Here is a 57,671-nt window from a genome sequence, read left to right as displayed (position 1 = left end):
ACGCCCTGCTTGATCATCATTTCGACTTCGTAAGCATTCGTTGCAATGTTGTAGGTCATTTTATTTGCATCGCCAAGCTGCCATAAATTGAATGCGCCATTTACATAAAATGTCGTCTCGGGATCTTGTTCTGTTTTTAATGTAAAAAGCACGGGCGTGTAGTCTGCTTCCACGCTTCCCCGGCCCGATTCCCGCTGATCGACAATGTATTGGCCGTTAAAATCATCCATTTGAATGTATGCATTGCCAGCACGGGATTTGTCAGGAAACAACATCAAGCGTGTGTAATTATCGGAGCGCTCGATCTCATTAACGCCATAACCTCTTCCAGTCAAGCTTCGGCTGTCGAAATAACGAAATTCGTTTCCGCCGGGAAATGTGTTTTCGAGGTCGAAAAATGTGTATTCCAGAATCTGGTCAAATGGTCGCACATTGGTTGGCTTAAAACCGGATCTTGTTTCATTGAACCGAAAGTTTTTCCGCAGGACAACTTTCAGGTCCGTTTGCGGCGCATTAAGTGGATAGCCTTTATAATTAACCACAAAATCAATCTGCTGATCGGAATATTGCTGCTGTATTCCTTGTGAAAAGCGTGCTTTTGCATCAATGCTGACGCGGGATTCATAAAGCATAAATCTCCGGCTCAGAATGGGTTTTCTGTCTCTTTCAGAATAAACATAGATTACATAATTGCCAGACAATTTCAGCTTAGGCAGTTCAAGTTTATAATGAAAATACGGGACCTTCGTGCTGAATGATTGCTGATAATCATTGATCGGATATTCGTTGAACTCAAACGTAAACTCAATGTCATTCAGGTTCGATTTGGTCCAATCCATATTGCAATGAATAATCTTGGCGCGGTAACCTTCAAACTGACCTGCAAGATCATCAAACTCTAAAACAAGTGGCGAAGGGCTTGATAAGGGCTTAACAGCTGGCGTCAGCAAACGTGTCGGGTTCTCGGGATCTTCCAGCGCTGGATAAAGCAAAACCGTCTTTATCTTATCATTATATATGTAATCTTCCAGCCGGATATTCTGCGATTGCGCATTCGCATTGATCCAAATCAGCATTAACCACAAAAAAAGCGAAATCGACCTCATGATAAATCTTTGAAATAACAACGTGACTTTTTAATGTAAGGTACGTCTGAATAGGGAAACGTGTTTTGCGTGTTACCAACAATTTTTTAATTTACATAATCTAAATGACTGCACAGACTATCACAATGTATTCAGAAAAAGAATATCTCGAACTGGAAAGGGAAGCCGAGTACAAAAGTGAATATTACCAAGGGGAAATATTTGCGATGGCTGGGGCGAGTCCAAATCACAATCGGATTCTAGAAAACCTTTCAGGAGAATGTTATATTGCTTTAAAAGGTAAATCTTGTCAGAGCTTTTCAAGCGATATGCGCCTGCACATTCCGCAAAATGATCTTTACACTTATCCCGATTTGCTGATAGTTTGTGGAAAGCCGGAATTTTCGGAAATCGATAAGGATACGCTCATTAATCCGTCCGTAATTATTGAAGTGCTCTCTAAAACGACAGCTTCTTATGATAGGGGCAACAAATTCCGTCTTTACCGATCGATCTCAACATTAAGGGAATACATTCTTGTTGACTCTCTATCCGTTTCAGTGGAGGTTTTTCGAAAGAATGAGGACGGGAGCTGGACATTTGTCTCAGAGATAAATAACATCGAAGAACAAATCTCATTGACAAGCATCAATGCGCAATTGAAGTTAAGTGATATCTATGCACAAACAAACGGTTTAGTTTAGATGGTATAGGGCAGAAAAAAAGGGGAAATCGGCTGATTTTCCCTTTTTTTCTGCCCTATACATGAAATTACTTCCCAGCCAGCGTATCCACTTCCAGCATCAAATTCTCCCAAGTCTGCGTGCTGTCGTCCAGCTTCTGCTTAATGTCTGCGTAAAAGCGATTCAAATCAGCGAGTGCTTTTGAATCATTGTAAATCTCTGGATTTGCTAGCTTCACCTCCGTCTCCGTTTTCTTAATTTCCAGGTTGTTAATGGTCGCTTCAAGCTCCTCAATCTGCTTCTGCGCTTTCTTTATTTTTTGAGAATCTTCATTGGAAACGGGCTTACCGTTATTTTTAGAAGCATTGCCATTGGAAGCAGGCTGCTGAGAAGCTTTTTGCGGAGGCGCGCTGCTCACAGTTGCTTTATCACTTACAGCCGATTGCAAACCACGTTCTTCAACCCAAGTCTCGTATTCATGATAGGTTCCAGGATATTGCTTGATCTCGTGATCTTCAATGTACCAGATCTTGTTGGCAATGTTCTCGACAAAATATCTATCGTGGGAAACGACAATGTAACTGCCTTCATATTGCTGCAAAGCCTGGATCAGAATGTTCACCGATTGCATGTCCAAGTGGTTGGTAGGCTCATCGAGTAGCAGGAAGTTGGCTTGTGAAAGCAGAACTTTGGCAAGCGCCACCCGCGATTTCTCACCTCCCGAAAGGACTTTGATCTTCTTGAAAACATCATCTCCCGTGAAAAGAAAGCATCCTAGAACAGTCCGTAATTCAGTTTCCGTCTTGTTTGGATTCGCATATTTCAGCTCTTCAATCAGGTTATGATTCACATTCAGCGATTCCAGCTGGTGCTGAGCATAAAATGTGAAAGAAACATTATGTCCTAATCTTCTTTTCCCTTCAATAGGCTCTGTTCCAGCGACAACGCGCAAAACGGTTGATTTTCCGCGTCCGTTTGCTCCGATTAATGCGATTTTATCGCCGCGTTCCATGCTAATGTTGGTGCTGTCAAGAATGACCTTTTCACCGTAAGCTTTGGATGCATCTTCCAATTGGAAAACGTGTCTTCCGGGCTGTGTCGTAAATTGGAAACGGAAATGGACCTTTGCATTTTCATCAATCACCTGATCCACAACATCCATTCTATCCAACGCCTTTACACGGCTTTGAACTTGACGGGATTTTGTTGCTTTGGCCTTAAAACGCTCAATGAAACGCTCGGTCTGGCGAATCTTGGCTTGCTGGTTTTCATAAGCGCCGCGTTGGATTTCATTGCGTTCCTCTTTTTCCTCCATATAGTAGGAGTAATTTCCAGCATAATAATTCAGCTTTCCATTAGCAACTTCCACCGTCGTATCAATGGTGTTATCAAGGAATTGTCTATCGTGAGAAACCACAATTACAGCGCCTTCATAACTCTGCACATATTTTTCAACCCACTGAATAGAAGGTAAGTCCAAGTGGTTGGTAGGCTCATCGAGCATAAGCAGTGATGGTTTTTGCAAAAGCAATTTTGCCAGCATTACCCGCATTCTCCAACCTCCGGAAAATAATCTTAACGGTCGGTGCAAATCGTCGGTAACAAATCCCAATCCTTCGAGAATCGCTTCGGCTTTGGATTGAATGGTATAACCATCCAAAGCCTCAAACTCTTCCTGAACGCGCGCCAACCTATCCACCAATGCATCCGTATAATTGTGCTCCATATCGTGCAGGATTTTATCCATCTGGACCTGCAACACATTTTGCCGTTCGAAGGCCTGCATCGCCACCGACAATATGGAATCATCACTCTGGTAGGAAAGCAAATCCTGGTTCAGGAAACCAATGGTGCAGTCTCCAGCTTTGGAAATATTTCCGCCGTCCGGCTGAAATTCACCGTTTATCATTCTAAGCAGTGTAGACTTTCCTGTGCCGTTTAAGCCAATAAGGCCGATTTTTTGTTTTGGCTTAATATGCAGCGAAGCACTGTCGTAAAGTGCCCGGTCGCCAAGAAAGTAACTGAGGTTCGTAATCGCGATCATGACGCAAAGGTACGGCGAAAGAAGGAGATAGAAAAAGTGTAATTGTTGGAATAGTTATAAAAGCCGGAGCATAACCCGGTAATTGTCAGATTTAATGTAAATTTGATATTATGAACAATCTGTTTCCCATCTTTCTGAAACTCGAAAACCTGCATACGCTGATTGTGGGTGGCGGATATGTCGGTCTAGAAAAAATCACCGCTGTGCTCGACAATTCTCCACTGGCAAAAGTATCACTTGTTTCGCCCGAGATTCGGCAGGAAATCAGGGACATTGCAAGTCAAAATTCACGGATTAATTTAATTGAACGCAAGTTTGAAGACGCGGATCTCACTGCAAAAGACCTCGTCATCGTCGCCACCAATGACAAGGAAGAGAATGCAAGGATTTCGAGTGTGGCAAGGTCCAGGAATATGCTTGTGAATGTGGCCGATACGCCTCCGCTCTGTGACTTTTACTTGTCTTCCGTAGTCAGGAAAGGCAATCTGAAAGTTGCCATCTCAACCAACGGAATGTCACCGACACTTGCCAAGCGTTTGAAAGAAGTGCTCGGCGAAGCTTTGCCGGATAATCTTGAAACGGCAATGGAGCAGTTGAAAGCGGTCCGGGATATGTTAAAGGGAGATTTTGCCTCGAAAGTAGACGAACTGAACCGGATCACTTCTGTTTTGACAGACAAAAAAGTTTGACACAAAAAATAGCCTGAAAACGCACCATTTTGCCACAATAAATTGAAGTTCAAAATGTTTTATTAATTGCGTACCGAAAGTTTAGCGCCACCCCTCCATATCGTTCCGTTTTTCTGCGTATTATTGAGATATTAATAAATTAAATCCGTCCAGGCGGAAACCCATTAATTTGCGTTAGACTTATACTTAGTTCTATATGAATGTTCTCTATCGGATCAGTGGCCTGAGTCGGCTTTCATTCTTGCTTGTTACTTTACTTTTCTTTTCCAATTCTATTTCAGCTTTTTCGGCAACGATATCTCTGGCAGATATTGAAGTAAAAGGTGTTGTTAAAAGCGCAACCGGAGAGAAGTTGATTGGCTCAACCATTCGTGTTAAAGGCACGCAAAAAGGGACTGTAACCAATGAGAATGGAGAGTTTTTGCTGCAAGGCGTTCCTGATGGAGCGACATTGGTGGTGACAATGATCGGGTTTTTGCCAAAAGAAGTGAAAGCTGCAAAAAGCATTTCAGTTGAGCTTGCCGAAGATGCCGTTGGGTTGCAGGATGTGGTTGTGACTGGTTTTCAGCAGATTGATAAAAATAAATTCACCGGATCAGCCGTAACATTAAAAACAGATGACGTCAAAATAGACGGTTTGCCCGATGTGAGCAGGATGCTGGAAGGACGGGCGGCCGGCGTTTCAGTTCAAAACGTTTCCGGAACATTTGGGGCTGCACCGAAAGTGCGGATTCGCGGAGCCACTTCTTTGAATGGTGATAATAAGCCGCTTTGGGTTATTGATGGCGTTGTTCAGGAAGATATTGTGAACATTTCCAATGATCAGCTTTCCAGCGGTGATCCTACAACATTGCTTGGTTCTGCCGTTGCAGGACTTAACCCTAATGATATTGAGACATTTGACATTCTAAAAGACGCTGCCGCAGCCGCTTTATACGGGGCACGCGCAATGAATGGGGTTATCGTAATCACGACAAAAAAAGGAAAAAGCGGCAAGCCTGTCATTACATATTCCGGCAATTTCAGCACGCAGCTGACACCGAGTTACAGGAATTTCAACATTATGAACTCGGCCCAGCAAATGTCAGTCCTCGGCGAGCTTGAACGGAAAGGTTATCTTACTTCAAGTGTCCTTTCCAAGGCTGATTATGGTGTTTATGGTAAATATTACAACTCCTTAACCGGTGACGATCAAGGTAACTTTCCTATTGCGAACACGCCGGAAGCTAAGCGCGATTTCTTGTTAAGATATGCCAAGGTCAACACAGATTGGTTTGATGTGCTTTTCAAGCAAAACTTCATTCAGGAGCATTCTGTGAGCGTTTCATTTGGAACAGACAAGTCACAGTCTTATGTATCAACGAGTTATTTGGATGATAATGGCTGGACCATTGCTGACAAGGTGAAGCGTTATACATTGAACTTCAAAAACAATTATCAGCTTTCCGACAAAGTGAGCCTGGGCTTGCTTACCCTTGCTTCTGTTAGACGGCAGGATGCGCCGGGTTCTTTGAGCAGGAGAAGTAATCCGGTGGAAGGCAAGTTTGACCGCGATTTTGACATTAATCCATTTAGCTACGCGCTGAATACGAGCCGGACTTTGACCGCCTATGATGAAAATGGAGATCTGGAATTTTTCAGGAGAAATTTTGCACCGTTTAACATTGTCTCCGAGCTTGCCAATAACCGCATTAAGCTGAATTTGGCTGATATCAAATTGCAGGGAAATCTGTCATACAAGATCACAGACCACATTACATACGATTTCCTGGGTGCATTGCGCTACATTCAAACCGGCCGTGAGCACATTATAACCGAAAACTCGAATATGGCCAATGCGTATCGTGCTGCGGATAACTCTACGATCGCGCTTGCGAACAAATATCTTTATACGGACCCGGACGTCCCCAACGCTTATCCTGTCGTTGTGTTACCCAGCGGAGGATTTTACAACCGGAATGAAGATCAAATGTTGTTCTATAATGTTCGGAATAATTTAAGATTCAACCAGACCTTTCGTGAGCGTCATGCGGTGGATCTGCTTGTAGGACAAGAAATTAAGTATACCAACAGGCAGAACTCCAATAACACAGGTTATGGCTTCCAATATGAGCAAGGCGGAACGCCGTTTGTGGATTACCGTATTTTGAAACAAACCATTGAGGCCAACTTTCCTTATTACGGAATGCGCATGGACTATGAACGCTTCGCAGCATTTTATGGCAGTGCAGGATATACATTGGATGATAAATACAATTTCACAGGTTACATCCGCTACGACGGCTCCAATGGTTTTGGTAAATCCGCCATCGCGCGCTGGCTTCCGACTTACACGGTTGCAGGTTCCTGGAACTTTGACCGCGAAGAATTCATCAAACGCTTCAAATGGCTAAGTATGGGTCGGTTGCGTGCCAGCTATGGGCTATCAGCAGACACTGGGCCGGCGACAAACTCGGCTGCATTATTTCAAAGCATCATTACAAAAAGACCGTATTTGGATGAAAAGGAATCGGCGATTCAGCTGACTTCTCTTGAAAACACCGAGCTGACATGGGAAAAGCTTTACAGCGGAAATGTTGGCTTGGACCTTGGATTTTTTGCCAACCGCATTAACCTCAGCGTGGACGGTTACATCAGAAATAGCTTCGACCTGATTGATGAAATTAAAACATCAGGCATTGGCGGACAAATTTTTAAAGTAGCCAACTATGCGGATATGCAATCTTATGGTGTTGATTTTTCGCTGGATGGGGTTTTGTTTAAAAATAAAGACTGGGACTTCCGTTCGCGGATAACGGTTGGTTATGCCCGCACGAACATCACGAATGTGGATAACAATCCAGGCATTTTTGATCTGGTAAAAGCAGAAGGCGCTAACGTCCAGGGCAGACCCGTTCGCAGCTTGTTTTCAATCAAATACAACTCACTGGACCCGAAAACGGGTGTGCCTATCTTCCTTAACGAAACTGGGGAAGTGAGCTCGGACGTATATTTGCAGGACCAGAACATCAGTTATCTGCAATACGAGGGATCGGTTGATCCGCCGATTACGGGTGGTTTTAACAACACATTGACTTACAAAGATCTTTCCCTGAATGTATTTCTAACTTATCAGGCAGGCAACAAAATCCGCTTGAATCCTTTGTACAAAAGCACATTCAGCGATCTTGACGCAATGCCGCGAGAGTTTTTGGACCGTTGGGTGACAGCCGCTGATCAGGGGTCAACGAACGTTCCGGCGATCAGTGATCAGCTTCAACTGCAGTATCTCACTGGAACCTATCCTTATAACATTTACAATTATTCAACAGAGCGCGTTGCGAAAGGTGATTTTGTCAGACTCAAATCGGTTTCACTTGCTTATAAGGTTCCACTGGTGATTGCTTCAAAATATGGCTTCAAAGGCGCCAGCATTCAAGTGTCGTCTATTAATCCATGGTTGATTTATGCGGATAAAAAGTTGAAAGGACAGGACCCGGAATTTTTTAATTCAGGTGGAGTGGCCCAGCCCATTCAGAAACAATTTACAGTGGCTTTGAAACTTACATTGTAATGTCAGTTGGTATGTGTAACACGGATGATTTTAAGTTTTTCAACATGAATCAGATCAAATTTTACAAAAATATCTTTCTCGTGCTGCCGGTTTTGCTGCTGTCGGGCTGCGAGGATTTCCTATCAACCGAACCCGATAGCACCCGGGCGACGATCAATACGCCCGCGCAAGTTTCTCAGCTGTTAACAACGGCTTATCCGCAAGGTGGCTACGTGGTTTTTGCTGAATCCATGAGTGATAATGTGGAGGACAAGGGACGTGGTGAGGATGACATAACAAACCGTGCTTCTTTCCTTTTTCAAGAAGTGGAGGCAACTGTGGAAGAGTCGGACTCGCCGGATATGTATTGGGCGGAATGTTATCGGGCTATATCAGTTGCGAATCAAGCTTTGGACATCATCAGCAAATCAGATGAGCCGTCGAGGTTTACGGCCCAGCGGGGCGAGGCATTGTTGGCGCGGGCTTATGCACACTTTATGCTCGTAAGTTATTTTTCCAAATTTTTCGATCCGCAACAGGCGAACACAGATCCTGGCATTCCCTATGTAACGGAACCGGAGACAGTAGTTTTGAAAAACTATGAGCGAAAGACGGTTGCTTATGTTTACCAAATGATCGAGCAGGATTTACTTGAAGGGTTGCCTCTTATCAGTGACGGAACTTATACGGTTGCGAAATATCATTTTAATCGCGCCGCTGCAAATGCCTTTGCTTCTCGTTTTTATTTAGTTAAAAGGGATTACGCCAAAGTGTTGCAATATGCAAATGAAGCCTTTGGTGGAAATAGCATTGCAGATAATCTGCGGCCGTGGAATACTACATATGCAGGTCTTTCACCTCAGGAATTGTGGAATATATATGCAAGGGCAAATCAAAATGCCAACCTATTGCTTGTTGAAACAGCTTCTACGGTAGGAAGATATGTCGCACAATATCGTTATGGAATGACTTACGGAAAATGGCTGGAAATATCAGCTGCTGCAGGTGTTATTAATGGTTCGCCGAGATGGTCCTATCCATTATATTACCAGGGCGATAATAATTACTTTATTCCAAAGCTTTATGAGTATTTTGTAAGAGAGTCGGTGAACGCAGATATTGGTACTGCCTATGTAATGCTGCCTATTTTTACAGCGGAAGAAGTGCTTTTTAACCGCGCCGAAGCCAATGCTTACCTGGGCAATACGGCTGCGTCACTGGTGGACATTAATTTGTTCGTAAGCAAGCGTGTTGGAAATTATGATCCCTCCGCACACACAGTAACATCAGCCAGTATGAGACGTTTCTTTGGTACGACCAATACGCGCGACGGCATTATCAACACCATTCTTGCATTTAAAAGGGTGGAATTTGTTCAGGAAGGCATGCGGTGGTTTGATATGCAGCGTTACGCACTTCCGGTTACGCATCAAACGGTTCTTGGCCAGGCCATTACAGTTCCTGCAACCGATCCGAAAAGGCTTTTACAAATTCCGCAATCTGCAACGCTGGCAGGAATAGCACAAAATCCACGTTGACCTTAGCAACAAAAGACATGATAGGAAAACATTTATATACGCTTTTCTTCGCTGCCCTCATTTTTAGTGTGGGATTGAGCGGATGTAAGGAAGAGGAAATAGGAGAGGTGGAGGAGATTCCAGGCCTGGGCGGCGATGAGTGGGTGCAGGGCCCGATCGACAAGTGGATCCTGGACAGCCTCGTGACGCCGTACAACATTTCGGCCAAATACAAGTGGGACCAGTTCGAGTTTGGCAACATTACAAAAACGCTCGTTCCACCCGAGGAATCGCAGGTTATTCCCTTGCTGAGCACAATCAGAAAGGCTTGGACGGCGCCTTATGTGGAGGAAGCGGGAAAAGTTTTTTATAATAAATATTCGCCCAAATTCTTCATATTGTCTGGCAGTAACGAGTACAATGCAGAGGGTTCCGTAACATTGGGAACTGCGGAAGGCGGCCGTAAAGTGGTTTTGTTCGGGGTAAATTTATTCAAAATCAAAGGAATGCCTGGTTATAATGCCGGCCGGGATTCGTCCTTTGTGAAAGACTGGTTCCTGCACACGATCCATCACGAATTTGGTCATATTCTACACCAAACGGTTCTTTATCCGGTTGAATATAAGAACATTAGCAGGGCACTTTATCAGGGAGGGAACTGGATCAACTGGTCCGACGAGGACGCACGGCGTGATGGGTTTGTGACGGCTTACAGCTCGTCCAGTTTTGACGAAGACTTTGTTGAAATGATTGCCATGATGCTGACGGAAGGTAAAGTTGGTTTTGATAAACTCGTCAATGCAATCCCGGAAGGAACAAGCCCGAGAGGAACAACCAAGGCGCAGGCGCAGGCTGCATTAAGGCAGAAAGAGGCAATCATAGTCGCATATTACAAGAACACCTGGAAGATTGATTTTTACAGCCTGCAAAAACGGGTCAGAACGTCGATGAACAAGCTATTTTAATTGAATTTACAAATTATTGAGGATGAAAAAATCCATATTATATCTGCTGTTTTTGTGCGCTTTTTTCACTGCTTGTGATAATAAGGACGACACTGTCTTTGAAGAAACGGCGGATGCACGCTTGAATGCAGCTCTGGCATCTTACGAAAAACAGCTTATAGAAGCACCTTATGGCTGGAATGCAGTTATATACCCGGGTGGGGGCGGCACGTATGGCTTTCATTTCAAATTTGATGAAAAGAACCGGGTAACGATGTATTCGGACTTTTCTGACGAGACTGCTGCTAAATCCAAAGAAAGCAGTTACCGCCTGAAAGCCGTTCAAACGCCAGTTTTGATCTTTGACACTTATTCTTATCTCCACATTCTGGCGGATCCGGACAAAAGCGTAAATGGTGGCGAAACTGGATTGGGTTTGCAGTCAGATTTCGAGTTCAGCATTTTCCCGGATTCTGTCAAAGCAGAGTCGATCACGCTTGTTGGCAGGAAAAATAACAGCAGGTTGGTCCTCACCAAGGCGACCCAGGCGCAGGTTGCTGCTTATGCTGCAGGGGACCTGGCAGACGCCGTGTTATTTAACAACATTACCAAGTATCAGGCTTACTTTAAGCGAGTTACGCTGGGAAATGTAACTTATGAAATCACGCTAAGCCCAAGCACCCGCACCATTAAGCTCACATGGCTGGATGGAAGCGTTCCCAGGACTTTTACAACCAGTTATTATTTCACCGCGGCAGGCGTTTCATTTACTTCCCCGCTTGTGAATGGCTCACAAACGATCAATGGTTTTACCAATGTGACTTGGAATGCGAATGCGGCGCAGGTTGGGGTTACCGCAGCAGGTGTGAAAGGCACAATCGTAGGTGCAATAAAACCGCTGTCCGTTGATCTTGCAGCCGCGAGGAGATGGTGGCAGGAACCTATTGAATCCGGGGGCTATTGGACCTCTTGGATGGGATTTCATGTGAATGGTGTGGACGACGCTTTGAAAGTCCAGACGCTCAAAGTGGGCGACTTGCAATATTACAGCTACCTTTACCAGCCTGCTTCTGATGGAGATATTGATATTTTTGGGCCGCTATTTTATGAAAATCAGTCGTTATCGCTAGAATATGGACATGGAGCCGGACGCCCTACATTTACCAGTGACGGACGAATCGTATTTTCACAGGTTGCAACTTATGGCAACCTCCCAACATCAGGACCAGCCATTGAATCAGCCAAGTTCCTCTTCGAAGCAAGCGGACATTATTTGATCCAGACCTCGGAAACAACTTACGATATGGTCAGCGCGAAGGACGCCAAATCCTGGATTGCTTGGGAATAAGAAGTTTACTCACTTTCGTAAAGAGCATCAACAAAAAACCACTTCCATAACGGAGTGGTTTTTTGTTTTGTAAAAAAATAAATATTCTCTTTGAACTAGCTCCTAATTATAGCCTTCGTTCTGCACCAGCTTTTTGTTTACATCAATTTCGCGTTGCGGGATCGGGAAAATCAATCTTGGTGAGTTGTAAGGAATTGTGCCGACATTTTGCTTGTTTCGTTTTGCGTCATGCAGTGCAAGACCCTCAAATGCAAGTTCAAGGTGACGTTCTTTCAGGATCGATGGCAATGTTACTGCGGTAGCAGCTTTCAGGCCGGCTCTCACACGAATACGGTTAATGTCAGCCAAAGGTGTTGCGCCTACGACGGTTCCAAGCCGGAAATTAGCTTCCGCGCGTGTCAGATACATTTCCGCCAGACGGAACTGCAATACGTTGCCCAGGTTGTCCAAATGCTTTTGCGTATAAGTATTGCTGTTGGGCGTCAGAAAAAACGCACCGCGCTTGTCACCGGCTTCGTATAGGGCCCTGTGTTTGGCCAGAATACGGATATCGCCGCGGCCGCCAGTTCCGGGAATATCGTCAACGGTTGTTCCAAAGTAAGTATTCAAATCGTTCGTTCCATCTTGTGACGTAACGATCATAGAGAAAATATACTCCCTCGGGTTTGCACCACCATTGTTTATAAATGTGTAAAACAATGATTCAAATGTGCTGTTAAGAGTGTAATCGCCCGATCCAATCACAGTATTGGCTTCGTCGCGAGCTAGCGCAAAATTTCCTTGTTGCAGATATACACGAGAGAGCTGGGCCGAAGCAGCATATTTGTTTGCATAAATCGTGTTGGTCTCCGGCAACAATGATTTAGCAGCATTCAGGTCTTCCAGAACCTGTGCATACACTTCTGCAACTGAATTTCTGGCAAGCTTGTTTTCTTCTGTCACCACGCGGGTAGGTTCCAGCACCAACGGAACGCCCGGGTTGGTCGCGTTATCACCGTCGCCCCATGTTTTGGCATACAATCTTACCAAATCAAAGTAAACCGATCCGCGTATAAATCTGGCTTCACCCTCAATCCGGGCACGTTTATCTTCGTCCACAATGCTTAATGCGGACAAGACATTGTTGCAGCGATTTATAGTCACGTATGAGTCGCGCCAGGTCAGTTCAGCAGCTAAATTGACCGTAGTTAACTGTTTCGCCGAGATTTCGAGCAGGTTCTGAAATGTTCCGCCGAAAGCAATTTCATCGTTATTACCCAAAAGCTCGGATGAATATTGGAACGCACCGCCATACACATCAACGTCCTGCAAGGCATCATAGCAGCCGATCAGCGTAACTTCTACGTCCTTTGACGTGCTTAATGCTGCTGTTTCGTCGATGCTTTGTGTCGGGTCAACGTCCAGTTTGTTGTTGCAGGCACTCGTAAAAAACAATCCGGTAGCAAACGCTACACTATATATGAAGATTTTCTTTTTCATGATTTTTTCAATTAAATGACTGAGATGCAATTAGAAGCCGATGTTGACGCCGAATAATATCGTCCGTGGCTGCGGAGCGGTGTAAAAGTCGTTTCCAAGCGCAAATTTCAAATCCCTTTCGGAAATGTCATCGGTGTTCACTTCGGGGTCCCATCCTTTATAATTTGTAATGGTTGCCAGGTTCATGGCGGACACATAAAGGCGCACGCGATCCATTTTCAGGCGGTTCGTTACGCTGGATGGCAGGTTATAACCCAATGTCATGGATCTCAAACGCAGATACGACCCATCATAAATGTAACGTGTGGAAGCCTGGTTACCATTTCCTTGGTAAAAACGCGCCTCTGGAACATCGGTGTCCGGGTTCTCCGCAGTCCAGGAATTGAGCTGGTCGGCTGTTTGGTTATCCTCATAAATTCCGTTGGCCGAGGAATATTGGCCTACGCCGTAGAAATTGATCTTATTGCCGGCAACACCATTGAAAAATACATTCAGGTCAAATCCTTTGAAAGCGAATGTGTTCGTGATCCCGCCCACAAATTTTGGGTTAGGATTTCCTGCAACCACTCGGCGTGCACTGTTGTAGTTAGAAACAGTGGATCTGTCGATGTTCCCATTTTCCTCCGTGTTTTTATAAAAGAGCGCATCCCCATTGGCCCTGTCAACCCCTGCATATTCAACCGTGTAAAACACACCCACCGGCTGACCTTCCATCACGCGGCTCATGCTGCGGATACCACCTTCAATAATCTGTCCCTGAATGTCGGTAACCTTATTTTTGTTGTTAGCAATGTTCAATGAAGTGTTCCATTTGAATTTGCCCACAATGTTTTGGGTGTTCAAAACAAATTCAACTCCCTTGTTTTCCAGCTTGCCCACGTTGTCTATCCGCACGGCGAAACCGGACGTGGCAGGAACATTGACTTCAAGCAGCAGACCATTGGTTTTTTTGACATAATAGTCAATTTCACCGTTGATACGGTTATTGAATAATCCGAAATCCAGACCGAAATCCGCCTGATTCGTTGTTTCCCATTTCAAGTTAGGATTAGCAAGCTGTGAAGGACGCTGGCCGGCTGCGCCTGCATAACCTGCATCTCCTGAAAACAGCCCGAGTTGCGGGAAATCACCGATTTCAGAGTTGCCGGTCGTACCATAGCTTCCTCTTAGTTTAAGAAAGCTAAGCGTATTATTGTTTTTCAAAAAAGCTTCCTCCGTTAAAACCCATCCGGCCGATACGGAAGGAAAAAATCCGTAGCGGGAGTTCGCGCCAAATCGGGAAGAACCGTCGATACGCGCGCTGGCTGCCAGAAGATATTTGTCCGAAAATTTGTAGTTCAAGCGCAGGAAGTAGGAAAGGAAACGGTAGTTGGTTTCACTCGAACTTCCATCCGATTTGGTAGCCGCACTTGCAATTTTTTTATAGGAATTGGAAGGGAATTGCGTTCCCTCTGTTGAGCTTATCCTGGTTTGCGATTCCTGGTACGACATCCCAAGTGTCGCGCTTAAAGCGTGTACATCAAAGGTTTTGTCGTAGGTCAGGAAGTTGTTGGTATTGTAATTCGTTACAAATGTTCCAAAGTTTTCTCCCAAACCATTCGTCGCCTGATCGATATTCCGTATGTTCTGGCTCTGATAATAGCTTTCTTCGTTCTGGTTCAACAAATCAATGCCGAGTTCGCTCCGGAATCTGAGGGAAGGCAAAAGGTTGATTTGTGCATAAGCATTCGTCAGGTTACGGAATGATGTCGCCGTAAAGCTTGCATAGTTGACCGTAATCATCGGGTTGAAATACAGCGGAAGGTTCACATCACCAGGAGGCGTTCCGATCGGCAGGCCGGTTTCCGGGTCGGTAAAGGGCGTCAGCGGTGTTAATGCGGCCATTTGTAGCGGGTTAGAGAATGAGTTATCCCCCGGCAGGCGCTTGTTAACGGTTCTCGCCAAACCCATTGATAATCCTATCTGCAACCAATCATATGCCTGGTGGTCCAGGTTCATACGGGTGGAAAGTCTGTCCAGCTTGTTACCGATAATGGTTCCCTTTTGATCTAAATATTGGCCCGAAAGAAAGAATTTCGTCTTTTCGCTTCCGCCGTTCAGCTGAAAGTCAAGCTGTTGCATGGCGCCTTTACTGAACGCCTGATCTTGCCATGGATAATCCTTTTGCTGAGGCGTATTAGCGGTTCCTAAGCTGTAATAGTCAAGCCGGTCGAGCAAATAAGCTGTGCTTGATTCCGGATCGCTTGGATCAATCTCGTCGATCCGATCGCTATTCAGTGCTGCAGCGGTGTAAAATTTCACGTATTGTTCTGCATTCAAGAATTTCACACGTCGTGTGGCTTCCGAAGTACCGAGCTGATAATTGATGCTCACATTCGTTTTTCCCGCCTTACCACGTTTTGTCGTGATCAGAACAACACCATTTGCAGCGCGAGAACCGTAAATAGCGCCCGCCGAAGCATCTTTCAGAATTTCAATGGATTCAATGTCGTTAGAGTTGATATCAGACAACGGGTTAGTTGCCCCGCCGTCGCTGTTGCTCTGGTCCGCAGTCGTGATAGGCATCCCATCCACTACATACAGCGGCTGGCTGCTTGCGCTGATGGAAGAATTTCCACGTATCCTGACATTGATCGCTTGCCCCAGCTTACCGGATCCACTATTTACATATACGCCAGCCGCACGTCCCTGCAATGCAGCGTCCACACTTGCTACGGGCATATTTTGGATTTCTGTCCCTTTGACCTGGGCAATGTTACCAGTAAGGTCGCGCTTGATTTGCGATCCGAAACCTGTCACAACCACTTCACTCAAACTCCTGGTATCACTTAGCATGCTCACGTCAATGACGCTTTGGCTGCCCACAGTCACTTCTTGCGCCGTCATGCCCACAAAACTAAATACAATCACAGATGCTGAAGAAGGCGCACTAATGGTGTAATTACCATCCGCGTCCGTTTGCGTCCCCACAGTCGAACCTTTAATCTGCACCGTTGCGCCTGGCAGCGGAGAAGCATCCCCGTCCGTTGTGACTTTTCCGGTGACCTGAACACTCTGCCCGTAAACGGACATCCATGTGCTAAGCAAGCAAAACATTGCTAATAGCAGAACTTTTTTCATAATTGATGGATTTGGTTAATTCAAAATTCACTAAAACAAATATATTGTTTTCGGTCTGTTTACAAAATTTTGTAAACGTCATTCCTGAGGTCGTATCTACAATTAGTATCAGTGCCTGTGCGCTGCATTGTAGAATCATGCGCCTGGGTTAACCTTGCGCAGTGGAATGGGATATGTTTCGGAGTAGAGATTGCAAATATAGAAAATATAACAATTCTACCAATACTTGCCGTGCGTCCGTGCAAAAATTGCTCCTCTCCAAAAAATCCGGAGGTGGTTAAAAATGGAGGGGATCAGCCCGAAATGTTTGTGTAAAACTTTAAACCGGTCTATAAGAGAACGGCGGTGGTTTTTGATGGAAAGTCCGCCTACAAGATAGCGGCAGAGAGGGGTTTTTATAAAATGTATTTCAGTGGATTTTTTCAAACATTCAATTTCCCAGTCAATGTCAGCGCTGAGGTTTTCAATGTCATATGTTGGCGCGATGGACTTTCTGACAATAAAAGCCTGGTGGCAAACCTTCATCCCTAAGGCGAAATCCTGCCATTTAAGATTCAACGGCAGTATATGCGGCGTAAATTGACTGCGCAAACCGACTTCGCTTCCATTTTCTCGCACGAGCATGGCATCGCTGTAATATACATCCGCATTGTTTTCAAAAGCTTCAAGCAGGCCTTTTAATGTATTTGGATCAAAAATTTCGTCACCTGCATTCAAAAACCATACATATTTTCCTCTCGCGAGGGCGAGCCCTTTGTTCATTGCATCGTATAACCCGCTGTCTGGTTCGGAAATGATTTTGGAGATAAATGAAAAGGTTGAGGCAATTTTTAGTGTATTGTCGCCGGATTTGCCGTCAATTACCAGATATTCCACCAGCCGGGGATCTTTAACCTCATCGAGTGCAGCCTGCACACTTGTAAGCGTGCGGCCCAGAAACCGTTCCGCATTATAAGTAATGGTGATAATAGTAAGCACAGGAAGGTCATTCATGCGTGAGCAGCGACTGATAAAGTTGTTGATACTGAGCGGCTACAAGGCTCTCGGCATATGTCCCCAGCACCTTGGCGCGCGCATTTTGAGACATTTTAGCATTGTTTTCATCATGCAACACCCATTCAATGCCCTCAGCCAGCGATTGGTCCGAACCTTGCAAAGCAATGTAACCATTGACCTGATGGTCGATCATTTCAGGAATGCCGCCTGTTGCGAAACCGACAGCCGGCGTCCCGCAGGACATTGCTTCCATGATCGTGTTTGGCAAATTGTCTTCCAGGGACGGAACGACGATCATATCCGCCGCATTATACGCTTCGACCATTGCTTCAGAAGTGGAAATTTTTCCCAAATAATGAACAGGCACCGGAAAAGAAGCCATAAACGCTGCATTTGCCTTTCCAAGCACCATAACCTCAACTTCACTGACAAGCACACCAGTTTTTGCCAACGCCTGCCTGAAATATTTAAAACCTTTCCTCGGATCGGCAATGTTGGCGCCGGCAAAAAGAATCAGTTTTTTAGATTCAGGCAAATTTAATTTTTTGCGGATCGCTATTTTGTCCAGCGGCCTAAACAGTTCCGTATCAATGCAATTTGGAATGCATGCAGATTCAATGTGCGCCGTTAATGCTGCTTTTTTGACCAGGCCATCCAGCCAATGACTGGGTGAAATCAGCGCCATTTTTGCTTTTCCATAAATATCCTGTTTCCGCTCAAATTGCTGGAAAGAAATATCGTATTCTTCCGGTTTGGCCAGATAGGGACAATAATGGCAGTGTGTCAGATAGTTTCCGCAACCTCTGCTGTAATGGCATCCGCCTGTAAATGTCCACATATCATGCAAGGTCCAAACAACAGGCTTACCCAACGAAAAGAGCTTATCCAGTGAATCAAGGGATAAAAAGCCGAAATTGATCCAATGTAAATGAATGATATCGGCTTGCTGCACCAAAGGATGGTTGCTGATATCTGCGCCAAATTCCGCCGGGGAAAATGCAAATCTCACAGCTGGGTCTTTTTCCTGAGGATAAAAATAAAGTCGTTCGCCGATGAAACGGGCCAGCGCTTTTTTTGATTGCAGTGCATTTTGCGACAGGCTGCTGACTCCGGGCTCTTCCGCTGTTAACGTCGAAACCAGTAATGCTGATTCAACATTTGATTTCAACAATGCCCGGTGCAAACGCGCCGCGGCTACTCCCGCTCCTCCTTCCAAATGAAAATTGCTGAGGTGAAGCACCATTAAAGCGATCGTTGATTAGGTTGCGTAAAGGATGTTGGGCAACATTTGAAAAGGTAAAATTAAATAGTTCTGTGGTTAAATAAATTTTATCCTTAAAAGTATCTTTATCAAAAAAATAGTAAACAAGGTAAAATGTCTACGGAAAAGCAGAGCCATGAGGCGCATTCGGGTTGGTATGAGGTGCAGTATGCAACTCAGGAGGCAAAGGATAAGGCTATCGAGAACTGGGAATATGATGAGCAGCATAAAACCATTAATCATTGGATCCACCGCCGGCAGCTGGAACTGACTGCGCCTTTTACCATTGAAAAAAAGTCGTGGCTTACGGTGGGGGACGGCTATGGATTCGATGCCAATTACTTTCACCGGCAAGGATTGGAAACGACTGCAACAGACATTTCCGGCACATTTTTGCCATTATCAAAAGCCCGCGGATTTTTTCAGCATTATGCTGTGGAGAATGTTGAAAAGCTAAGTTTTGCAGACGATTCTTATGATTATATTTTTTGTAAAGAGGCTTATCATCATTTCCCGAGGCCCTATCTGGGCGTTTACGAAATGCTTCGCGTTGCCAGGGAAGCTGTCATATTGGTTGAGCCACACGATCCCATCTCCAAAATGCCATTCTTGCTCGCATTGAGGAATGTTCTCGACCGTTTTGACACTAAACTTTTGCAAAAATATTGGAAGAACCGTTATTCGTTTGAGGAAGTTGGAAATTACGTTTTCAAGCTTTCTGAGCGGGAAATGGATAAATTGGCGAACGGGATGGGGTTGCCCGCAGTTGCATTCAAAGGCATTAATAACAACTATTACCACCCGTCTTACGCCAAAGACAAAGCAGACGACTCCTCACCAGCATTTCGTAAAATCAAACGGAAACTCGCTTTCCACAACTCCCTGACCAGGTTCTCCTTAATGCCTTCGCAAGTGTTATGTGCCGTAATTTTCAAAAAGTTACCATCTCAACAAGTCATGGAAGCGATGAAAAGGGAAGGCTTCCAAGTGCACATTTTCCCGCCAAATCCTTATGCGAGGTAAGTTGAATATTCGGGTTCTTCGGCCTCTTACCGTCAAAACCTTACTTTTTATCACTGATAATTCCATATGTATACAATTAATTTTTTAGTCATTGTATACATTACGAGAGGTTGTGAGATTGGTAACAGAAATAATTTGAAAAATTTGGGGGTAACAGTTCTCAAAAACTTGAGATCACAATTGTGATCTCAAGTTTTTGAGAACGCGTCATCTATTTCGAGTTAATCACTCCCGCCAGCCAAAAATATTCAGCTGCAAATCCATTACGTCATTTCCGCGGTAGCGGTAATTGGTGAAGGGTTTCAGGCGGTGCTGGTTGGTGTCAATGTAGTAACGGAAGCCGTTTTCTTCGAAGATCTGGATGATTTCAGCCAGGCCTTGCGGGTTTCCAATGTAGGAGTGGAATTCTACGAAGAGGTTTTGGACATGGCTTAATGCGTCGCGGCAGTCATTGAGCACTTCCTTTTCGGCTCCCTCAATGTCAATTTTCAGGAAATCAATGTGATTTTCCGCCAGTAGGAAGTCTTTTAAGCGGATTGATCCGATTTTTTTCTTTTTAGCATTGGAATAAATGGAGGAAGAATCGGCCGATTCGCTGCCAAACCAAATTCCCTGATCGTCTTTCCAAACCGCTTTGTCAATGATCCTGACATCCTGGATGTTACTGTTTTTTAAATTATTTAGAAGCAATGCTGCAATGTCCGGTTCGGCTTCAAATGCCGTAATGCGCGCTTTTGGAAACAGCTTTTTAAAATACAAAACACTCATCCCAACATTGGCGCCGCAGTCAAAAATGACGGGCGCAGGATTTTTTGACTCAAAATAATAGAACTCATCCGCGAAGATTTCCTTATGCTGCCAGAGAAACGACATCGTGTCTGGAACTGTCAGCCTGAAAGCGCCAAATTCAACTTCCGTCCGCGTATGCCTGCGACTGTTGCCGTACTTCAATAGCAAACCCATAAACTCACGGTTGGTTGAGGTCCGCAAGGCGTTAAAAGGTTCTTTCAGTAAATAGCGCAGCCAATACATATTGTTTTCTGTTTCGTCAGACTCCGTATTTGATCCGGTTCTTGATCTTTAATGCGAGCGGAAGCTTATAATAGTCCGCAAACGCTTGAATAATTTGTTGATCTGGCTTGATTTGCGGGTCGATCCGGATCTTATTATCGCTCATTTCCGAGCCATAATAGCCGGTTTTGAATGTAAAATTAGTCCCGCTGCCGTCTGTGCCAATGTTCCTGATTTTGGAATGCACCGGATAAACGCCATAAGCATTGTTAATAAACTGGCTGTAAGTCCAGCGGATAGCCCAGGAATCAATCACATTTCGCTGTTGCTTTACTAACATGGGCCAAAGATCTTCGCCGCCTGCTTTAAACTGATTTCTTTTATTTTTATCATTTTGCAACCCGGAGAATGCTGTAACGTTCCAATCCGCCTTATCCCACTTGCTTAACCACGTTCCCCAACCCCACGAACTTGCGCGTGGTGCCAGGTAAAGATCTTCTTTATAATGTGCTGGAAACGAAATTGGTGGGCCGTAAGCGGTTACCGAAAAAATATCTTTGCGGGATTCATAAGCGCTTAATGCCTCATTCATGAAAACCAGGAAGTCCGGTGCGCTGAGCATATCATCTTCCAGCACAATCACTTTTCCGAACTGGTTCAGCACTTCTGTAACGCCTTTGATAACAGAAGCAGCCAAGCCGTTATTTGCCTCAGATTTAATGATCTTAATGCGTTGAAAACCGCTAATTGAGCTTAAATAAGCCCTTACCTTAGCAATTAATGGTTCGTCGGAGCTATTGCGTGGCCCATCCGAATAAATGATCAGCTCGCTTTCCGCTGCCAGCATATTCTGTTGCAGCGCCTCAATCGTTTGCTGCAAATGCGCAGGCCGATTGAAACAAAACAACACGATAGGGGCAAGGCTGGCAGGCAAACTCATTGTTAGCTTTTATAAGCATCGATGATCAACGAAGTATAACCGAGCTTTCCGCCTGCATTCCGGCTGTCATGGTCGGCAGAGCGCCTGATCATGCCATCTTCCGGATTCCAGGGCGACTTGTGGAACTGCCCGTTCTCGTCAAAATATTCGAGCTTTTTCACAGTGAAACCCACCGATTCCAGCGAGCGCGACATGATCTGATAATTATAAAGCAGCTTGTGATCATCCGCGCCGTTGCCTGTGCCTCCCGGTTTTACGTAATTAATGTATTCTTCGCTCGGATTAAAGCCGTCCGGAACGGCCACCCGAAGGAAACCGCCGGGTTTGAGGTAAGTATGGCAATGTTTGAAAGCCAGCTGCCCTTCTTCCAGCGTTAAATGTTCCCAAACGTGCTCGGCAAGGATCTTGTCAATAGAATTTTCGTTAAAATATTTTTGCCAGTCACTCTCTTTTAACAAGTTAAGTGTCTCAATATCAGAATGTATCCAGCCTTTGTAAAGCGAATACATGGAGCCCACAACCATATTAACCGGCTTCGACGGATCGTAAGTGGTCAGTTGATATAAACTGAATGGCTGCTTGAGAACACCGGCAATTATTTTTTCTTTTAACGACATCAGAAATGGGTCTGTTTTAATGCTCCAAAGATAGCGGTCTCTTATTTTATCCTCAGAATACTTGTCTTAATTAATTTCCAGCCGCTGCTAAACCCAGCCGAAATGTCCTCTGAAACCTTCCAAAGCAAGATCCCACCGCCAAAGATTACCGTAATCATGACAGATCGCGCTAAGATGATCAGCAGAGTGGTTATCAAATTTTCGGGTTCAGGGAAAGGCATGTAACGGGCTAAGAGATAGGCCGCCGTTCCCAATATTATTACTTTGAATGTTCCGGGTGTAAAGGGTTGTATACCAAGTTTTTGTCTTATAAAAAATAATTTTACAAAATTGTAAACCACGGTTGAAAAAAGCGCGGCGGCGGCGGCACCATTGAAACCGTAAAGCGGGATCAGGAACTGGCTGCTGAACAAGATCAGGATGGTGAAAAACAGCATGAAAACAATGTCGTAACGATAATATTTGGAGTTGGTCAGGATTTCAGAATTCAATCCTGTCATCATATCCGCGATCCGGGAAATGCCGACCATGAGCACGACCCATTTTCCTTGAGAGTAGATTTCTGATTTGGGAATAATACCAAAAATAGCATCAATGTTGGTCCAGATTCCGAGAAACAGAAAAGAGCCGATGATGAACAGGTTAAGGGATGATTTTTTATAAATCGTATCAATGTGGGCGATGTCATTGCGGGCATAAGCTTGGGAAATTATAGGTGCGCTGATCATGACAATGCTGTTTCTGGGAATGGAAATCACGAGTGCGATGCGCGAAGCAATGTCGAAAATCGCTGTGCTGCCCAGGCCGCCTTTAAATGCCGGTAGAAGCACTTTTTCAATGTGCGGAAGCAACGCGGCGCTGGCGCCACCCAGCAAAACCCAAAGTCCGTAGCGATACATTTCCTTGAAAGCGGGATGTTTGATAAAGCCGAAATCCAGCGAAGTGTAAAGCCGTTTCTGGAAATGAAGATAGATCAGCATGGCGGCAATGGCGAGTCCGTAACTCAGCACCGTCAAATTCACCATCGTGTCAAATGTAATGAGTTTGTAGCCAAACAGGATCACCACCGCACTATTAAAAAGCCGTAATCCAACTTCACGGATGAGGGATGGAACTGCGATCCGCAGATTTATCCTGGAATAGGATTCAAGCGCCAGCAAATACACCATCCCGATTGTCAGCGGAATAAAAACATAGTAATACTTGACCAGCATGGGAGAATGGTCAAGATAAAATTTGAGGTAAAGCGGTTTGAAAAGCAGATAAAGCGCCACAAAGGCCGCCAAACCGACGACAGGCGTGATAATAATGAATGTAAAAAGTTGCCTGCGCGAATCATGGTCCTGGAACCGGCTATGAAAGCGCACGGCCACGGACGGAACACCCAAAAGGGCAAATGACATGTAAATGACAGGGAAAGTCAGCAGCGTGGAAGCGTATAAACCCAATTGTTCCTGTGTCAAAAACTGGTTGTAGAGTATCAGGATGTTGAAAATTCCGATAACAACTCCAACGTAAGAAACGATTGAACTTTTAAAACCCTGACGTACAATAATCCCCATGAAGGTGCAAATGATTAACAGGGCGAAATAAGACAAAAAGCAGAAGATAGCCTAACTGCGGCAGCCATTAGTTCCTTTGCATGATTGTGATAACTTTGCTTCCCTAATTAAACACACTATTTCTTGAAAGTGATGAATATCGTTGGGGCACGCCCCAATTTTATGAAGGTTGCGCCGCTACACCGCGCTTTTTCTTGTTACGGGGACATTGAATCCTTAATAGTCCACACGGGCCAGCATTATGACTTTCAAATGTCGGGCATCTTTTTTCAGCAACTTTATCTTCCCGAACCAGCTTATTTCCTGGGCATTAACAGCGGTTCACACGCGCAGCAAACGGCCGGGATAATGCTGGAATTTGAAAAAATCTTGTTGATGGAAAAGCCGGACCTGGTGCTTGTAGTTGGCGACGTCAATTCCACGCTGGCTTGCGCCTTGGTTGCTGTGAAAGAACATATTCCGGTTGTTCACGTGGAAGCGGGGCTGCGAAGTGGCGACCGGAAAATGCCCGAAGAAATCAACCGGATCATGACGGATGCCATTGCGGATCACCTGTTCGTGACAGAACAGTCGGCGGTCGATAATCTATTGAAAGAAAATATTCCTGCGTCCAAAATTCATTTTGTAGGGAACGTCATGATTGATTCGCTGCTGCATTGTTTGAAGGGTCTGTCAGTTGATCAAGAATCAGCGCATTTGCTCTCAAGTGGGCCGGGTCACATTCTATTAACACTTCATAGGCCTGCTAATGTGGATGAGCTTGACGGTTTAGTTGAGATTATGGCTATGATCAGGAAATTGACAGGATTGCAAAAAGTGATTTTTCCGGTTCACCCGAGAACATTAAGAAGTTTTGAATTGAATGGTTTGTTATCCCATTTGAGAAGAATCAAAAACCTCGAAATCTTAGCGCCGCAGGGTTACATTGAATTTTTAACACTTGTCAAACGTGCAAGCTTGGTCGTTACCGATTCCGGAGGCATTCAGGAAGAAACTTCATTTTTACAAATCCCCTGCATTACATTAAGAGAAAGCACGGAACGGCCTGTGACGGTTGAAGTTGGGACAAACCATTTGTTGCCGGCCTGGAACGCAGAATCAGTTTTTGAGCTGGCGAAACAAATCTTACGAGGAAATTGCAAAAAAGGCCGGATTCCAAATCTTTGGGACGGCAGCACAGCCGGGCGCATCGTGACAATTTTAAGAGAAAAGTACATTAATTCGTACGTTTGTGCCGATAAGCGTCAATCGTCGGATTAGTAATGATTAAAAAAATAAAAAATAACGCCTGGGATTTTCTTAACGGAGTTGGTTTGGGTGGCAGCGTCCAACTTTTTCTGGATGGCGCGTTGAAGCAATATGGCTGGTTCAGGAGTTTTCATACCAAGCAATCCGTTGATGCAAACGGCGATCCGCTTCCCTGGTACACTTATCCTTTTATTTTATTCCTGAAACCGCGACTGAAGTCCTCATTTACCGTTTTTGAATATGGTTCGGGCAATTCCACGCGTTGGTATGCCGCCCGCATAAAGGAAATCACTGCCGTAGAACACGATGCAGACTGGATCAAGCAAATTAAACCCAAACTTCCCTCAAATGCGAAAGTGGTTGAAAAACCGCTGGGCGAGTCTTATATTCAGGCAGTTAAGGATGCGGGTAAACTTTACAATATGATCATTGTCGACGGGCGGAACAGGGTTAAATGCGCCAACTTTGCCGTAGACTACCTTACGCCCGACGGTGTGCTGATCCTGGATAATTCCGAAAGGGAATGGTATCAAAAGGCCAAAGAATATTTGAAAGATAAAGGTTTCAGACGGCTGGATTTCATTGGCATGGCGCCCATTGTGGGCATTGAAACCTGTACAAGCGTATTTTACAGGGATGGAAACTGCCTGGAAATCTAATAGGGGAATTTAATTTCGTAGGTTATCTTAATACAATCTTTTCCTCCGATGTTTTTCTTGAAACGGCTCAGAGATGGCTTATGGTCACCGTTTTCATTCAATGAAATGCCGAGATCGAGGATTTCAATATGCTCCTGCTGACAATGATTGTAAACGGCTTCTGTGAGCATAACCATGGGGCTGTAAACGCGATATGATAGCAAGTCGTCGCACAGGAAGTTATAAAGGATCTTGTTGTTAACCCGGACCGTTAGTGTGAGTGCGATAATTTTCGCTTTGTCCATAACAGCAAAAACGCGATAAGTGTCCGGAAATTTTTGCCTTAAATTTTCGATTTGCCACAATGTTAACGGCATCCGGTAACCTTTCTGGTCACGACATTGCGCTAGAAATTCATAAACGGTTGCGCATGGAAGTTCGGGCAATATCGCAGCCTGAAATCCAGCAGCAATTGCTTTATTGAGCTTACGTTTTTCAGCAGATTTAATCCGGCCGATAAAACTATTCTGGTCAACTGGAATAAAACTGTTTGCAAAACACTGAATAACCGCAAATCCGGTATTTATGTAAACATTGTGTAGTAAATTATGTAAAATTGGCTGATAACAAAATGGAGCCGTTTTAATGATCAGCTTTTTTCCCGAACGTCCCTTCATCCAATCTATAATACAGCGCGCAAAAAAAGTTAACTCACTATCCGTACAGCCATTCGCGCATTGGATCCCACCGAACGGCGCGTTTGGCGGTGAGATCCAGACATTCGCAGGCTGTTCCACACATTGAAAAATGGCAACGACATGCGCGGAATTCCGGCGCTGCAAATGGAAGGCATATACTATATCGGTAGTTTGGGTTGTTAAATGGCCCGGAGTGAGATACAAAAAGGCAGGGAAAGAGGGATCGGTCAAAAAATGACTTTTACCGGCATAAAGGTAAACTTCCAGTTCACCCGTTTTCCAGAAATAGTGTGCGTTATATTGAATAATATCGGAGCTAAACTTCTTAGTTTTAGAAAGTAAACGATATTTTGCTGTGAAAAAGGCGATTTGCTAACTATTTTCACTAAAGTTGTGAAATATTGATATACTAAATTGATATTTTTTATGTTTAATACAATGCTGATTGCTATTTTTGTAAATTAATCGGCCTGTTTAGACAGACACCTGCATCTTATAAATTAAATTGGACTTAAACCCGTACATGAAACACATACTTATTGCCGAAGATCATGCTGTAGTGAGAATAGGCACCAAACACCTCCTCAAATCACTGATTCCCGACTCAACTATTTCGGACGTAGACGACTTTGATAAAATACTTCAGGAACTTGAAGTGAAATCATATGATCTTTTAATTCTGGACATCAACATTCCTGGGGGAAACACAACGAAGATGGTCGAGACCATTCGTCAAAAATCGCCCGGGATCAGGATATTGATGTTCTCTAGCTATGATGAGCAGCAGTACGGTTTGATGTATCTGCAAGCCGGAGCGGATGGATATTTATCCAAAGACGCGCCTGAGGAAGAGTTCAAAACAGCCGTAATGAGCGTGTTGAACAATAAAAAATATATGAGCGAAGATATGCAGCAAATGAATATCAACAGGCTCATCAATCCACGGGAATTCCAGCCTGATCCGGTCGTTAGTTTATCTCCAAGAGAAACGGACGTAATGAACCTTTTAAAGGAAGGTTTAGGGACCGCCAAAATTGCTGAAAAACTTAACCTGCAACTCTCAACCGTTAGTACTTACAAAGCACGTATTTTCGAAAAATTAGGGGTGAAAAATATAGTAGAACTGATCACAAAGATCAAATAATTGTTTTCGGGAAATATCTGAACCCTGTACTTAGCAGTGCAGGGTTTTTTTTGTGTGTTTGGTTGAGTTCTTTGGTTAATTAACCTTCAAATAAGTCTTACTGACCTTCTAATAAACGCATTGTACATCTTGATTTTTGGAACTAAAATTTGATCAGGCTCCCATGCTTACTGAATCAAGTTCTTACCATATCCAAGATTGAAAAATGAGACAATGTTACAAGTCAGCACTATCCATTCTGCTTGTCGTCGCGGTTTGTTTTACTATTTATTACATTCAAAAAGCTAAACCAGAGACTATTACAGCATCAGCAGCGAAATTGCCGTTGATTAAGCCGGTATTTAGCAAAAAGCTTGGCGAACCTATGCCGCAAAGTGTAGTTACTGGCATTCAACAACGTCTGGCTCAAATGGAATATAAAATTTCTTTTGACGATAAAAAGCAATCTCTTCAAAGTCCAAACAGGCAGCAAAATCTCAGGGCTTATTATAAACCCGGGCATTTTACTATCCAAAATCGTGTAGACTCGGCGGGTCTTGACTTTGAACTGGAACTCGTGAATGAGGGAATTTATGCGGATGGGCAGAAATTCTCCGAAGTGCAAGCCAACGCAATTTCTGAACATATTGATAACAAACTTCAAATTAAACACCGGGATTTTACTGAGGAATACATTAATGACGAACAAGGCATTCGTCAGAATTTTATTATTCACAAGGCACCGGTCGATACGAAGGTTATAGATATCCATCTGTCCGCTAAGGGATTGAATGTTAAAGATATGGGTGAAAATGAGTTGCTATTTTATGGGAAAAATTCCGGTGGTTTTTCAAATCGGCTTATATACAAGGACTTGAAATGCTGGGATGCAAATGGGCAAAATCTGTTGGCATCGTTATCCAGCGAGGATGATCGTATATTATTGTCAGTTAATGTCAAGGGAGCAGCTTATCCAGTTACAATTGATCCGATAGTAGTGAATGGCAATCCCGGTAATGCGAATGCAACGATTCAAAATAATCAAAGCTATGCCAACTTAGGCTGGTCCGTGGCAAGTGCCGGAGATGTGAATGGAGACGGATTCAGCGATGTGATAGTAAGCGCTGTTCAGCAGGACAGTGATGATTCTTCTCCACCAGTCAATGACGGTGCGGTTTTTATTCATTACGGGGCAGGGCTTGGTATAAATCCCGTTGTAAATCAACCTGCTTCCTTACTTATGGAAAGTGAGGATCAGGAAATCGGATATGGCTGGTCCATTGCAAGTGCCGGTGATGTGAATGGCGATGGATTCAGCGATGTGATTGTAGGAGATCCAAATTCTAACCATAATGGATCTGGGAATGGTGCTGCATTTATTTATTATGGCAGGACATCATCGATTAACCCAGTCGCTGCTACGGTACTTACTTGTAATGCTGTTAGCGCTAATTTTGGTTTTACTGTGGCATCTGCGGGAGATGTCAATAATGATGGTTATAGTGATGTGATTGTTGGTTCTCCTGATAGTGGGCAGGCATATGTTTATCATGGTTCGGCGACTGGGGTCGACAATGTACCTGAGATCGTGCTGGAAGAGATGCAGCCTGATCAATCATTTGGGTGGTCTGTGGCCAGTGCCGGCGATGTGAATGCGGATGGATTCAGTGATGTGATCATTGGTGCCCAAGAATATGATCATGGGCAGGCAAACGAAGGCGTTGCATTCATCTATCATGGTTCGGCTGGTGGTTTGCCAGCACAGTATGCGGCTCTTTTGGAAATTAATGAGTCTTCTGCATATTTTGGCCGATGCGTCGCAAGTGCAGGTGATGTGAATGGCGATGGTTTCAGCGATGTTATCGTTGGTGCGCCATATTGTGATAAAGGAGCTCAGAACTCAGATGATGGTGCAGCATTCATTTATCATGGCTCCTCGTCTGGAATCAATAATGCTGTTTCTGTTAAAATCACCGGGGAAAAACCAGGCTCATGGATGGGACACTCGGTCGCAAGTGCGGGTGATGTAAACGGCGACGGGTATAGCGATATAATAATTGGCGAACCCGGATATGCCGGAGAAATTAACGAGGGCGCTGCATTAGTCTTTCCGGGATCAGCTTCTGGCATCAGCTCAGTGTCCATTTCAAACATCAGAAGCGGACAAAGCGATTCCTTTTTAGGCTGGTCCGTAAGCAGCGCAGGTGATGTTAACGGGGACGGGTTTAGTGACATTATGGCCGGTGCGCCTTCTTTCGATAGTCCGCAGATAAACGAAGGCGCAGCATTCATCTACAACGGTTCCGCAGCGGAGCTAAATTACCTTTCCAGCGCTACGTTACAGTCCAATCAAAACGGAAGCCAATCAGGCTACTCCGTTTCAAGCGCGGGAGATGTGAATGGCGATGGATTTACTGATGTGATTGTGGGTGCGCCTTATTTTGATAACGGTGAAAGTAACGAAGGAGCCGCATTTCTTTATTACGGTTCGGCATCGGGAATATCATTAAACGGTTTCGAAACATTGGAAGGCAATCAGGCCGATGCGAATATGGGGTTTTCTGTATCCGGTGCGGGTGATGTGAACGGGGATGGTTTTAGCGATGTAATAGTCGGTGCACCCATGTTCGATGATGCACAGGCGAACACCGGTAGGATCTTTATTTTTCACGGATCGTCGTCCGGGCTTAATACGCAGGCCGCTTTAACATTGTCTTACAATCAGCTGGGAGGGAGATTTGGACATGCTGTTGCCAGTGCCGGCGACATTAATGCGGATGGATATAGCGATGTCCTTGTTGGCGCGCCGGGATATGATAATGTCCAGAGTGAGGAAGGCGCAGCATTTGTTTATTATGGCTCTGCATCGGGAGTTTTGAACAATGAAACGATTCTGGAAAGCAATAAGGCAGGCTCGTTTATGGGTGGATCAGTGTCTGGCGCGGGGGATCTTAACGGTGACGGATATAGCGATGTTATCGCGGGGGCTCACTTTTACAATGACGGACAAGTCTTGGAAGGCGCGGCTTTTATTTACTATGGCTCGCAATCTGGTGTTGATCCGCAGACCTCTGATATCTTGCAAGTAAATGAGTCCCAAGCGGCATTAGGCGTTTCAGTTTCTTGTGCCGGTGACGTTAATGGGGATGGATTTAGTGATGTCATAGTTGGTGCCGATCACTATATTTCCAATAACCTAATGCAAGGTGCGGCATTTGTTTTTCACGGCGCTCTTGCCGGTGTTGATCCAGATTATAAAACGAAACTGTTAAGTAATCAGGCTGCCGCACATATGGGTTTTTCTGTATCTGGTGCAGGCGATGTGAATGGAGATGGATATGCTGATGTGGCTGTGGGTGCACCTGAATACGACGGAGGCCAGACTGACGAGGGAGCTTTATTCATTTATCAAGGATCTCCCGCCGGCATTAACCCTGTCATAGCGATTGAGATCGAGAAGAACCAAGGGAAGGCGAAACTAGGTTACGCCGTTGCAGGCGCGGGTGATGTAAATGGCGACGGTTATAGCGATGTGGTCGCCGGAGCTCCTTTCGATGCGGCCAATGTGAATGCGGGAGAAGCCTACACCTATCATGGAAACCGTGGAACCGGTACGAAAAATAATATCAGATTGTATAATGCCGATTTAAACACAATCCTGGACCATAACAATGTAACAGAAAACACTTTTGGCGTAGGCTTATACGAAAAATCCTTTTTAGGTAGAAACAGAGGTAAACTCGTCTGGGAAACTGCGAAAGAAGGGGAGGCATTTTCAAAACCAGTGCTATACACTTCAATAACGGGCAGCACCGAATTTACCGAACAGCAATCCAGCTATATCAGCACGGGACAAGCACCAATTGAATACAAAAATGTGGTTGCGAAAACTGGAAAAGCTACAAAAGTCCGGGTGCGGATCAAATATGACCCGGTCCTTGCCATTACGGGCCAGGTCTATGGCCCATGGCATTATTCTTCCACTTCGATGCTGAACGGTGGTGGTGTCTTACCGGTTGAACTGGTCAGTTTTGAGGCTGTAAAATCAGAGAATGCTGTCGAGCTCATGTGGAGGACAACTTGGGAAAGAAATAGTAAGCATTTCGAAATCCAGCGAAGTTCAGATGCGAAAAATTGGCAGACTATTGGCCTTGTAAATGCTTCAACGTCTTCGAACGCTGAGATTCGCTACCATTTTACAGATGCCAAACCGCAAGATGGTGAGAATCATTACCGACTCAGAATGGTGGATCAGGACGGAACATTTGCTAATAGCCGAATTCAGGTGGTCAAATTTGATGTTGGCATTGATCCCTTTCAAGTCAAGGTTTTTCCAAATCCAGCTTCCGAGAAACTGTTTATTAATACTGCGAATCCCGAAAGTATAGCCAGCATCGAGTTGCTGACTTTAAACGGAAAGATGATTTATAAATATCAAAAATTGCCAAAAGAAATTGACGTCAGAGGAATGGCTCCGGGCGTGTATCTTTTGAAGGTTAGGCACCTCAACAGCTCGGTAACATCCCAAAAGCTTGCCATTGGAAGGTAGGGTCGGATCAACAAAAGCAGTAGAAAGCGGCTTCAAATCGAGGCCGTTTTGTTTCTTTCCCGTACGTTTGCACAGATAACATCAATGAAAAACGGTCATGCGCAAATTGCGGGTTGAAGAAATGGGCCGGTTGACGGTGGAGGAATTTAAGGAGGCGAAAAAATTTCCTTTTGTTGTTGTTCTGGATAATATTCGAAGCTTAGCCAATGTCGGGTCTTTCTTTCGCACTGCGGATGCCTTCCGTGCTGAGAAAATTATTCTATGTGGTTATACGCAAAGCCCGCCGCACAGGGAAATCACCCGAAGTGCGATCGGTGCAGAATTGTCCGTTGCCTGGGAGAAAAATGAAAGCGCCGTAGATGCGGTCATGCAGTTGAAAGCGGATGGATATGAAGTTTGGTGTGTGGAACAAGCGGAGGGAAGCGTAATGCTGCAGGATTTTGCTCCGAATGATAAAAAACCCTGCGCATTTGTATTCGGAAATGAGGTCGAAGGTGTTGCTGATGATGTAATTGCCGCAGCGGACGGTTGTCTGGAAATCCCTCAATTCGGGACCAAACACTCTTTTAATGTGTCCGTATCTGCTGGAATCGTGTTTTGGGAATTTGTAAGGAAAAAAATAACATAAATATAATATAAGATATTTGGTGTTTACCGCTTCTAAGCAGTAATTGCAGGTTATAAATGCGTTAACATATCCTCACGTTCGCGCTCGCGTTTCCGTAAAACGGTCCGAGTGAAAACTTTACTTGTTTTAAAACAACATTATGAAATCTGCCACAAAAAAATTAACGACCGAAATTGCAGAAACGCTTTCCGGCAAAATCGCTGCAGTTTCTGCAGGTTCCAAGAAAATAAAAAAGTCCATTGAAAAAGCAGCTGCCAAACTGGCTAAAAAGGTAGCTAAATTTGAAAAGGAGACAGAGAAAAAGAAGGCAAAAGATGCTAAAAACGCTGAAAAAAAGCTAAAAACAAAGGATAAGGGTAAAAAAGAGGGCAAAAAGGAAAAAGCTGCGAAGGTTGCCGCGTTGGTTGCTGCCGCATCATCCAAAGCCACCGTCGCTGCTCCTGCGAAACCCGTTCCTGCAAAGACAGTAAGTGCTAAGCCAGCGGCTCGCAGCACATCCCGTTCGGCGGCAAAGCCTGCCGGAGTTGCTGAGCAAACAGTGGTTGAAACGCCAGCGCAATAAGATTAATAAGGACTGAATTTAAGAGGCAGCACCGCAAAGTGCTGCCTCTTAACATATATGCCTTAGCCAAGCATTCCGATTGTGACCAGCATCCTGCCTGTGAAACCCTTTTCGAAGCGGTAAGAAAAATAATCGTCATTATTCAGGACCGTGGAATACTTAGAAACCTGAATGTTATCCGGGAACAAGCCTGCGGAAATTAACTGGTCCCGGTTAGCTGCTTTCAAGTCCACGAAATATTTATTCTTTTCCATGTCGAACCGCTTGAATCTTCCTTCAAAATGGTCTGAAACATCTTCGCCAACTTCGAAAGAACATTCGTCAATGCAGGTTCCAACGTAAGCGACGCAGTCCTTAGGGTCGATGCCGAACTCTGTTTGAAGCATTGAAACAGTTTTGCCGACAATGCGTTTGACCGTTCCCCGCCAGCCAGCGTGAATAGCAGCAATGCTCCTGGTAACTGGATCGAAAATCAGAACAGGCGTGCAATCTGCAACGGTTACTGCCAATTGAATGTTAGCCTTATTTGTGATCAGCGCGTCATAACCTTCAAATCGACCGGGATTTTGAACATTTAGGATTTTATCCTCATGCACCTGATGTGACTTGGCAACTGTTTCAAAAGAAACATTTAATGCATTGAAAAACCGCAAATTGTTTTCTAGAACATTGTCGGGATCGTCCTGCGAGCCACCCAGATTCAGTGATTGATATGGACTTTCGCTAACGCCTCCGTGCCGCGTGCTTTCCGCCGCGATGAGGCTTCTAAATCCGGAAAATATTTCAGGACTTCTGAAAAGCGGCTTTACCGCGCTGGTTGCTATTGAAGACATTGAAACGGAATTCTTGGTAAATTTTACAAATGTAGAGTTTACAAATTAATGACGGTCAATGGAATTTATTCGGCTATGATATAAGTTTATTGTCCGGGCCGCAATCCGTCACATTCCTTGCCTTAAAATATCGCAATTCAGGTAAATGGGAATAAAAGAATTAAATTTGCGGCTCGAAGTGCTTCAACATGATTAGTAAATATGATAAAAGTGAGTGTGTGTGTTGTCACTTACAACCACGAAAAGTTTGTAGCGCAGATGCTGGACTCGATTTTAATGCAGCAGACTACATTTCCTTTTGAAATTGTTGTAGGGGACGATTGCTCTAAGGATAATACAGCGGCTATTTTGAAAGCTTACCAGCAAAAGTTTCCCGATAAGATCAGGCTTTTGCTTCATCCGAAAAACATGGGGCTCAATGGAAAATTCAATGCACTTGCCACGTTTGCAGCCGCCAAAGGTGAATATATAGCTCAGTTCGACGGAGATGATTACCTGATTTCTCCGCACAAGCTGCAAAAACAAGTTGAAATGCTGGACGCAAATCCGCATTATTCAGCTTGTTACCACAATGCACGCGTGATTTTTGATGATAACGCCGCGCCGCCTTATCTGGTTAATACGCTTTCAAAGCCGGAAATCACGGTGGATGACCTGGTAGGAGAGGACGAACTTTGTTTTATCGCCACATCAAGTTTGATGTTTCGCAGAGAAGATTTTGCCAAACATCCTGATCCTGAATGGACTAACCTGTCGACAAGTGGAGATATCCCAAGAAATATCATGTTCGCAACCCGCGGCCCGATTGGCTATATTGACGAAGTAATGTCAGTTTACAGAAAAAACAGGGGCGGGGCAAGCTTTGCGGACAACCATTACGGCGCCGATTTCCTTTTTAATCGTATTCAGCTTTATTCCAACATTAACAAGGAGCTGGACTATAAATACGATGATAAACTAAAAAAGAACATTGCCACTTACTATTACAAGCTGCTGTTTTCGAAGGAATATGGGAATACTTATTGGCCAAGACTGAAGTATGCGGTGAAATATCTTGCAACTGGGGATCCTTCGCCGGAGAAAAAAAAGGAGGTTATCCGCGACTTCGTGCTGCCGCCCGCAGTTATGAAACTGTACAGCTTCTTTGCATTGAACCTCTATAACATCAAGTCAAAGGCAAAGGCATAAAAAAAGGGATCGTGAGATCCCTTTTTTGTGACTAGAACAACATCTCATTTGGAGGCGTCGCGCCTTTCATGCGAATGTAAACGGTTGATTGTCCACGGTGGTGCGTCTGATGCTCGAAAGCTTTTTCAAATGCAGCGCCCGCCTTCATATCCATGCCGAACACTTTCACGTCTTTTGCAAGATCAGCCTCCGTCATGCCTTTTAATGTATTGATTACAAAATCGTAGCTATCCATAACCGCCTTGGAAACAGCAGCTTTGGATTGATCAGTCATTTTTTCTGCCGAACCTTCAAACGGACTTTTCTTGCCGGACGCAGCGGAAACGAACGCGAAATTGGCATCTGCAATATGGTCCATCTGTCCGGCAAAAGAACGAATTTCAGGCGTCGGTTTCAAAGCATAACCATCATCCGGCATGGCATCCAGATATGCCTGCGTGTATTTTTTAGCTCTTTCCCAGTCAGCAACTTGTTTTGCAATAATCGTTGACTGTGCAAACGCAGCGCTTGCAGCGAAAAATAACATGAGTGTAATAGCCAGTTTTTTCATTCGATCTTGTGTTTATGGTGGTTGTTTATTTTTCGTGAAAGGTACTTCTAAGGTTAGCGATTGTCAACCCGGTGTATAAATAATTAGGCTCAATCTTGATAAACGGTTACACTCATGCCTTTCTGGCCTGGAAATTTCAAGGAAATCGTTGAGGTTAATCAACTAATCATTTTATTTACCGGTAACATCCGACCATCAGCGAATTTCTAATATGCCCGAGTCAGCAGAAGAAAGAACCAAAAAATACCTGGACCTAGGCCACAGTGAAGCCGAGAATCATGCAAAAACCCAACTGGAACTCTATGAAAAGCATGTCAAGGATACTTCAAGCGTTACCAATGTAGTCTCTAACTTTTTTAAGACCAATCTGTTAGGATTTGCATGGCACTATTTAAAAAGTCGTTTTGGACCGCGGCATCCTTACCAGGCTTATCCGAGGAATGGCGACACGGGCATCTATTCATTACAGTCGTCCATTCCATCCAGAGACAAAATCACCATTGCATTGCTCTCTGACTGGGCGAGTGACACGGCCGAATCCGATGCTGTTGCGCATTTGGTTGCCCGCTACGCACCTGATTACACAATCCACATGGGCGACATTTATTTCGTAGGTGCGCCAAAAGAGGTGGAAGCAAACTTTACAGCACCTCATGCATCCTGGTATTATGGCGCTTCCGGCAGTCTCGCATTGTCGGGCAACCATGAAATGTACTCTAATGGAAATGCTTTCTTTCAGCATTTGCTGCCTGCAATGTATATTCAGGATGGTGAAATGAAAAAGTCACAACAAGCCGGTTTTTTCTGTCTTGAAAATGCACATTGGCGCATTATCGGGATTGATACGGGTTATACTTCGGTCGGCAGGCCATTTATAGAGATCCTTTCACCGCCCGACTGCCATTTGAAAAAAGAACAGGTTGCCTGGCTCCGGGATGTTGTGCAGCTGGGAAATCCTGATGACAAGCGCGGGATCGTCTTTCTAAGCCATCATCCCTATATATCATCATTTAGAGAAGATTATGCCAAGCCAGGCGAGCAAATCCGCGAACTGATGGGCCAGGTTAACCGTCCTGTAATCTGGATCTGGGGGCACGATCACAGGCTGGTTGTTTATAATTTTGGAACGAACGGAAAAGGGCCGCAAGCTTACGGGCGCTGCATTGGCCATGGTGGATTACCCGTCGAAACGGCAATGCCGGCAGCAAAAGATCTTGACAAGATCGGTTATTATGATCGCCGGGTACGCAAGGTAATTAAGCGACACTCGCTGGGTTACAATGGTTTCGCAAGATTATTGTTGAAAGACGATGTGTTAACCGCAGAATATCGGGATTTGGAAGATCAGTGTGTTTTTGAGGAATCCTGGACCGTGAATACGACAAACGGCCAACTGGAATGGAAGATATTACAGTCCATGCCCGAATTGGCCGTTCGTTAAAGTTATAAGCGCTGAATCAGCTCATCACGAGCTGCTAATCAATGGTGATCGTCGCCGTGGTGACTGTTATCTTTGTAAAATGCTGCGAATGTCACAACCAATCCGATTGTTCCCAAAATGAATGTAAACAGGTCGGCAAGTACAGCCAGCACAAGGAACAGAATGATGAATGCTGCGACGTAAACTCCGCTTGAAAGTGAACTGGTCTCGTTATGTGTTGTATCGGACATGGTCAAATGTTTCTAAATCTTATGCGTTTATTTCTGCGAAAATAACAAATCCATGCCAAGTTGTTGGCAAGATTTCAGATTTTTTGATTTGTTTTAAATTAATGATCGGACTACCCGACTGGGTTTGTGTCGGCCACTGCTTTTAAATTTGATAAAATGCCCTACATTATCGGTTGTGATATTGGCACGACAAATGTGAAATGTGTTGCTTTTGATTCTGTTTCAGGTGATATACTTGCCTCACATAGCGAAAGTTACGAAATGTATCATCCTCAGTCCGATTGGAGTGAGCAGGACCCTGATGAGATTTACGACGCCGCCTGTAAAACTATAAAAGCAGTAGTGAAGGCTTGTAGAGGAAGGCATAAGTTGGTAGGCGTCAGCTTCAGCGCTGCTATGCATGGCGTGCTGGCGCTCGATAAGGACGGAAAACAACTCACGCAACTCATTATTTGGGCAGATAACCGAAGTTCCGACATTGCGCTCAAGCTGCGGACTTCAAGTGTGGGGAAGAAAATCTATTATAACAACGGAACGCCGGTTCACGCCATGACGCCGGTATGTAAACTGCTCTGGCTGAGGCAGCATGAGCCCGGAATTTACAAGAGAACAAGCCATTTTGTTGGCATAAAAGAATACATTATTTATCGGATCACGGGCAAATTTGTGGTGGATTATTCGGTGGCGTCAGCCACGGGAATGTTCAATATCCGGGAGTTGCAATGGGATGCATATACGCTGAAAAAGCTGGGTTTGAAAGCGGACAAATTGTCTATGGCCGTATCTCCCTACCACATTGAAAATGCACCAGCCAAAAATGACGCAGGCTTGCCCGAAGGGACCGCATTGATCATGGGCGCAAGCGATGGATGCCTGGCCAATCTGGGCAGCGGCGCGGTCCGGACAGGCTCCATGGCTGTAACAATCGGCACCAGCGCCGCGGTCCGCGTTTCCTTTGATAAGCCTTATTCCGACCCGCTTATGCAGACTTTTTGCTATGTGCTGGACGAAACCACATTTATTATCGGGGGCCCTTCAAACAATGGTGCAGTGATTTTTGAATGGTTAATGAACACTTTTTTCCCAAAAGAGGAATATGACACTGTTTTTAACGAAGCTTCGAAAATAGATCCGGGATCTGACGGACTTCTTTTCTATCCTTATCTTCTGGGTGAGCGGGCGCCGCTGTGGAGTTCTACCGTTCGTGGCGGGTTCACAGGACTGGATATCCAGCATACGCGGGCGCATTTTGCGAGAGCGGTGATGGAGGGGATACTATTGAATTTATTTGGTGTTGGGAAAATTCTGATGGAAATGCAGAAGGTCAATACGATTTATGCCAACGGCGGTTTCGCGCGCAGCCCGATCTGGGTCCAAATGCTTGCTGATGTTTTTGGAAAAAAGGTAAAATTGAATGAAACGGTCGAAACGGGTGCGGTAGGAGCTGCAATGATGGGATTGAAGGCACTCGGTATTTACGAACATTACGCTGATATGAAGGCCTTCACGACTGTTGGGCAGGAATTTGACGCAGTATCCAAAGTGCATAAATCCTACGATGCGTTGAGTGATAAATTTAAAAAAGGGTCGCGCCTGATGCTTGCGCATGCGGTCTGAGGAATAAAACGGGCATTCAACTAGTGATCGCTGAATGCCCGAAAAGGAATCTTCTAAATAATTTTAGAACTTATAAGCTAATCCCAATCGATAGTTTCTTGGCGCTTCTGATTGCGTGTAGTATGCGCTCAAACTATCATAATAACCTCCGCTATAAAGATATTCATCCAGGACATTGAACACATTCAATGTAAGCCTTATCTTATCTTTTTCCCAGAATAAGCCTCCGTCAAGCTTGAAGTAATTAGGCAGGTTAACCTTGCTATTCGTCGCGCTCCAATTAGACGTGGCACGGTCCAGTAAATAGGTGAAGCCACCCGAAAGCCCGGCGCCTTTCAGTGCACCTTGCTGAATTTTGTAGCTAATCCAGCTATTAACAGTGTGTTTGGCAAAACCAGGGATAACATCGCCTACCTGGATGGACTGGACACCTTCCGTCACTTTCGTCACTTCCGAATTGGTATAAGCGTAGTTTGCGGTCAGGTTAAGTCCTTTGGCAATGGTTCCGCGGATGTCAAACTCCACGCCATGTGCCCTTTTTTGTCCTAAAACAACACTTAAACCCGAAGTAGGCCCGCTCAACGGATCTGCTGTTATCTCATTATTTTTTACAATGCGATAAACCGAAATGGTTGTATTCCAGCGGCCATCTGCCCAATCTCTTTTAACGCCAAGTTCACGGTTGCTTCCGGTTATGGGCTTTGCGGTTCCGCCGCCCCGTAATTTTCCCGATTGCGGCAAAAATGCTTCATCATATAATGCATATACAGATGTGTTTTTGTCAACAGAAATACTCAACCCAACCCGTGGCGTGAAATGGCTCGCTTTGTCAGGAGAACCACCCCAGGCCGACTGGCTCACGTGCGTGTAGCGTCCGGCCAGCGTCAGCCTGATTTTGTTATCAATGAAACCGAGTTCATCCTGCAAATAAATTCCGGTGTATTTCTGGTCCATCGTTCCGCCGCCGTTTACAGCTCTGGCTTCCAGGTTTAATGTGCGGTCCCAAACGGGATATCCGTTATTTGGGGTTGAATAATAAGGGTTGCGCGGGTCAAACAGACCGCCTAGAGTATCCAATGCATGCGATTGCACCCAGTCGGCGAAGTAATTTTTTGTTCCAATGTCAATGCCGCCCAAAATTCTGTGCTGCACGCCGCCGGTTGTTACGGAGCCATTGATAAAGGTCTGCGCAAGTGTCATTTCGCTTTTTGCATCCCATATTCCCACGCTTCGAACTTGTCTTGCATCCGCGCTGATGGAATCCGGCCACATGCTGGACCCTTTTTGCTGATAGTTGAAATAACCAACTTGGGCCGTCAGCTTCCAGTCACTGTTGATCTGGTGTTGCAGGTTTACAAAAAGGCTCTGATCTTTAATTTTCGTCGGATCAAGTCCCGGGGGCATTGCCGTAAAATTTCGAGGCAATGTTGCGTAGCCGTCCGTCGTGAACACATAGAAAGAACCTACGTCGGACATTTTTGCGTACTGCATGGTGTATTCCGCCGTCAGTTTCGTCTTATCATCGATCTGGTAAGAAATGACGGGAGCGACACTATACCGGTTATTATATTCGTATGCACGGTGCGAATTCTTATTCTGACCTGCCAGGTTCAGGCGGTAAAGCAGCTTGCCGCTTTTGTCGAGTTTTCCGTCCAGGTCCAATGTTGCCCGGTAAAAGTCGAAGCTGCCCATTGTCAGGGATATTTCGCCCTTGGTTTCACCCGTAGGTTTTTTGGTAACTACATTATAAAGACCGCTCGGATCGCCATTGGCCAACATGAAACCAGCGGGGCCTTTTACGAATTCTATATGGTCCACAAAGCTCATGTCCTCCGTAAGCGGACCCCAGAACGAGCTCACAACATTGAATCCATTGCGGAATGCCTGAATTTGTGAGCCCCTCATGGTAATGTTGGCATACATATCACCCCAGTGTTCCAGGCGTGTCGCGCCGCTCACATTGCGGATCAAGCCGTCGCTCATGCTGATGATCTGTTGGTCTGCCAGCACTTTGGAGGTTACAATCTGCACATTTTGAGGTGTTTCCAAAATAGGCGTAAGCAATTTCAGACTTGAAGAAACCTGGTCGGATTTGTATGGGTTTCCGCTTTTTACAATTACTTCCGACAACTGGTTGGCACTTTCTGAAAGCGTGAAAGAAACATTCGCAGTTTCGCCAGCGATCACTTCTACCGGTTTTTCCTGTGTTTCCAGTCCAACGAAGCTTACAAGTAACGAGTAGGAGCCTGGTTTGACTCTTTCAATGGTGAATTTTCCGGCAGCGTCCGACACGGTTCCTTTCGAGCTTCCTTTGATGCCGACGGAGACCTGTTCTGCTGGTAAGCCATCTGAGCTGAGGATCTGGCCAGTTATTCTGCCGTTTTGAGCAATTGCGGTCGCTGCAAAAAGCATGAGCAGGAAGGAGATATAGATTTTCTGCATTTTATTTTAAATTGGTCTAAATAATTTCTTGGGCAGCAAATATCGGATAGCAAATATTTGTTTACAAGACTTTATTTAGATTTATTTAAAATAGCGAACCGCTAATAACATGCATAATGAGCCAAAAAAAAGCAGGATCGGTTTTGAGGCGATCCTGCTTTTCGTGACATACTTGATTCCGACTTACTTCTTCTCCTTAATTTCGTCAACCATTTTCTCTGTAATCATCTTCTTCTCCGACGAATTTCCCCAGGTGTTCATAATGTAATTGGTAACATCGGCAATTTCATCATTGCCTAAACCCGGGTTAGGCATCATGTTGTCGTAGTCAACACCATTCACTTTAATTTTGCCGATCAGGCCGAATTTGATGGCCTTAATCGCTGCTTCCGGCGTTTGCATGAGATAATCCGATTTTGCCAGGGGCGGAAAGGTGGGAGTAACGCCTTCGCCTGTGCCCATGTGACAGCTAATACAGTTTTCGGAATAAACCATTTTGCCCCGTTCAATACTCTTCGAAAGTTCGTCGTCCTGCGGAAAGACCGCCGAGCAGAAAACGACGGATATTATTATCGCCAATGTATTTTTCATTCTATTCTATTGGTTCAATCGCGTTGGCGTCTGGTGGTTCAATCGCGTTGGCGTCTGGTTATGATTTCGGACTTATACGGACAACTTTTCCGGAGTTTTCCAGCACCACGTAAATGTTGCCGTCCCAGGCCTGACGCACATCCCGCACGCGACCGATCTTGTCAAAAATGATTTCGCGGCTAATCACTTTGTTGCCTTTCACGACCAAATGTTGCAGATACATGAATTTGAGTGAGCCAACCAGTAAATCGCCGTTCCAATCTTTAAATTTATCACTCGTAACGAAGGTCATTCCGCAAGGTGCGATAGAAGGTTTCCAATAAACAACCGGCTGCTCCAACCCTGTGCGAGCCGTGTCTTTCGAGATGATGCTGTTGTCATAATCGATCCCGAAAGTAATCAGCGGCCAGCCATAATTTTTGCCTTTTTCGATGATATTAAGCTCATCACCTCCTTGTGGCCCGTGCTCGTGTTCCCAAATCACGCCGGTTGTCGGGTGAATGACCATGCCCTGGGGGTTACGGTGGCCATATGTCCAGATTTCTGGTCGCGCACCGGCAGTATTTACGAAAGGATTGTCGTTAGGAATCTTGCCGTCTTCGTGCAAACGAACCACCTTACCCTGGTCTCTTCCCAAATCCTGTGCGTTTTGTTTCTGCCCGCGTTCTCCAAGCGAAAGGAAAACATAGCCTTTTTTGTCAAAAACAATCCGTCCTCCGTAATGGGGGCTTCCTTTTACATTAGGAATAGCTTTGAATAGTGGCTGAATGTCGGTCAATGCATGGTCTTTCAATTTCGCCCGTATCAATGCCGTGTTCGCCCCGCCGTCTTCACCTTCCTCACCAGCTGCTTTTGGGGACGAATAGCTGATGTAAATCCAGCCATTGGTCTTATAGTCAGGATGTAATGCAACGTCCAGCAGTCCGCCTTGTCCTTTGTAAAGTACTTCGGGAACACCAGTGATTTCTTTTGGATCCAGCTTTCCTCCTGTTACAAGCCGAAGCTTTCCGCCACGCTCGGTGACGAGCATATCGCCGTTAGGCAACAATGCAGAAGCCCAGGGCATGGTCAGGCCAGTGGCGACTGTATCCACTTTAAGGTTCGCTTCTGAGAGCTTTCCAGGTTCAACGCCGCTGTTGCTCATTAACCCGATAGAGGCCGTAAGCATCAGACCTCCCAGGGCAACGGGGAGATACTTTCTTAGTAAAGGAATGTTCTTCTTCATGTATTGAGGTGAATAAATGTTTGATTTAAATTATTTTACCAATTGTAGTTTATCCAATTCCTTCGTGATCGTATTGATTTCTTCGGCATTTAAAGAAATCTCAATGGCAGCTGCATTCTGCAATGCCTGGGCTGCATCCCTGGCCCCCACTAGTGCAATGCTGATACCCGGTTGCTCCACTGTCCACCTGAGAACAAGCTGGCCAATCGTCGCATTTTTAAGCGCTGCAATAGGTTTGATCTTGTCCAGGAACGCGTTGACTCTTTCCAGATTTTCATCTTTGTAAAAATGAATGGATGCACGGTGATCGTCGGCCGCAAATTGATGTCCGGGTTTCATTTTGCCTGTCAGCAACCCGCGTTCCAACGGACTGTAAGCCAATATGGATTTATTGTTTTCGATACAGTAAGGCACGAGTTCTTTTTCAATGTCCCGTTTTACCATACTATAAGGGACCTGATCTGAGACCAGGTCAATATATTGCGCTGCTTCCCGCATAAGGTCGGCATCATAGTTGCAAACGCCGGCGTGGCGCACCTTACCCTGCCTGATCAGATCTGAAACGGCTTCCATCGTTTCCTCGATGGGCGTTGTTTTGTCATGCCAATGGATTTGATAAAGGTCTATATAGTCTGTTCCGAGGCGTTTCAGGCTGTCTTCGCATTCTTTAATGATACTGTCTTTGGCAGCGTATTTATAAATGTCAATGTCCTCACCTGCATTGTTTTTGCTGTGCATGGCAAAATCCCCTTTGGTAAGGTCCCAGCGCATGCCATATTTGGTCAGGATCTGAACTTTGTCGCGGGGCAGATCTTTGATCGCTTCCCCAACAATTTCTTCACTTAATCCCTGTCCGTAAACGGGCGCTGTGTCGATGGAAGTGACGCCTGCATTGAACGAAGCCTGAATGGCCTTAACCGCTTCGCTACGCTCGGTTCCGCCCCACATCCAGCCGCCAGCGGCCCAGGCACCAAATGTGATCACTGAAACTTCCAGGTCAGAGTTTCCTAATTTCCTGTATTGCATTGTTAATTGGTTTAGTGTTTTATGGTTTTGTCAAACAATTATTCCACTTCCCGGAACACTTCACCGAAAAGTGGAATAATGATCAAATATTATAGTCTAAGCGGCTAGCTGCGCTGCTATGGCACTTTACTTTGTCAAAGAAAAAGGTGCAGCATCCGCGCCTGCGCCCCAGGTTTTAGAAGGCTGGCTTCCCATGTTGAACTGCACAGTGCCGCCTTTCTGGATGTCGGCGTGTTCGAGGAATGTTTTGCCATAAGCTTTACCATTCAACGAAGCGCCCTGGATGTACATGTTTGCATCATCCGAAGCAGGTGCCTGAACTGTGAATTTCTTGCCGTCTTCCATCGTCAATGTCGCTTTCTTGAAAAGCGGCGAGCCGATCACATATTGCGTTGTTCCTGGCGTTACCGGGTAAAAACCCAGTGACGAGAACACATACCAGGCCGAAGTCTGGCCATTATCCTCATCACCGCAATAGCCGTCCGGTGCTGCCTGATAAAGCTTGTTCATTACCTGACGCAGCCAATACTGTGCCTTATAAGGCGCTCCTGCATAGTTATACAAATAAATCATATGCTGGATCGGCTGGTTTCCGTGCGCGTAATTGCCCATGTTCATGATCTGCATTTCGCGGATCTCATGAATGGGGAAACCATAGTAACTGTCGTCGAAAATCGGCGGCAATGTGAAAACCGTATCCAGTTTCTGAACAAATGCTTCGCGGCCACCCATTAAGCCAATCAGGCCCTTGACATCCTGAAACACAGACCATGTATAATGAATGCTGTTCCCTTCCGTAAACGCATCACCCCATTTGAACGGGTTGAATGGCTTTTGGAACTGGCCATCTTTGTTCTTTCCACGCATCCATTTCGTTTCCGGATCAAACACATTGCGGTAATTCTGGCTTCTTTTCAGATAAAGATCCACTTCCTTTTGTGGCTTTTTCAATGCTGTTCCCAATTGGGCGATACAAAAATCCGCGTAGGCATATTCCAGCGTCCGCGCTGCATTTTCGTTCACTTTCACATCATAGGGAACATAGCCCAGCTCATTGTAATACTCATGACCAAATCGGCCTACCGAGCTCACAGGGCCAGCATTCTCCGTGTTTTTGATCACGGCTTCGTAAAGTTTGTTAATGTCATAACCGCGGATTCCCTTCACGTACGAATCAGCGATCAACGATGCGGAATTGGAGCCGATCATACAATCACGGTGGCCCGGGCTTGCCCATTCCGGCAGGTAACCGCTTTCGTCATAAGCATTTGCGAGTCCCTCCATAATGTGCGCGTTAAGCGTTGGGTACATCAATGTAAAAAATGGGAAAACCGCCCGGAATGTGTCCCAAAAGCCATTATCCGTGAACATATAACCCGGTTTTACTTCACCGCTATATGGACTGTAATGTACAATCTTGTTGGCCTTATCAAATTCATAAAATTTCCTTGGGAATAAAAGCACGCGGTACAAGCACGAATAGAAGGTCCGGATCTGATCTTTGTTGTCACCTTCGACCTTTATACGCGACAGCTCAGAATTCCAGGCTTTGCGGCCTTTCTCTTTTGTAACTTCGAAATTGTCATTGGCAATTTCGCGCTGCAGATTCAGTTCGGCCTGCTCAGGACTGATGAATGAAGAAGCCACTTTCAGCCCAACCTGCTCGCCTTTTTTTGTTTTAAAACCCACAACCGCACCCGCGTGGCCGGTTTTCAGTTCCAATGTGTCCTTGGCCAGTGTTTTGCCGTGAAATGCGGAAGAGAATGTAAATGCTTTGTCAAAAACAATGACGAAATAATTTTTAAAGTTAGCCGGAACGCCTCCGCTGTTTTTGGTGGTATAGCCGATGATCTTGCGCTCGCCAGGGATTATTTTAATGTAAGAACCTCTGTCAAACGCATCAATCAGCACAAATGAGCTGTCGGCTTGCGGGAAAGTGAAACGGAATTGCGCCGCTCTTTCCGTGGGAGCGATTTCCGTGGTAACGTCGTGATCGGCCAGGTAAACCTTATAGTAATGGGGCTTCGCCACTTCGGCTTTATGGGAAAACCAGCTTGCCCGGCTTTCTTCGTCAATTTTCAGCTTTCCAGTGATCGGCATGATCGAAAACTGGCCGTAATCGTTGATCCAGGGACTGGGCTGGTGCGTCTGTTTAAACCCACGGATTTTTTCCGCATCGTACATATAGGCCCATCCGTCGCCCATTTTGCCCGTTTGCGGCATCCAGAAGTTCATCGCCCAGGGCAATGCAATGGCCGGATAAGTGTTGCCCGATGACAGGCTGAATTTGGATTGCGTTCCCATCAGCGGATTCACAAGATCCACCAGATCATTATCAGCCGGGGTCTGCGCAAAAAGGAATGGTGTGGTTGCAATCAGAATGGAAAGGGTTTGCAGTATTTTTTTCATATGGTAAACAAATCTTTTTACAGAAACTTGAAGAGAAAACAAAGGTAATGGAAGGCTATGTACAAAATGTAAACGGGCAAAAGATTTCGGAAAACCGGTCAGCATGACATTTTGTACGGGCATAGTTCTTTTCAGCGATATTGAATAACGAAAGCGCTTAAATGTGGAGATTGACCCTGTTTAGAGGCAACAGATCCCTTTTTTGAATGTTTTTGATACAAAAAACCAACAATAAGTTACGTATTTATATAAATCACATGACTGAACACTTAAATCGCCTAACCCCGCGTCAGATCGTTTTCGAGCTTGACCAGTATATCATCGGACAAAATGACGCAAAGCGCAATGTCGCTATTGCATTGAGAAACCGGTGGAGGCGAATGAATAGTCCTGAGGACATACAAAAGGAAATCATTCCCAATAACATATTAATGATCGGCGCGACAGGTGTCGGTAAAACGGAAATTGCACGTCGGCTGGCTAAAATTGCGGACGCGCCATTCGTAAAAGTAGAAGCGTCCAAATTCACAGAAGTTGGTTACGTGGGACGCGATGTGGAAAGCATGGTCCGGGACCTTGTCGAACAGGCAGTAGGAATGGTGAGGACGCAGAAAAAAGAAGAAGTGAAGCTCAAAGCCGAGCAGGCTGTTGAGGATATCATTCTCGATGCGCTGATCCCGCCCGTTCATGGTTCCAGCGCTGTCAAGATCAAGGCCGATAATAACACGTCCGAAGTAATGCCTGAGGACGATGCTGAATTGAACCAACGCACCAGAGAGCGGTTTCGTGAAAAAATAAGAAACGGTGAGATGGATAACCGCAAGATCGACATTGAAGTGCATCAGAATCAAGCACCTAATATAGGCATGATCGGAGGCGCGATGGACGACGTTTCGATGATGAACATTCAGGAAATGATTGGCAATATGATGCCTCGTCGGGGTAAAAAAAGAAAGGTAACGGTGGAAGAGGCCAGAAAAATTCTCCTGGACGAAGAGGCTTCCAAGCTGATTGATATGGACGAGGTAAAAGTGGAAGCGATCAAAAAGGCGGAAAACCTGGGGATTATTTTTATTGATGAAATTGATAAAGTGGCTTCCAGCAGGTCAGGTGGCGGCGGCGGTCCGGATGTAAGCCGCGAAGGTGTGCAGCGCGACTTGCTTCCGATCGTGGAAGGAAGTGCCGTGAATACCAAGCATGGCGTGATCAATACGGATCATATTCTTTTCGTTGCGGCGGGCGCTTTCCATGTGGCAAAACCCTCGGATCTTATCCCCGAATTACAAGGCCGTTTCCCGATTCGCGTTGAACTGAACAGCCTTACAGAAGCCGATTTTTACCAAATCCTGAAAACACCTAAAAATGCCCTTACCAAGCAATACGTAGCGATGATGGAGTCCGAGGGTGTGGAACTGGAGTTTGAAGACGGCGCACTTCGCGAAATAGCAAGAATTGCCTTTGAGGTCAATAGTGAAGTGGAGAACATTGGCGCACGTCGTTTGCAAACGGTTATGAGCTTGCTGCTTAATGATTTTATGTTTGATATCCCAGACGTAATAGGCGCGGACTCTCACATTGTCGTAACCGCTGATCTGGTTAGCGAAAAGCTTTCTGCATTGGTTAAAAACAGAGATTTAAGCCAATATATTTTGTGATCATATTAATTGAAAAGAAAAGGGAGAGCCGGCCGTGCGCCGCTCTCCCTTTTTTATGCCGTTCAAAATATTAATCCTCAAAAAAGAGCCATTTCAAAGCAATAGGAAATTCCTTACTCCACTGTTCCTCTTTATGCTCTCCTTCCGGATCAATCGAACTTTTGATTTGTACACGTTTGTAGCCAAATCTTTGGTTTTCAAGTGTTTTATGAAATTTTTCAAAATTGGGTAACATATTCGCCCCTTCTTTTCCACCGGCATACAAGTAAATGCGTGTTTCGAAAGGCTCAAAGAAGTGAATGGCATCGAAATACACTTTCTGCGAAATCCATAGCGAAGGCGAAAAGATCATCAGCCTTCCGAAAACGTGCGGGAACATTAATGCAGCATAAATGCTAAGCAACCCGCCCACCGAACTTCCGCCCATGCCTGTGTTGAGCCTGTCGGGCTTTGTCCTGTAATTGGCATCCACATGCGGTTTAAGCGTTTCAGCTACAAAACGGAGGAAAAGTGAACCTAAACCTTTGCCTAAGCGCGGATTATCGTAAGGAGAAAACTCATTGATGCGCTCCTCGTCGCCATGGTCAATGGCCACAATAATGACACCCGCTTTGTGCTCCTTCGCCAGTTCGGCCAGACTTTTATCAATTTCCCAGTTGCCATAAGGAGAGCCTTCACCGAAGAGGTTTTGGGCATCCGTCATGTAAAGCACCGGATAGCGCTGCTCGGGATTTTCGTAATAATCGTGGGGAAGAAGCACGTGAACACGCCGCTTTCTTTTGAGCTGAGGAATTTCAAATGTTTCTGAAAGAACCTCCGCAATCGGGGCAAGACTATTATTTTTTTTCAAAGGATCAATCTGCCAGCGTTTAACAAAGTCTTGAATAACACCTTCCGGCTGAGTGATGATCCGGTTGCCATAAGGCCGCCCTAAATGGTCGAGCTCAACCTGGTTCCAGCCGCCACGGGTGTATTTATATTCGAGCCGGCATGGGCAACTCTAAATCTTCGGGAAATTGGAATTGGTATTTTCCCGGTGCAATCATCGTCATCTCGTAGTCTTCCAGATCAGGGAGCCATTTGCAAAAGTTACCGGTAAGGAACACTGGGCGGCTGTCGGACGGTAATGTTTCTAATTCGATGCTTAGGGTTGCTACTAATACTTGCATTATAACTGATAGTCACTTAGGGTTGTATAGCGGTAAAGGTACTTATTAAAATTTTTGTTTAATGTAATTTACGAATTCAAATTTTAAGTTATGCCGCTCATCTGCCTCATGTGCTATCCGCTCGGTTTCCACCCAGGCGTCAGGATTTGTTATTTCGAAAAAAGTATCGCCGTTGATGATCGTCTTCACTTCGGTAACATATAATCGATCTGCCATGGGCATTGACTGTCTGTAAATTTCGCCCCCGCCGACGATGAAGGCTTCGGATTGCTCAATGCCTCGCGCAATGTCCAGTGCCTCTTCCAGTGAATGTGCGATCAGGATGCCTTCAACAGAAAGATCCTTTTGTTTGGTAATAACAATGGAGGTCCTGCCCGGCAAAGGTTTGCCAATAGATTCAAAGGTTTTCCGTCCCATGATCATCGGATGGCCTAATGTGAGTTGTTTGAAGCGTTTTAAATCATCAGGCAACCGCCAGAGTAATTGATTATCCTTTCCGATAGCGCCGTTTTCAGAGACGGCAACGATGATTGATATAAGCATAATGTAAAATTAAATTGGTCAATCCAGCAGGGATGCAACATTGGTAGCAAAGTTAATGTGTCCGCATTCCGCCAATCCCGGAGGGATGCAACATTGGTCGCAACGTTAATGTGTTTGCGTTCCGCTAATCCCAGAGGGATATAATATCGGTAGCAAAGTTAATATTTTCGGATTATGCCAAATCCCGGAGGGATGCAACGTCATACACGCCGTTACATCCCTCCGGGATTTGGCCCTTGTACACCGATGTTTTGCTACCGATATTTCATCCCTCCGGGATTTTTCATTGCTCATTCAGGGCTTTTGAAAATATATCCTTCTTTAAAGTCAACCCCAAACTTCTCTAAAATCAACCTATACTCGTCGATGAAACTAACCTTTTGATGATGCTCTTTCTGTTTTAAAATATACTGAATGACATTATCCACATTTGATTTACTATAAGAAAATACCCCATAACCTGCCTGCCATTCAAACCTTGATTTACAAAACTTATTATTATTAATCCATTGAGCCGAGTCTGCCTTCACGTCCTGCATGAATGCTGCAATGGATTGTGTTGTCTGAAATCCGATCAGCATATGCACATGATCCGCTGTCCCATTGATTGCCAGCATCCTGTGTGCATTCTTTTTAGTGATTCCTGTAATGTACTTGTGTAAATCGGCTTCCCAGGAAGGAGCAATCAATGACGCTCTAAATTTGGGTGTAAAAATGAAATGTAAATGAACCTGTGAAAAAGTGTCCGCCATAATGAATTATTTATAGTGTGTAATAAATAGGAATTTAGCGCCTGGGAATGGTTTAAAGCCTATTCCCCCGCAAAAAATCCCCTATCTCCATCCGCTTCTTTCCTTCCAGTTGCAAAACTTCAATAGAAAGCCAGCCGTCTCCGGTTCGGAAATAGAGATAGGATTTGCTATCTGTCCGAAATTGGCCAGGGGTGTCGTTTTCATCAAATTCCACAACTTTGGATTTGAAGATTTTGCAGGAGAGACCATTGATAGTTGTCCAGGCTGCCGGGTAGGGTGAAAGTCCCCGGATGAAATTGTGGATTTCTGCTGCGGGTTTCTGCCAGTCTATTTCGCAGGTTTCGCGGAAAATCTTTGGTGCGGATATTATTTTAGCCGATTCATCCTGTGGTTCTTGTGGGTAATCGCCTGCTTCAATAGCCCTGACCGTTCTCACGACCAGCTTTGCGCCTTTTTCCATCAGCCGGTCGTGTAAGGAACCTGCGTCGTCGTCGGCGTGAATAGGCTCTCGGTCCTGGAAAATAATCTTCCCTGTGTCAATGTCCTTCTCTATAAAGAATGTGGTAACGCCGGTTTCCGTTTCGCCATGGATCACGGCCCAGTTAATCGGCGCCGCGCCGCGGTATTGCGGCAATAATGAGCTGTGTAAATTGAACGTTCCTTTTCGTGGCATGCTCCAGACCACTTCGGGCAACATGCGGAATGCTACGACCACTTGCAGGTCAGCCTGATAGGACCTGAGTTCTTCCAGAAACGCTGGATTTTTTAGTTTTTCGGGTTGTAAAACAGGAATACCTTGTGCTTCTGCATATTGTTTTACGGGCGATGCGGTTTGCTTTTGTCCGCGGCCTGCGGGCTTGTCCGGCACGGTTATTACAGCCACTACATTAGAATTGCTTTCGACCAGACTTTTCAAACTTGGGACCGCAAATTCGGGCGTTCCCATGAAAATTATTCTTAACGGGGTTGACATAGATTGTTACCGCTTTTGGATAAAAAATGGTGATACCATTTACAAATATTGTTATTTTTGTCGTTCTTAACAGAAAATTATGATCCAGACGAAATCATATACGAACCGAAAAGACAGGGTCTTCTAGCCTTCTACTACGAGTGTTGTAACTCTTGTAGAGCGGTCTTAGAGCCGTTCTTTTTTTTTATCCAATTTTCAAAAATTTAAAGACTTGTAAACTAATTTAAGGTCATGGCTAAAATTTCATACTATACGGAAGAAGGATTAAATAAGCTGAGGAATGAGCTGAATGATATGAAAACAAAAGGCCGCACGGAGATTGCAAAACAGATTGCAGAAGCGCGGGATAAGGGCGATTTGAGCGAGAATGCAGAGTATGACGCGGCAAAGGATGCGCAGGGAATGCATGAAATGAAGATCGCCAAGCTTGAAGAGATCATGTCAAATGCGCGGGTGATCGATGAGTCGTCGATTGATACTTCGCAGGTTGCGGTGCTTTCCAAAGTGAAGATCAAAAACCGTAAGAATGGAATGGAAGTGACATATACTTTGGTTTCAGAAGAAGAAGCTGACCTTAAAACCGGCAAGATCTCAGTAGGATCGCCGATAGGCAAAGGTTTACTTGGCAAGAAAGTAGGGGACACCACCGAAATTAAGGTCCCTGCGGGCTTGATGGAATTTGAAGTCCTGGATATCAGCAGGTTCAGCGAATAGTTTCGCATAGCATGAATAAGATGTTGGATTGTAGAATGTTGATCATTCGCAATCCAACATTTTTGTTTTAAATTGGTTTGGATCACCATTCGTCAGTATGAAATTCAAAGGCATTTTGTTGAATGTTTCTTTCCTTTGGGTGGAGGGGATGGCATTGTTTCCATTCATTTTGGTGAGAAGAAATCCATGTAGCCGCTTCCTGATCAACCACGAGCAAATCCATTTGAGGCAACAGCTTGAATTGGGTTTGATTGTCTTTTATATTTGGTATTTTGCCGAATATTTAATTCGCCTGATCCAGTACAAAAAACATTATCTGGCCTATCTCCATATTTCGTTCGAGCGGGAAGCATATCAGCATCAGGCAGATTTGGATTATCTCGACAAAAGGCGTTTTTGGGCTTTTTGGCGCTTTTTGAAACAATAGAAAATGCCTGGTATGGCATTGTTGTACAGCATTTTAAGTAAGTAATTTTAATAAAATATGTCAGATCAAAGCAGAGAATTTCTTTATAAATACCTGAACAACGCATCGCCGACCGGCTTCGAAGCGAGCGGTCAGCAGATATGGCTGGATTACATCAAGCCTTACATTGAAGAAACCATTGTGGACGTCTACGGAACGGCTGTCGGCGTTATTGGCGGTGGCCAGGATTACAAAGTGGTAATTGAAGCGCATTCCGATGAGATTTCCTGGTTTGTCAACTACATTACAGACGATGGTTACATTCATGTGCGCCGTAATGGCGGCTCGGATGCGATCATTGCGCCTTCCATGCGCGTGAATTTGCACACTGCCAAAGGCGTTGTAAAAGGCGTTTTCGGCTGGCCTGCGATCCATGTTCGCGACGTTGCAAAGGATTCTGTTCCAAAGGTTCATGAGTTGTTTATTGATGTCGGCGCTTCCAAAAAAGACGAAGTGCTTGAAATGGGCATTCATGTGGGAACGGTTGCCACATTTGCGGACGGTCTGGACGAATTGAACGAAAAATATTACCTGGGACGCGCCCTGGACAACAGAATGGGCGGTTTCATGATCGCGGAAGTGGCGCGTATGTTGCATGAGAACAATGTTCGCTTGCCGTTTACATTATATGTTGTGAACGCAGTTCAGGAGGAGATCGGCTTGCGGGGAGCGGAAATGATCTCGCGTCGTTTGAAACCTAATCTTGCCATCGTGACCGACGTGACGCACGATACGCAGTCGCCGATGTATAACAAAAAGGAACAAGGCGACCTCAAAAGTGGTGGCGGACCGGTAATTTGCTATGGACCAGCTGTGCAGAACAATGTGCGTGACCTTTTGATCCGCATTGCAGACGAGAAAAATATCCCGTTCCAGCGCCAGGCAGTAAGCCGTTCAACAGGAACGGATACGGATTCTTTTGCCTACTCAACCGAAGGCATCGCATCCGCACTGATTTCCCTCCCGCTTAAATACATGCACACCACCGTGGAAATGGTCCACAAAGAAGACGTCAAAAACGTAATCCAACTCATGTACGACGTGCTGCTGTCTTTGAAAGGAGACGAGGACTTTCGGTATATAAAGTAGTTTTGAATGAGTGAATGAGTGAATGAGTGACCGGGTCGCCGGGCGATGATTGACCGGGTCTCTGGGGGATGATTTAATATTTTCTTATTCTTCGATTCCGTCGTCGCCAGCGACCCGGTTAACATTAAACTTCATTCAGTCATTCGCTCAACACCAGGTGACCTGGTCAACATTAAACTTCATTCACTCATTCAGTCATTCAATCATTCAAAATTGATCACACAACATCGTTAGCAATTTCATCAACAAATCATGATCATTAACCAAACATGGACAACAGGGCTCGTGGCCGGGGGGCTGCTATTAACACCCACAACAAATTTTTTAAGCATGAAATAGAATATACGTCAGAGGACTGGCAGCAGTGGGAAGAGCCGGCTGCGAACCCGAAAACGCAGTTTATTGAGGAGCACTCCAAAACATTGCTGAGTGTTTCGGATAGTCCGGATCTGGGTCATTTTCACTCGATTAACCCTTACCGGGGCTGCGAACATGGTTGTATTTACTGTTATGCCCGCAACTCCCATGAATATTGGGGATATTCCGCCGGGCTGGATTTTGAAACAAAAATTATAGTCAAGAAAAATGCGCCGCAGTTGCTGGAAAAGCTTTTCAATTCAAAAAACTGGGAGCCTAAGGCCATTCATTTTTCCGGAAACACAGATTGTTATCAACCGGGAGAAAAAAAATATCGGTTAACCCGGCAAATGCTCGAAATATGCCTGAGATATCGGAATCCGGTGAGCGTTTTGACCAAAAATGCTTTAATACTGAGGGATTTGGACGTGCTTGAAAAGCTCGCCAAGCTGAATCTGGTGCATGGAGCAATTTCCATTACTTCGCTAAATGAAGAGCTTCGCGGCGCCCTTGAACCCCGGACTGTAACCGGAAAACGCAGATTGCAAATTGTGAAAGGACTAACCGAAGCTGGCGTGCCGACGGGCGTAATGACAGCGCCCATTATTCCTGGACTCAATGATCACGAAATTCCGGCCATTGTACAGGCGGCGGCCGAAAACGGTGCAATATGGGCCAATTATACAATCGTAAGGCTGAATGGTGCCATTTCAACATTATTCGAAGAGTGGATCAATCATCATTTTCCGGATCGGGCAACGAAAGTGCTGAACCAGATTGCGGAATGCCATGGAGGAAGTTTAAATGATTCCCGATTCGGACTCAGAATGGTTGGGGAGGGTAATTTTGCAGAAAACATCAGGCAACTCCATGCACACGCGTGTCGAAAATATTTCAAAGACAGAGCGTTACCCGAGCTTGATACAACCCAGTTTATGCGGGCAGGGCAAATGCGTTTATTTTAAATTCAATCCTAAATCCAATGAAATCATTTTCCACATTACTATGCCTCACACTATGCATTTGCTTGTTCAGCAACTGCGTTAACTCATCCTCGCAAAAAACGCCTGTAATAACGGAAGGTGATTCTTTAAAGGTTGGCAAAAACACGATTGAGCCAGCCGGGTTGCCGGTTACCGGTGCGGATCAGGTTTCAGCATATCTGGATTATCTGAAAGGTAAGAAGATCGGGATATTAGTCAACCAAACATCAATAATTGGAAAAACACCGATCGTGGACAGCCTCGTTTCGCTGGGTGTAAATATTGTCATGATTTTTGGCCCGGAACATGGTTTTCGTGGTACGGCCAGCAATGGAGATAAAGTGAGTGACAGCGTGGACCCGAAAACGGGCATTCCCGCTATTTCACTTTACGGCAAACAGAAAAAGCCTACGAAGGAACAAATGGCGGGTATTGATCTGATGGTGTTTGATATTCAGGATGTTGGGGCTCGTTTTTACACTTATATCAACACTTTGGGGCATGTAATGGAAGCTTGCGCCGAAACGAATAAGGAAATGCTGATCCTGGATCGCCCAAATCCCAACGGTTTTCTGGTAGACGGTCCGATCCTCGAAGATCATTTGCGTTCCGGCATCGGCATGTATAAAATTCCCATCGCGCACGGACTGACGATTGCTGAATTTGCGCAGATGATCAATGGAGAAGGATGGCTGCCCAACAAAATGCGGTGCGAATTGAAGATCATTAAAGTGGCCAACTACAATCATAAAACGCCATACACATTGCCAGTAATGCCTTCACCGAACCTGAATACGCAACAGTCGGTGATGCTTTATCCGCATATATGCATGTTTGAAGGAACGATCGTCAGCCAGGGGCGAGGGACTTACATGCCGTTCACAGTGCTTGGTGCGCCTTTGCTGAAAGGGAAATATGATTTCGTTTTTACGCCAAAGAGTATCAAAGGAATGAGTGAGGCACCTTTGCACATGGATCAGGATTGCTATGGCATTGATCTGCGGAAGTATGATATTTCCAAACTCGAAAAATCAGAAAAGCTGAATTTAAATTGGATCATGGATATGTATAAAGCATATCCCGACAAAGCTAAGTTCTTTGATATGAGCCAGAGTAAGCAAATGGGAAGCTTTGATAAACTGGTAGGCACTGAGAACTTCAAAAAACAGATCATTGCGGGTGCTTCCGAAGATGAGATCAGGAAAAGCTGGGAGCCGGGTCTTGGTCAGTACAAGGACATGCGAAAAAAATATTTGATCTATCCCTGAGATCTGTAATTAAAAACAAAACATCCCAGGGAATGTGTCCCGGGGATGTCCAATTATTCTCAACGATATTAAAATAAAAAAATACTAATGGTAATGATTTAGTTTAGGTTTGGTATGGTATGGTAAATATTTTGGAGATCAAGTTTGTGTTTACGCACATATTTAATTTATAACATTTACGTTCCCCGAACTGAAATGGATGCCTGAGCTTCTAATTTTTTTTCTTAAATGTTGAAGCTCAGGCGCCTGTCGCAAGAACACTGGTTTTAAATAGGAGAGGAATTTACGTATTGTAATAATAGTTTGTAGTCGGATAACTGACAAAATAATGGGGTGAAGTAGCTGATTTCCGGGGTAAAGAAAGGGAATCAGCATGTGTGGTTTGGAGATTTCCGGGGCTTCTCACGAAAAAGTTTTCACCCGGCTTAGCAGTTCATTTCGGTTGTCATTTGTAATCGGGATTTCAATGTCATTGATCATCACATGAATGTAATTGATTGATGTAATGGCATGGAGATTAATGATGAAAGACTTGTGAACCCGGAAAAAATAATTGGCCGGAAGTTGCTGAAGCATGTTTTTGAGCGTCTCCCGAATGGTGTATTTCTTCTTTTTGGTGTGCAATTCAAGATAATTGTCGTCGCTGCGGATGTAAAGGATATCGGCAAGCAGGATTTTGGTAAACATATGCTTCTCTTTGATGAAAAGCGCATCTTTGATTACCGTGGAATCCTGTTTATCCTCCTGATTGGACTCTCCCGCCAAAGCTGCAAGGCGGTAATTTTTCAGAGCCAGCTTAACCGCAGTATATACAGTGATTTTTTGACATGGCTTTTGAAGAAAAGCATGTGGA

46 protein-coding genes (2 of these 46 only partly in view) are annotated in these 57,671 nt (G+C 44.9%); 22 read left to right on the top strand and 24 right to left on the bottom strand.

Annotated elements, in window-relative coordinates; translation table 11 throughout:
- A protein-coding gene (locus MUK70_RS17910; protein WP_234654248.1) for a type IX secretion system plug protein crosses the window boundary here: on the bottom strand, window positions 1-1,106 show its 5' portion. 181 nt of this gene lie to the left of the window's left edge; 1,106 of the gene's 1,287 nt are visible here — the first part of the coding sequence; its start codon is at window positions 1,104-1,106; its stop codon lies beyond the left edge, outside the window.
- A 104-nt stretch (window positions 1,107-1,210) separates the two neighbouring features.
- Here MUK70_RS17910 and MUK70_RS17905 point away from each other — a divergent pair, with 104 nt between their 5' ends.
- On the top strand, window positions 1,211-1,789 hold the full coding sequence (locus tag MUK70_RS17905; RefSeq protein ID WP_234654246.1) for a Uma2 family endonuclease: 579 nt from the start codon (window positions 1,211-1,213) through the stop codon (window positions 1,787-1,789).
- A gap of 67 nt (window positions 1,790-1,856) precedes the next feature.
- On the opposite strand, the gene MUK70_RS17900 is transcribed toward MUK70_RS17905, so the two are convergent.
- Entirely contained in the window at window positions 1,857-3,812 is a 1,956-nt protein-coding gene (locus MUK70_RS17900; RefSeq protein ID WP_234654244.1) for an ABC-F family ATP-binding cassette domain-containing protein, read from the bottom strand.
- A 110-nt stretch (window positions 3,813-3,922) separates the two neighbouring features.
- Between MUK70_RS17900 and MUK70_RS17895 the strand changes: the two genes are divergently transcribed.
- The 5 genes from MUK70_RS17895 (at window position 3,923) to MUK70_RS17875 (ending at window position 11,842) form a co-directional block, all read left to right on the top strand.
- Window positions 3,923-4,501, top strand: a complete 579-nt coding sequence (locus MUK70_RS17895) for a precorrin-2 dehydrogenase/sirohydrochlorin ferrochelatase family protein (RefSeq protein ID WP_234654243.1) — start codon at window positions 3,923-3,925, stop codon at window positions 4,499-4,501.
- Window positions 4,502-4,697: 196 nt separating this feature from the next.
- Window positions 4,698-8,054 carry a SusC/RagA family TonB-linked outer membrane protein gene (locus MUK70_RS17890; protein WP_234654241.1) on the top strand — a complete coding sequence of 1,119 codons (3,357 nt, stop codon included), beginning with the start codon at window positions 4,698-4,700 and terminating at the stop codon, window positions 8,052-8,054.
- A 44-nt stretch (window positions 8,055-8,098) separates the two neighbouring features.
- Entirely contained in the window at window positions 8,099-9,571 is a 1,473-nt protein-coding gene (locus MUK70_RS17885) for a RagB/SusD family nutrient uptake outer membrane protein (protein WP_234654239.1), read from the top strand.
- 17 nt (window positions 9,572-9,588) lie between these two features.
- Window positions 9,589-10,515 carry a zinc-binding metallopeptidase gene (locus MUK70_RS17880; protein ID WP_234654237.1) on the top strand — a complete coding sequence of 309 codons (927 nt, stop codon included), beginning with the start codon at window positions 9,589-9,591 and terminating at the stop codon, window positions 10,513-10,515.
- Between the two features lie 22 nt (window positions 10,516-10,537).
- The gene (locus MUK70_RS17875; protein WP_234654235.1) at window positions 10,538-11,842 is read left to right on the top strand and encodes a DUF4302 domain-containing protein; all 1,305 of its coding nucleotides are present in this window, start codon (window positions 10,538-10,540) and stop codon (window positions 11,840-11,842) included.
- Window positions 11,843-11,944: 102 nt separating this feature from the next.
- Here MUK70_RS17875 and MUK70_RS17870 read toward each other — a convergent pair whose 3' ends face one another.
- From MUK70_RS17870 to MUK70_RS17855, 4 genes are all read right to left on the bottom strand, one after another.
- Window positions 11,945-13,321, bottom strand: coding sequence for a RagB/SusD family nutrient uptake outer membrane protein (locus MUK70_RS17870; RefSeq protein WP_234654233.1), 1,377 nt, complete (start codon window positions 13,319-13,321; stop codon window positions 11,945-11,947).
- A 30-nt stretch (window positions 13,322-13,351) separates the two neighbouring features.
- Window positions 13,352-16,441 carry a SusC/RagA family TonB-linked outer membrane protein gene (locus MUK70_RS17865; protein WP_234654231.1) on the bottom strand — a complete coding sequence of 1,030 codons (3,090 nt, stop codon included), beginning with the start codon at window positions 16,439-16,441 and terminating at the stop codon, window positions 13,352-13,354.
- A gap of 216 nt (window positions 16,442-16,657) precedes the next feature.
- Window positions 16,658-17,434: a glycosyltransferase gene (locus MUK70_RS17860; protein WP_234654229.1), complete on the bottom strand. Its 777-nt coding sequence runs from the start codon at window positions 17,432-17,434 to the stop codon at window positions 16,658-16,660.
- A complete protein-coding gene (locus tag MUK70_RS17855) occupies window positions 17,427-18,680 on the bottom strand; it encodes a glycosyltransferase family 4 protein (protein WP_234654227.1) in 1,254 nt (417 codons plus the stop codon). The genes MUK70_RS17860 and MUK70_RS17855 overlap by 8 nt, the downstream gene beginning before the upstream one ends.
- A 132-nt stretch (window positions 18,681-18,812) precedes the next feature.
- Between MUK70_RS17855 and MUK70_RS17850 the strand changes: the two genes are divergently transcribed.
- Window positions 18,813-19,721: a class I SAM-dependent methyltransferase gene (locus tag MUK70_RS17850; RefSeq protein WP_234654225.1), complete on the top strand. Its 909-nt coding sequence runs from the start codon at window positions 18,813-18,815 to the stop codon at window positions 19,719-19,721.
- A gap of 225 nt (window positions 19,722-19,946) precedes the next feature.
- Here MUK70_RS17850 and MUK70_RS17845 read toward each other — a convergent pair whose 3' ends face one another.
- The 4 genes from MUK70_RS17845 to MUK70_RS17830 are packed head-to-tail and all read right to left on the bottom strand — an operon-like array spanning window position 19,947 to window position 23,851.
- Window positions 19,947-20,753 (bottom strand): FkbM family methyltransferase, encoded by an 807-nt coding sequence (locus MUK70_RS17845; protein WP_234654223.1) that lies wholly within the window; start codon window positions 20,751-20,753, stop codon window positions 19,947-19,949.
- Between the two features lie 16 nt (window positions 20,754-20,769).
- Window positions 20,770-21,672: a glycosyltransferase gene (locus tag MUK70_RS17840; RefSeq protein ID WP_234654221.1), complete on the bottom strand. Its 903-nt coding sequence runs from the start codon at window positions 21,670-21,672 to the stop codon at window positions 20,770-20,772.
- 2 nt (window positions 21,673-21,674) lie between these two features.
- Window positions 21,675-22,289, bottom strand: a complete 615-nt coding sequence (locus tag MUK70_RS17835) for a class I SAM-dependent methyltransferase (RefSeq protein ID WP_234654219.1) — start codon at window positions 22,287-22,289, stop codon at window positions 21,675-21,677.
- A 41-nt stretch (window positions 22,290-22,330) separates the two neighbouring features.
- A complete protein-coding gene (locus MUK70_RS17830; RefSeq protein ID WP_234654217.1) occupies window positions 22,331-23,851 on the bottom strand; it encodes a lipopolysaccharide biosynthesis protein in 1,521 nt (506 codons plus the stop codon).
- Window positions 23,852-23,983: 132 nt separating this feature from the next.
- Here MUK70_RS17830 and wecB point away from each other — a divergent pair, with 132 nt between their 5' ends.
- Window positions 23,984-25,111, top strand: a complete 1,128-nt coding sequence (gene wecB / locus MUK70_RS17825) for a non-hydrolyzing UDP-N-acetylglucosamine 2-epimerase (protein WP_310590050.1) — start codon at window positions 23,984-23,986, stop codon at window positions 25,109-25,111.
- A 2-nt stretch (window positions 25,112-25,113) separates the two neighbouring features.
- On the top strand, window positions 25,114-25,758 hold the full coding sequence (locus tag MUK70_RS17820; protein WP_234654213.1) for an FkbM family methyltransferase: 645 nt from the start codon (window positions 25,114-25,116) through the stop codon (window positions 25,756-25,758).
- On the opposite strand, the gene MUK70_RS17815 is transcribed toward MUK70_RS17820, so the two are convergent.
- Entirely contained in the window at window positions 25,755-26,666 is a 912-nt protein-coding gene (locus MUK70_RS17815) for a hypothetical protein (protein WP_234654211.1), read from the bottom strand. The two genes, MUK70_RS17820 and MUK70_RS17815, sit on opposite strands and share 4 nt — an antisense overlap.
- 292 nt (window positions 26,667-26,958) lie before the next feature.
- Between MUK70_RS17815 and MUK70_RS17810 the strand changes: the two genes are divergently transcribed.
- From MUK70_RS17810 to MUK70_RS17795, 4 genes are all read left to right on the top strand, one after another.
- The gene (locus MUK70_RS17810) at window positions 26,959-27,579 is read left to right on the top strand and encodes a response regulator transcription factor (RefSeq protein WP_234608490.1); all 621 of its coding nucleotides are present in this window, start codon (window positions 26,959-26,961) and stop codon (window positions 27,577-27,579) included.
- Between the two features lie 205 nt (window positions 27,580-27,784).
- Window positions 27,785-32,107: an FG-GAP-like repeat-containing protein gene (locus MUK70_RS17805; RefSeq protein WP_234654209.1), complete on the top strand. Its 4,323-nt coding sequence runs from the start codon at window positions 27,785-27,787 to the stop codon at window positions 32,105-32,107.
- 97 nt (window positions 32,108-32,204) lie between these two features.
- Window positions 32,205-32,735 carry an RNA methyltransferase gene (locus MUK70_RS17800; RefSeq protein ID WP_234654207.1) on the top strand — a complete coding sequence of 177 codons (531 nt, stop codon included), beginning with the start codon at window positions 32,205-32,207 and terminating at the stop codon, window positions 32,733-32,735.
- 139 nt (window positions 32,736-32,874) lie between these two features.
- Window positions 32,875-33,297, top strand: coding sequence for a histone H1/H5 family protein, HCT subfamily (locus MUK70_RS17795; protein ID WP_234654205.1), 423 nt, complete (start codon window positions 32,875-32,877; stop codon window positions 33,295-33,297).
- Between the two features lie 62 nt (window positions 33,298-33,359).
- Here the strand turns inward: MUK70_RS17795 and pgeF are convergent, their stop codons facing one another.
- Window positions 33,360-34,130 (bottom strand): peptidoglycan editing factor PgeF, encoded by a 771-nt coding sequence (pgeF, locus tag MUK70_RS17790; RefSeq protein WP_234654203.1) that lies wholly within the window; start codon window positions 34,128-34,130, stop codon window positions 33,360-33,362.
- Window positions 34,131-34,331: 201 nt separating this feature from the next.
- Here pgeF and MUK70_RS17785 point away from each other — a divergent pair, with 201 nt between their 5' ends.
- A complete protein-coding gene (locus MUK70_RS17785) occupies window positions 34,332-35,318 on the top strand; it encodes a glycosyltransferase family 2 protein (RefSeq protein ID WP_234654201.1) in 987 nt (328 codons plus the stop codon).
- Between the two features lie 31 nt (window positions 35,319-35,349).
- On the opposite strand, the gene MUK70_RS17780 is transcribed toward MUK70_RS17785, so the two are convergent.
- On the bottom strand, window positions 35,350-35,868 hold the full coding sequence (locus MUK70_RS17780) for a DinB family protein (protein ID WP_234608484.1): 519 nt from the start codon (window positions 35,866-35,868) through the stop codon (window positions 35,350-35,352).
- Between the two features lie 211 nt (window positions 35,869-36,079).
- On the opposite strand from MUK70_RS17780, the gene MUK70_RS17775 reads away from it, so the two are divergent.
- Entirely contained in the window at window positions 36,080-37,309 is a 1,230-nt protein-coding gene (locus MUK70_RS17775; protein WP_234654200.1) for a metallophosphoesterase family protein, read from the top strand.
- A gap of 38 nt (window positions 37,310-37,347) precedes the next feature.
- Here the strand turns inward: MUK70_RS17775 and MUK70_RS17770 are convergent, their stop codons facing one another.
- Complete coding sequence (locus MUK70_RS17770; protein ID WP_234608482.1) at window positions 37,348-37,539, bottom strand: hypothetical protein; 192 nt, start codon at window positions 37,537-37,539, stop codon at window positions 37,348-37,350.
- 156 nt (window positions 37,540-37,695) lie between these two features.
- On the opposite strand from MUK70_RS17770, the gene MUK70_RS17765 reads away from it, so the two are divergent.
- Window positions 37,696-39,156, top strand: coding sequence for a gluconokinase (locus tag MUK70_RS17765; protein ID WP_234654198.1), 1,461 nt, complete (start codon window positions 37,696-37,698; stop codon window positions 39,154-39,156).
- Window positions 39,157-39,219: 63 nt separating this feature from the next.
- Here MUK70_RS17765 and MUK70_RS17760 read toward each other — a convergent pair whose 3' ends face one another.
- The 5 genes from MUK70_RS17760 to MUK70_RS17740 form a co-directional block, all read right to left on the bottom strand.
- Complete coding sequence (locus MUK70_RS17760; RefSeq protein WP_234654196.1) at window positions 39,220-41,598, bottom strand: TonB-dependent receptor; 2,379 nt, start codon at window positions 41,596-41,598, stop codon at window positions 39,220-39,222.
- A gap of 183 nt (window positions 41,599-41,781) precedes the next feature.
- Window positions 41,782-42,189, bottom strand: a complete 408-nt coding sequence (locus tag MUK70_RS17755) for a c-type cytochrome (RefSeq protein ID WP_234654194.1) — start codon at window positions 42,187-42,189, stop codon at window positions 41,782-41,784.
- Between the two features lie 58 nt (window positions 42,190-42,247).
- Complete coding sequence (locus tag MUK70_RS17750) at window positions 42,248-43,414, bottom strand: PQQ-dependent sugar dehydrogenase (protein WP_234654192.1); 1,167 nt, start codon at window positions 43,412-43,414, stop codon at window positions 42,248-42,250.
- A 30-nt stretch (window positions 43,415-43,444) separates the two neighbouring features.
- Window positions 43,445-44,440, bottom strand: coding sequence for an aldo/keto reductase (locus MUK70_RS17745; RefSeq protein WP_234654190.1), 996 nt, complete (start codon window positions 44,438-44,440; stop codon window positions 43,445-43,447).
- 126 nt (window positions 44,441-44,566) lie between these two features.
- Entirely contained in the window at window positions 44,567-46,849 is a 2,283-nt protein-coding gene (locus MUK70_RS17740; RefSeq protein ID WP_234608476.1) for a GH92 family glycosyl hydrolase, read from the bottom strand.
- A 257-nt stretch (window positions 46,850-47,106) separates the two neighbouring features.
- Here MUK70_RS17740 and hslU point away from each other — a divergent pair, with 257 nt between their 5' ends.
- A complete protein-coding gene (hslU, locus tag MUK70_RS17735; protein WP_234608475.1) occupies window positions 47,107-48,504 on the top strand; it encodes an ATP-dependent protease ATPase subunit HslU in 1,398 nt (465 codons plus the stop codon).
- Window positions 48,505-48,574: 70 nt separating this feature from the next.
- Here hslU and MUK70_RS17730 read toward each other — a convergent pair whose 3' ends face one another.
- From MUK70_RS17730 to fmt, 4 genes are all read right to left on the bottom strand, one after another.
- Entirely contained in the window at window positions 48,575-49,354 is a 780-nt protein-coding gene (locus tag MUK70_RS17730; RefSeq protein WP_244784443.1) for an alpha/beta hydrolase, read from the bottom strand.
- Between the two features lie 364 nt (window positions 49,355-49,718).
- Window positions 49,719-50,216: a dihydrofolate reductase gene (locus tag MUK70_RS17725; protein WP_234654186.1), complete on the bottom strand. Its 498-nt coding sequence runs from the start codon at window positions 50,214-50,216 to the stop codon at window positions 49,719-49,721.
- A gap of 290 nt (window positions 50,217-50,506) precedes the next feature.
- Complete coding sequence (tnpA, locus tag MUK70_RS17720; protein ID WP_234654184.1) at window positions 50,507-50,968, bottom strand: IS200/IS605 family transposase; 462 nt, start codon at window positions 50,966-50,968, stop codon at window positions 50,507-50,509.
- A gap of 52 nt (window positions 50,969-51,020) precedes the next feature.
- The gene (gene fmt / locus MUK70_RS17715; protein WP_234654182.1) at window positions 51,021-51,941 is read right to left on the bottom strand and encodes a methionyl-tRNA formyltransferase; all 921 of its coding nucleotides are present in this window, start codon (window positions 51,939-51,941) and stop codon (window positions 51,021-51,023) included.
- A gap of 231 nt (window positions 51,942-52,172) precedes the next feature.
- Between fmt and greA the strand changes: the two genes are divergently transcribed.
- From greA to MUK70_RS17690, 5 genes are all read left to right on the top strand, one after another.
- Entirely contained in the window at window positions 52,173-52,655 is a 483-nt protein-coding gene (greA, locus tag MUK70_RS17710; protein ID WP_026630790.1) for a transcription elongation factor GreA, read from the top strand.
- Window positions 52,656-52,752: 97 nt separating this feature from the next.
- Window positions 52,753-53,082 carry a hypothetical protein gene (locus MUK70_RS17705; RefSeq protein ID WP_234654180.1) on the top strand — a complete coding sequence of 110 codons (330 nt, stop codon included), beginning with the start codon at window positions 52,753-52,755 and terminating at the stop codon, window positions 53,080-53,082.
- Between the two features lie 57 nt (window positions 53,083-53,139).
- Window positions 53,140-54,210 (top strand): M42 family metallopeptidase, encoded by a 1,071-nt coding sequence (locus MUK70_RS17700; RefSeq protein ID WP_234654178.1) that lies wholly within the window; start codon window positions 53,140-53,142, stop codon window positions 54,208-54,210.
- 269 nt (window positions 54,211-54,479) lie between these two features.
- A complete protein-coding gene (locus MUK70_RS17695) occupies window positions 54,480-55,532 on the top strand; it encodes a PA0069 family radical SAM protein (protein WP_234654176.1) in 1,053 nt (350 codons plus the stop codon).
- A gap of 17 nt (window positions 55,533-55,549) precedes the next feature.
- Window positions 55,550-56,818: an exo-beta-N-acetylmuramidase NamZ family protein gene (locus MUK70_RS17690; RefSeq protein WP_234654174.1), complete on the top strand. Its 1,269-nt coding sequence runs from the start codon at window positions 55,550-55,552 to the stop codon at window positions 56,816-56,818.
- A 402-nt stretch (window positions 56,819-57,220) separates the two neighbouring features.
- On the opposite strand, the gene MUK70_RS17685 is transcribed toward MUK70_RS17690, so the two are convergent.
- Window positions 57,221-57,671 carry the 3' portion of a LytR/AlgR family response regulator transcription factor gene (locus MUK70_RS17685; RefSeq protein WP_234654172.1) on the bottom strand. Its footprint extends 284 nt past the window's final position, so only the last 451 of its 735 coding nucleotides appear in the window; the start codon falls outside the window, past its right edge; it ends in the stop codon at window positions 57,221-57,223.

The sequence above is a fragment of the Dyadobacter chenwenxiniae genome (assembly GCF_022869785.1).
Classification (GTDB): Bacteria; Bacteroidota; Bacteroidia; order Cytophagales; family Spirosomataceae; genus Dyadobacter; species Dyadobacter chenwenxiniae.
Note: the sequence above shows the minus strand (reverse complement) of the source record. Positions and strands in the feature narration are given on the sequence as shown.

Bases quoted from the DNA above. Each gene is read 5' to 3' on its own strand.
- MUK70_RS17905 (WP_234654246.1), top strand. From the start codon at position 1,211: ATGACTGCACAGACTATCACAATGTATTCAGAAAAAGAATATCTCGAA.
- MUK70_RS17900 (WP_234654244.1), bottom strand. From the start codon at position 3,812: ATGATCGCGATTACGAACCTCAGTTACTTTCTTGGCGACCGGGCACTT.
- MUK70_RS17895 (WP_234654243.1), top strand. From the start codon at position 3,923: ATGAACAATCTGTTTCCCATCTTTCTGAAACTCGAAAACCTGCATACG.
- MUK70_RS17890 (WP_234654241.1), top strand. From the start codon at position 4,698: ATGAATGTTCTCTATCGGATCAGTGGCCTGAGTCGGCTTTCATTCTTG.
- MUK70_RS17885 (WP_234654239.1), top strand. From the start codon at position 8,099: ATGAATCAGATCAAATTTTACAAAAATATCTTTCTCGTGCTGCCGGTT.
- MUK70_RS17880 (WP_234654237.1), top strand. From the start codon at position 9,589: ATGATAGGAAAACATTTATATACGCTTTTCTTCGCTGCCCTCATTTTT.
- MUK70_RS17875 (WP_234654235.1), top strand. From the start codon at position 10,538: ATGAAAAAATCCATATTATATCTGCTGTTTTTGTGCGCTTTTTTCACT.
- MUK70_RS17870 (WP_234654233.1), bottom strand. From the start codon at position 13,321: ATGAAAAAGAAAATCTTCATATATAGTGTAGCGTTTGCTACCGGATTG.
- MUK70_RS17865 (WP_234654231.1), bottom strand. From the start codon at position 16,441: ATGAAAAAAGTTCTGCTATTAGCAATGTTTTGCTTGCTTAGCACATGG.
- MUK70_RS17860 (WP_234654229.1), bottom strand. From the start codon at position 17,434: ATGAATGACCTTCCTGTGCTTACTATTATCACCATTACTTATAATGCG.
- MUK70_RS17855 (WP_234654227.1), bottom strand. From the start codon at position 18,680: ATGGTGCTTCACCTCAGCAATTTTCATTTGGAAGGAGGAGCGGGAGTA.
- MUK70_RS17850 (WP_234654225.1), top strand. From the start codon at position 18,813: ATGTCTACGGAAAAGCAGAGCCATGAGGCGCATTCGGGTTGGTATGAG.
- MUK70_RS17845 (WP_234654223.1), bottom strand. From the start codon at position 20,753: ATGTATTGGCTGCGCTATTTACTGAAAGAACCTTTTAACGCCTTGCGG.
- MUK70_RS17840 (WP_234654221.1), bottom strand. From the start codon at position 21,672: ATGAGTTTGCCTGCCAGCCTTGCCCCTATCGTGTTGTTTTGTTTCAAT.
- MUK70_RS17835 (WP_234654219.1), bottom strand. From the start codon at position 22,289: ATGTCGTTAAAAGAAAAAATAATTGCCGGTGTTCTCAAGCAGCCATTC.
- MUK70_RS17830 (WP_234654217.1), bottom strand. From the start codon at position 23,851: ATGGGGATTATTGTACGTCAGGGTTTTAAAAGTTCAATCGTTTCTTAC.
- wecB (WP_310590050.1), top strand. From the start codon at position 23,984: ATGAATATCGTTGGGGCACGCCCCAATTTTATGAAGGTTGCGCCGCTA.
- MUK70_RS17820 (WP_234654213.1), top strand. From the start codon at position 25,114: ATGATTAAAAAAATAAAAAATAACGCCTGGGATTTTCTTAACGGAGTT.
- MUK70_RS17810 (WP_234608490.1), top strand. From the start codon at position 26,959: ATGAAACACATACTTATTGCCGAAGATCATGCTGTAGTGAGAATAGGC.
- MUK70_RS17805 (WP_234654209.1), top strand. From the start codon at position 27,785: ATGAGACAATGTTACAAGTCAGCACTATCCATTCTGCTTGTCGTCGCG.
- MUK70_RS17800 (WP_234654207.1), top strand. From the start codon at position 32,205: ATGCGCAAATTGCGGGTTGAAGAAATGGGCCGGTTGACGGTGGAGGAA.
- MUK70_RS17795 (WP_234654205.1), top strand. From the start codon at position 32,875: ATGAAATCTGCCACAAAAAAATTAACGACCGAAATTGCAGAAACGCTT.
- pgeF (WP_234654203.1), bottom strand. From the start codon at position 34,130: ATGTCTTCAATAGCAACCAGCGCGGTAAAGCCGCTTTTCAGAAGTCCT.
- MUK70_RS17785 (WP_234654201.1), top strand. From the start codon at position 34,332: ATGATAAAAGTGAGTGTGTGTGTTGTCACTTACAACCACGAAAAGTTT.
- MUK70_RS17780 (WP_234608484.1), bottom strand. From the start codon at position 35,868: ATGAAAAAACTGGCTATTACACTCATGTTATTTTTCGCTGCAAGCGCT.
- MUK70_RS17775 (WP_234654200.1), top strand. From the start codon at position 36,080: ATGCCCGAGTCAGCAGAAGAAAGAACCAAAAAATACCTGGACCTAGGC.
- MUK70_RS17770 (WP_234608482.1), bottom strand. From the start codon at position 37,539: ATGTCCGATACAACACATAACGAGACCAGTTCACTTTCAAGCGGAGTT.
- MUK70_RS17765 (WP_234654198.1), top strand. From the start codon at position 37,696: ATGCCCTACATTATCGGTTGTGATATTGGCACGACAAATGTGAAATGT.
- MUK70_RS17760 (WP_234654196.1), bottom strand. From the start codon at position 41,598: ATGCAGAAAATCTATATCTCCTTCCTGCTCATGCTTTTTGCAGCGACC.
- MUK70_RS17755 (WP_234654194.1), bottom strand. From the start codon at position 42,189: ATGAAAAATACATTGGCGATAATAATATCCGTCGTTTTCTGCTCGGCG.
- MUK70_RS17750 (WP_234654192.1), bottom strand. From the start codon at position 43,414: ATGAAGAAGAACATTCCTTTACTAAGAAAGTATCTCCCCGTTGCCCTG.
- MUK70_RS17745 (WP_234654190.1), bottom strand. From the start codon at position 44,440: ATGCAATACAGGAAATTAGGAAACTCTGACCTGGAAGTTTCAGTGATC.
- MUK70_RS17740 (WP_234608476.1), bottom strand. From the start codon at position 46,849: ATGAAAAAAATACTGCAAACCCTTTCCATTCTGATTGCAACCACACCA.
- hslU (WP_234608475.1), top strand. From the start codon at position 47,107: ATGACTGAACACTTAAATCGCCTAACCCCGCGTCAGATCGTTTTCGAG.
- MUK70_RS17725 (WP_234654186.1), bottom strand. From the start codon at position 50,216: ATGCTTATATCAATCATCGTTGCCGTCTCTGAAAACGGCGCTATCGGA.
- tnpA (WP_234654184.1), bottom strand. From the start codon at position 50,968: ATGGCGGACACTTTTTCACAGGTTCATTTACATTTCATTTTTACACCC.
- fmt (WP_234654182.1), bottom strand. From the start codon at position 51,941: ATGTCAACCCCGTTAAGAATAATTTTCATGGGAACGCCCGAATTTGCG.
- greA (WP_026630790.1), top strand. From the start codon at position 52,173: ATGGCTAAAATTTCATACTATACGGAAGAAGGATTAAATAAGCTGAGG.
- MUK70_RS17705 (WP_234654180.1), top strand. From the start codon at position 52,753: ATGAAATTCAAAGGCATTTTGTTGAATGTTTCTTTCCTTTGGGTGGAG.
- MUK70_RS17700 (WP_234654178.1), top strand. From the start codon at position 53,140: ATGTCAGATCAAAGCAGAGAATTTCTTTATAAATACCTGAACAACGCA.
- MUK70_RS17695 (WP_234654176.1), top strand. From the start codon at position 54,480: ATGGACAACAGGGCTCGTGGCCGGGGGGCTGCTATTAACACCCACAAC.
- MUK70_RS17690 (WP_234654174.1), top strand. From the start codon at position 55,550: ATGAAATCATTTTCCACATTACTATGCCTCACACTATGCATTTGCTTG.